This is a genomic window from Listeria sp. LM90SB2, from assembly GCF_028867355.1.
Classification (GTDB): domain Bacteria; phylum Bacillota; class Bacilli; order Lactobacillales; family Listeriaceae; genus Listeria; species Listeria monocytogenes_B.
The window spans coordinates 865,073-922,743 of sequence record NZ_CP046449.1 but is presented as its reverse complement, the minus strand read 5'-3'; the positions used below and the strand labels follow the sequence as shown (position 1 = coordinate 922,743).

46 protein-coding genes and 1 riboswitch (2 of these 47 running past the window's edge) are annotated in these 57,671 nt (G+C 37.8%); of the genes, 9 read left to right on the top strand and 37 right to left on the bottom strand.

The window, feature by feature from the left end:
* The 8 genes from cshA to GL301_RS04420 form a co-directional block, all read right to left on the bottom strand.
* Positions 1-28: the start of a degradosome RNA helicase CshA gene (gene cshA, locus GL301_RS04455; RefSeq protein ID WP_003740508.1), read on the bottom strand. The gene continues 1,526 nt to the left of window position 1, outside the view; only the first 28 of its 1,554 coding nucleotides appear in the window; the start codon lies at positions 26-28; its stop codon lies beyond the left edge, outside the window.
* Positions 29-489: 461 nt separating this feature from the next.
* On the bottom strand, positions 490-2,163 hold the full coding sequence (locus GL301_RS04450; RefSeq protein WP_003727119.1) for a phospho-sugar mutase: 1,674 nt from the start codon (positions 2,161-2,163) through the stop codon (positions 490-492).
* Positions 2,160-3,227, bottom strand: coding sequence for a BtaManbiosPhlase (locus GL301_RS04445; protein ID WP_274758840.1), 1,068 nt, complete (start codon positions 3,225-3,227; stop codon positions 2,160-2,162). Before GL301_RS04445 ends, GL301_RS04450 begins: the two co-directional genes overlap by 4 nt.
* 21 nt (positions 3,228-3,248) lie before the next feature.
* Positions 3,249-4,163 (bottom strand): MTP-1 family protein, encoded by a 915-nt coding sequence (locus tag GL301_RS04440; protein WP_003724793.1) that lies wholly within the window; start codon positions 4,161-4,163, stop codon positions 3,249-3,251.
* A gap of 1 nt (position 4,164) precedes the next feature.
* Positions 4,165-5,697: an alpha-amylase family glycosyl hydrolase gene (locus GL301_RS04435; protein ID WP_274758839.1), complete on the bottom strand. Its 1,533-nt coding sequence runs from the start codon at positions 5,695-5,697 to the stop codon at positions 4,165-4,167.
* Between the two features lie 15 nt (positions 5,698-5,712).
* A complete protein-coding gene (locus GL301_RS04430) occupies positions 5,713-6,546 on the bottom strand; it encodes a carbohydrate ABC transporter permease (RefSeq protein WP_003724791.1) in 834 nt (277 codons plus the stop codon).
* A complete protein-coding gene (locus tag GL301_RS04425) occupies positions 6,533-7,411 on the bottom strand; it encodes a carbohydrate ABC transporter permease (protein ID WP_003724790.1) in 879 nt (292 codons plus the stop codon). The genes GL301_RS04430 and GL301_RS04425 overlap by 14 nt, the downstream gene beginning before the upstream one ends.
* The gene (locus GL301_RS04420) at positions 7,408-8,727 is read right to left on the bottom strand and encodes an ABC transporter substrate-binding protein (RefSeq protein WP_003724789.1); all 1,320 of its coding nucleotides are present in this window, start codon (positions 8,725-8,727) and stop codon (positions 7,408-7,410) included. Before GL301_RS04420 ends, GL301_RS04425 begins: the two co-directional genes overlap by 4 nt.
* 243 nt (positions 8,728-8,970) lie before the next feature.
* Here GL301_RS04420 and GL301_RS04415 point away from each other — a divergent pair, with 243 nt between their 5' ends.
* The gene (locus GL301_RS04415) at positions 8,971-9,996 is read left to right on the top strand and encodes a LacI family DNA-binding transcriptional regulator (protein ID WP_003724788.1); all 1,026 of its coding nucleotides are present in this window, start codon (positions 8,971-8,973) and stop codon (positions 9,994-9,996) included.
* Positions 9,997-10,007: 11 nt separating this feature from the next.
* On the opposite strand, the gene GL301_RS04410 is transcribed toward GL301_RS04415, so the two are convergent.
* The 8 genes from GL301_RS04410 to GL301_RS04375 form a co-directional block, all read right to left on the bottom strand.
* Positions 10,008-10,721: an alpha/beta hydrolase gene (locus GL301_RS04410; protein ID WP_003724787.1), complete on the bottom strand. Its 714-nt coding sequence runs from the start codon at positions 10,719-10,721 to the stop codon at positions 10,008-10,010.
* A gap of 66 nt (positions 10,722-10,787) precedes the next feature.
* Positions 10,788-12,161: a UDP-N-acetylmuramoyl-tripeptide--D-alanyl-D-alanine ligase gene (locus tag GL301_RS04405; RefSeq protein WP_003741833.1), complete on the bottom strand. Its 1,374-nt coding sequence runs from the start codon at positions 12,159-12,161 to the stop codon at positions 10,788-10,790.
* Positions 12,162-12,224: 63 nt separating this feature from the next.
* A complete protein-coding gene (locus GL301_RS04400) occupies positions 12,225-13,337 on the bottom strand; it encodes a D-alanine--D-alanine ligase (RefSeq protein ID WP_003724785.1) in 1,113 nt (370 codons plus the stop codon).
* A gap of 149 nt (positions 13,338-13,486) precedes the next feature.
* Positions 13,487-13,807, bottom strand: coding sequence for a quaternary ammonium compound efflux SMR transporter SugE2 (sugE2, locus tag GL301_RS04395; protein ID WP_003724784.1), 321 nt, complete (start codon positions 13,805-13,807; stop codon positions 13,487-13,489).
* Between the two features lie 2 nt (positions 13,808-13,809).
* The gene (sugE1, locus tag GL301_RS04390) at positions 13,810-14,151 is read right to left on the bottom strand and encodes a quaternary ammonium compound efflux SMR transporter SugE1 (RefSeq protein ID WP_003736027.1); all 342 of its coding nucleotides are present in this window, start codon (positions 14,149-14,151) and stop codon (positions 13,810-13,812) included.
* A 16-nt stretch (positions 14,152-14,167) separates the two neighbouring features.
* On the bottom strand, positions 14,168-14,722 hold the full coding sequence (gene sugR / locus GL301_RS04385) for an efflux SMR transporter transcriptional repressor SugR (RefSeq protein WP_003724783.1): 555 nt from the start codon (positions 14,720-14,722) through the stop codon (positions 14,168-14,170).
* 79 nt (positions 14,723-14,801) lie between these two features.
* Complete coding sequence (locus GL301_RS04380) at positions 14,802-15,560, bottom strand: hypothetical protein (protein WP_003724782.1); 759 nt, start codon at positions 15,558-15,560, stop codon at positions 14,802-14,804.
* Between the two features lie 219 nt (positions 15,561-15,779).
* Positions 15,780-15,926, bottom strand: coding sequence for an Lmo0850 family protein (locus GL301_RS04375; RefSeq protein ID WP_012681186.1), 147 nt, complete (start codon positions 15,924-15,926; stop codon positions 15,780-15,782).
* Between the two features lie 566 nt (positions 15,927-16,492).
* On the opposite strand from GL301_RS04375, the gene GL301_RS04370 reads away from it, so the two are divergent.
* Positions 16,493-18,340, top strand: a complete 1,848-nt coding sequence (locus tag GL301_RS04370; protein ID WP_070298296.1) for an amidase family protein — start codon at positions 16,493-16,495, stop codon at positions 18,338-18,340.
* 47 nt (positions 18,341-18,387) lie between these two features.
* Here GL301_RS04370 and GL301_RS04365 read toward each other — a convergent pair whose 3' ends face one another.
* From GL301_RS04365 to GL301_RS04345, 5 genes are all read right to left on the bottom strand, one after another.
* Positions 18,388-19,116 (bottom strand): amino acid ABC transporter ATP-binding protein, encoded by a 729-nt coding sequence (locus tag GL301_RS04365; protein ID WP_003724779.1) that lies wholly within the window; start codon positions 19,114-19,116, stop codon positions 18,388-18,390.
* Positions 19,109-20,551: an amino acid ABC transporter substrate-binding protein/permease gene (locus GL301_RS04360; RefSeq protein WP_009917534.1), complete on the bottom strand. Its 1,443-nt coding sequence runs from the start codon at positions 20,549-20,551 to the stop codon at positions 19,109-19,111. Before GL301_RS04360 ends, GL301_RS04365 begins: the two co-directional genes overlap by 8 nt.
* A 169-nt stretch (positions 20,552-20,720) precedes the next feature.
* Positions 20,721-21,821, bottom strand: a complete 1,101-nt coding sequence (gene uvrC, locus GL301_RS04355) for an excinuclease ABC subunit UvrC (RefSeq protein WP_010958818.1) — start codon at positions 21,819-21,821, stop codon at positions 20,721-20,723.
* Between the two features lie 104 nt (positions 21,822-21,925).
* Positions 21,926-23,029 carry a 5-methyltetrahydropteroyltriglutamate--homocysteine S-methyltransferase gene (locus GL301_RS04350; protein WP_010958817.1) on the bottom strand — a complete coding sequence of 368 codons (1,104 nt, stop codon included), beginning with the start codon at positions 23,027-23,029 and terminating at the stop codon, positions 21,926-21,928.
* Between the two features lie 94 nt (positions 23,030-23,123).
* Positions 23,124-23,221, bottom strand: a riboswitch (SAM riboswitch).
* A 64-nt stretch (positions 23,222-23,285) separates the two neighbouring features.
* Positions 23,286-23,663, bottom strand: coding sequence for a RidA family protein (locus tag GL301_RS04345; protein ID WP_003724775.1), 378 nt, complete (start codon positions 23,661-23,663; stop codon positions 23,286-23,288).
* A 78-nt stretch (positions 23,664-23,741) separates the two neighbouring features.
* On the opposite strand from GL301_RS04345, the gene GL301_RS04340 reads away from it, so the two are divergent.
* Positions 23,742-23,999 (top strand): DUF1294 domain-containing protein, encoded by a 258-nt coding sequence (locus GL301_RS04340; RefSeq protein WP_003724774.1) that lies wholly within the window; start codon positions 23,742-23,744, stop codon positions 23,997-23,999.
* 137 nt (positions 24,000-24,136) lie between these two features.
* Here GL301_RS04340 and GL301_RS04335 read toward each other — a convergent pair whose 3' ends face one another.
* Both GL301_RS04335 and GL301_RS04330 read right to left on the bottom strand, forming a co-directional pair.
* Positions 24,137-30,220, bottom strand: a complete 6,084-nt coding sequence (locus GL301_RS04335) for a putative cellulose-binding protein LCP (protein WP_010958816.1) — start codon at positions 30,218-30,220, stop codon at positions 24,137-24,139.
* A 451-nt stretch (positions 30,221-30,671) separates the two neighbouring features.
* Positions 30,672-33,314 (bottom strand): calcium-transporting ATPase, encoded by a 2,643-nt coding sequence (locus GL301_RS04330; RefSeq protein ID WP_003731455.1) that lies wholly within the window; start codon positions 33,312-33,314, stop codon positions 30,672-30,674.
* A 201-nt stretch (positions 33,315-33,515) separates the two neighbouring features.
* Here GL301_RS04330 and GL301_RS04325 point away from each other — a divergent pair, with 201 nt between their 5' ends.
* Positions 33,516-33,986: a MarR family transcriptional regulator gene (locus GL301_RS04325; RefSeq protein WP_003724771.1), complete on the top strand. Its 471-nt coding sequence runs from the start codon at positions 33,516-33,518 to the stop codon at positions 33,984-33,986.
* A gap of 129 nt (positions 33,987-34,115) precedes the next feature.
* Positions 34,116-35,327 (top strand): MFS transporter, encoded by a 1,212-nt coding sequence (locus GL301_RS04320; protein WP_021496216.1) that lies wholly within the window; start codon positions 34,116-34,118, stop codon positions 35,325-35,327.
* A 107-nt stretch (positions 35,328-35,434) separates the two neighbouring features.
* On the opposite strand, the gene hpt is transcribed toward GL301_RS04320, so the two are convergent.
* Both hpt and GL301_RS04310 read right to left on the bottom strand, forming a co-directional pair.
* Entirely contained in the window at positions 35,435-36,820 is a 1,386-nt protein-coding gene (gene hpt / locus GL301_RS04315) for a hexose phosphate transporter Hpt (protein WP_003734276.1), read from the bottom strand.
* A 293-nt stretch (positions 36,821-37,113) separates the two neighbouring features.
* On the bottom strand, positions 37,114-38,835 hold the full coding sequence (locus GL301_RS04310; protein ID WP_012681182.1) for an ABC transporter ATP-binding protein: 1,722 nt from the start codon (positions 38,833-38,835) through the stop codon (positions 37,114-37,116).
* A gap of 88 nt (positions 38,836-38,923) precedes the next feature.
* Here GL301_RS04310 and psiE point away from each other — a divergent pair, with 88 nt between their 5' ends.
* The gene (gene psiE / locus GL301_RS04305) at positions 38,924-39,337 is read left to right on the top strand and encodes a phosphate-starvation-inducible protein PsiE (RefSeq protein WP_003721401.1); all 414 of its coding nucleotides are present in this window, start codon (positions 38,924-38,926) and stop codon (positions 39,335-39,337) included.
* A 42-nt stretch (positions 39,338-39,379) separates the two neighbouring features.
* Here the strand turns inward: psiE and GL301_RS04300 are convergent, their stop codons facing one another.
* The 4 genes from GL301_RS04300 to GL301_RS04285 all read right to left on the bottom strand — a co-directional run bounded on the left by GL301_RS04300 (position 39,380) and on the right by GL301_RS04285 (position 42,591).
* The gene (locus tag GL301_RS04300; RefSeq protein ID WP_010958814.1) at positions 39,380-40,384 is read right to left on the bottom strand and encodes a MucBP domain-containing protein; all 1,005 of its coding nucleotides are present in this window, start codon (positions 40,382-40,384) and stop codon (positions 39,380-39,382) included.
* On the bottom strand, positions 40,377-41,090 hold the full coding sequence (locus GL301_RS04295; protein WP_072217663.1) for a diguanylate phosphodiesterase: 714 nt from the start codon (positions 41,088-41,090) through the stop codon (positions 40,377-40,379). The genes GL301_RS04300 and GL301_RS04295 overlap by 8 nt, the downstream gene beginning before the upstream one ends.
* 134 nt (positions 41,091-41,224) lie before the next feature.
* On the bottom strand, positions 41,225-42,115 hold the full coding sequence (locus tag GL301_RS04290) for an Rgg/GadR/MutR family transcriptional regulator (protein ID WP_003724765.1): 891 nt from the start codon (positions 42,113-42,115) through the stop codon (positions 41,225-41,227).
* A gap of 191 nt (positions 42,116-42,306) precedes the next feature.
* Entirely contained in the window at positions 42,307-42,591 is a 285-nt protein-coding gene (locus tag GL301_RS04285; protein WP_003731459.1) for a transposase, read from the bottom strand.
* A 655-nt stretch (positions 42,592-43,246) separates the two neighbouring features.
* On the opposite strand from GL301_RS04285, the gene GL301_RS04280 reads away from it, so the two are divergent.
* Both GL301_RS04280 and GL301_RS04275 read left to right on the top strand, forming a co-directional pair.
* Complete coding sequence (locus tag GL301_RS04280) at positions 43,247-44,158, top strand: AEC family transporter (protein WP_003724763.1); 912 nt, start codon at positions 43,247-43,249, stop codon at positions 44,156-44,158.
* A gap of 114 nt (positions 44,159-44,272) precedes the next feature.
* Positions 44,273-46,234, top strand: coding sequence for a fructose-1,6-bisphosphatase (locus GL301_RS04275; protein ID WP_003740500.1), 1,962 nt, complete (start codon positions 44,273-44,275; stop codon positions 46,232-46,234).
* Between the two features lie 249 nt (positions 46,235-46,483).
* On the opposite strand, the gene nifJ is transcribed toward GL301_RS04275, so the two are convergent.
* The 5 genes from nifJ to GL301_RS04250 all read right to left on the bottom strand — a co-directional run bounded on the left by nifJ (position 46,484) and on the right by GL301_RS04250 (position 55,310).
* On the bottom strand, positions 46,484-50,131 hold the full coding sequence (gene nifJ, locus GL301_RS04270; protein ID WP_070298298.1) for a pyruvate:ferredoxin (flavodoxin) oxidoreductase: 3,648 nt from the start codon (positions 50,129-50,131) through the stop codon (positions 46,484-46,486).
* Between the two features lie 153 nt (positions 50,132-50,284).
* Positions 50,285-51,919, bottom strand: a complete 1,635-nt coding sequence (locus tag GL301_RS04265; protein ID WP_010958812.1) for a Na/Pi cotransporter family protein — start codon at positions 51,917-51,919, stop codon at positions 50,285-50,287.
* A gap of 198 nt (positions 51,920-52,117) precedes the next feature.
* Positions 52,118-53,398 carry a hydroxymethylglutaryl-CoA reductase, degradative gene (locus tag GL301_RS04260; protein WP_010958811.1) on the bottom strand — a complete coding sequence of 427 codons (1,281 nt, stop codon included), beginning with the start codon at positions 53,396-53,398 and terminating at the stop codon, positions 52,118-52,120.
* 40 nt (positions 53,399-53,438) lie between these two features.
* Positions 53,439-54,407, bottom strand: a complete 969-nt coding sequence (locus tag GL301_RS04255) for a winged helix DNA-binding domain-containing protein (protein WP_010958810.1) — start codon at positions 54,405-54,407, stop codon at positions 53,439-53,441.
* A 78-nt stretch (positions 54,408-54,485) separates the two neighbouring features.
* Positions 54,486-55,310, bottom strand: a complete 825-nt coding sequence (locus GL301_RS04250) for an aldo/keto reductase (protein WP_003727139.1) — start codon at positions 55,308-55,310, stop codon at positions 54,486-54,488.
* A gap of 120 nt (positions 55,311-55,430) precedes the next feature.
* Between GL301_RS04250 and GL301_RS04245 the strand changes: the two genes are divergently transcribed.
* The gene (locus GL301_RS04245; protein ID WP_003726374.1) at positions 55,431-55,820 is read left to right on the top strand and encodes a MerR family transcriptional regulator; all 390 of its coding nucleotides are present in this window, start codon (positions 55,431-55,433) and stop codon (positions 55,818-55,820) included.
* A gap of 15 nt (positions 55,821-55,835) precedes the next feature.
* On the opposite strand, the gene GL301_RS04240 is transcribed toward GL301_RS04245, so the two are convergent.
* The 3 genes from GL301_RS04240 to GL301_RS04230 all read right to left on the bottom strand — a co-directional run.
* Positions 55,836-56,498 (bottom strand): EGFR-like transmembrane domain-containing protein, encoded by a 663-nt coding sequence (locus tag GL301_RS04240; protein WP_003726373.1) that lies wholly within the window; start codon positions 56,496-56,498, stop codon positions 55,836-55,838.
* Positions 56,499-56,514: 16 nt separating this feature from the next.
* Entirely contained in the window at positions 56,515-57,072 is a 558-nt protein-coding gene (locus GL301_RS04235) for a GNAT family N-acetyltransferase (RefSeq protein ID WP_003726372.1), read from the bottom strand.
* Positions 57,073-57,181: 109 nt separating this feature from the next.
* A protein-coding gene (locus GL301_RS04230; RefSeq protein ID WP_003726378.1) for a hypothetical protein crosses the window boundary here: on the bottom strand, positions 57,182-57,671 show its 3' portion. It continues 359 nt past the right edge of the window; the window shows 490 of its 849 coding nt (coding positions 360-849); its start codon lies beyond the right edge, outside the window; the stop codon is at positions 57,182-57,184.

The following is a 57,671-nucleotide window of genomic DNA, read 5'->3' as shown; positions in this document are numbered from 1 at the left end:
CCAGTCCGAACTCCGAAAATTTTGTCAATGTCATTTCTCCTTTACCTGTTTAAAGTTTGGTAGGAGAGCTACTTTTATAATTCATCACAATACGCTTATTACGATTGTTTGTCTGTTCATTTGCAGTTGTTTTTATGAAAACTGCTATCTTTCATTTTCATTTTTCTGCAATAGAAAAGCCTGGGCGCACCAAGCAAAATGATTCACGGCATCAGAAAATTTCTCTGCCATTATAGCAGTTCTAACGCATCAAATAAAAAAGCCCTCATTAATCACTAGGCTAAATATAAACCTAATAAACTTCCATCTATCATCATAACACACTAACGATTTCTTTTCAACGTCAAAAGCTTATCTTTCCTTGCTATTATCGAATAAAAAAACTTAATTCTTTTTAAATGTACGCTTATCCGGGTTTTTCAGCGATTTTTATAGATAAATCTTTAAAAAAAAGCTGAAAATCGTCCGAAAACAATTTCCAGCTTTTTATTAATCCCATTTGGCTAAAACGCATTTTTTCAACTCATCCATAGCTTTTGTCGCTATTTCTTCTGTTTGACCGATTGTTTGGAAATAGATTTTGCATTTCGGTTCCGTTCCAGAAGGACGTATTGCAAACCAGGCGTTATCGTTTAAGTAAAATTTTAAAACATTTTCTTTTGGTAGCTCTATGTTTGTCATTTCCATCGTTGAAAGATTGGTTCGCTTACTCGTTAGAAAGTCTTCTAAAACCGTTATGCCGGGAATACAAGTTGGCTCTTTGCGCAAATCGTCTATCACTTGATTCATTTTAGTTGTTCCATCGCTATCATCTAGCGTAATCGTGTGCAAGTGTTCTTTATGATAGCCGAACTTTTCATATAAATTTGTTAGTTTTTGAAGAAGTGTTGTTCCTTCTTTTTTATAGAAAAGGGCCATTTCTGCTGTAAGTAATGCTGCCTGAACGGCGTCCTTGTCCCGAACAAATGGCGCGATTAAATAACCGTAACTTTCCTCGTATCCAAAAAGAAAGTTTTTTTCCGTGCCTTCCATTTCGGCTATTTTTTCACCGATAAATTTGAAACCCGTGAGCGTCTGGATATGATTAATTCCAAAGTCATGCGCGATTCTTCCACCTAAGTCCCCAGTAACAATTGTATTAATCATCGTATCCGCCTGAGTTACCGACGTTTTGGCTTCTAAAATATACTGTAAAAGCAATGCGCCTAGCTGATTCCCTGTTAAAATTTGATACGTAGCTTGCTTGTTTAAAACAGCTACCCCCAGCCTATCAGCATCCGGATCTGTCGCCAAAATAATATCGGCTTGTATTTCTTTCGCCTGCTTTTTGGCTAGTTCAAAACTGTTTTCTTCTTCTGGATTAGGCGAAACCACTGTCGGAAAATCCCCGTCAGGCTCACTTTGCTCAGCAATCATGGTCGTTTCCGAAAATCCATTTTCCAAAAGCCCACGCATAACAAGTTCTTTTCCAGCTCCATGAAGCGGTGTGTAGCAAATCTGTAGTTCATTACCGTAGTCAGCAAGCAAATCAGGGCGAGAAACGACTGCTGTTAAAGCTTTTAAATAAGCATCGTCCATTTCTTTTCCTAGCGTCATAACGAGTGGATTGGGTAATTCGCGCACTGGTATGGTAAAGATATCCGTTGTGTTTTCTAAATAGCCAGCAATTTCCTGCGCTACACCCAATGTGATTTGACAGCCATTTTTATCATATACTTTGAAACCATTATAGATAGAAGGATTGTGGCTTGCTGTAATCACAACGCCCGCAAATGCCCCCTTTTCTCGAACGCAAAAAGATAGCGCTGGTGTTGGGCGAATCGTATCGGATAAATAAACTTTGACTCCCTGCGCCGCCAGGACCTTTGCCGTTTCCTGCGCAAAAGCACCCGAATGATGTCTCGAGTCATACGCAATCGCAACACCCATTTCGGCTCCTCCATTCGCGACAACATAATCTCCCAAACCTTTCGCTACTCGTCTAATGGTAAAAAGATTGATGCGCTTCGTTCCAACGCCCATTTTACCGCGCATCCCGCCAGTCCCAAAGGTTAAATAACCATCAAATCGTTCCTGCTCCTGTTCCACTCGTTGTAATTCACGGCGCCACTCATCTGATAAATCGGCATTTTGCCAAGCGTTCAAATGTTGTTGCCAAGTCATTTGTTTTCCACTTCTAACTGATGTAGAATTTCGCTGATTTTCATGTCACAGCCCGCCATAGAAGTATCCGCCACGCCGTAATACATATGCAGCGTATCACCTTCTTGAATGGCCCCACATGCGAAAACAACATCACCGAAAAAGCCATTTTTCTCATAATCGGCAACTGGCTCTAAAATAGGCGTTTTCGTTCTTTTCAGTACAATCGTTGGGTCGTTTAAATCAAGAAGCGCCGCGCCCATCACGTAACGATTCTCTTCAGTTGCTCCGTGATATAAAATTAACCAACCTTCTTCTGTTTTAATCGGCACACATCCGCCGCCAACTCGGCCACTATCATATTCACCAGGACGAATTCCAAGCAAATGACGATGATCGCCAAAACTGCGCAAATCTGGAGAAGAAGCAATCCAAATATCTAAATTACCAATACTTTTCAAACTTGGACGATGTAAGGCATAATATTTTCCGTTAATTTTTTCTGGGAAAATTAGTACATCTTTATTTTCAGGAGCAAAGATATTTCCTTGATACTCCAAATTTTCAAAGTCTTTTGTGGTCACTAATGCATCCGCTACGCCAAACTCAGATACCGCACTAAAATTTACGTGATATGTATCCCCGATTTGCGTCACACGAGCATCTTCAATCCCAAATGTCTGATACTCATTAAACGGATATAAAAACGTTTTTTCATCTAAGGTAAACTGATGACCATCTTTACTACGAGCAATTCGAATATATGAAAGAGAAGTTAAATAAGAAAAACCTTCTAATTTTGCTTTGCTGCGAATCATTCGTGGATCTTCAAAATCATAATTTTCATCATCTAATCGGAATTGTTGTAATTCTAATTCTTTACTTTTCGCATTATAAACTGGCGCAAGGACTACTTCTGGATCCTCACTGACTGGTTTTTCTGCCACACGAAGAAGTAAAAGCACTTCGCCGTTATATTCGGCAACACCGGCGTTGAAAGCTCCAATCACTTCAAAACCTTCATGGATTGGTTTTACGTCTAAAGGTGTAATTAATGGGTTTTCTTCATAACGATAAATGTTCATTTCTACTCAAAACTCCTACTATTAGTTATTTTTAAATGGATCCGGAATTGCTAATTTTTGTGCATCAGAATCGCCAATCCCTGCATAAAGTGTCGCAGTACCGTCCGAATTTCTGATTAACCCACCGCTAAATACAACATCCGCTAAATCAGGTCTTTTCGGCTCACTAGGGGCAAAATTAGCACGTTCGGCAATTATTTTTTCTTGCTCAATTTGCGAAAAATCTTCATTCAATCGAAAAGAACATGCGTAATAATGACGATTGCCCGCTTCATCAAAACAAGCAATATGGCCAAGCACGCCAATTCTCTCATCTTCTAACAAATGAAGCTCATTTCCGCCACCCCATTCCTCTCCTGAAAAATTCCGTTTCAAAAGTGGTGCAGCTTCTATTTTCTCTATTGTTAATTCTGCCAGTGAGTCAATGACGATTGCGCCGATTTTCCCGCGACCGCCCTTTTCGCCTTGAGGTCTTGTTAATACTAAAATACGTCCATCAGCCAATTCTTTGATACGTAAATCTTTCATACCAATTGGCCCGGCAAGAATTTGTTCAAAATCAGTAAGCGAGGTTGCCCGATATAAATTAGTACGCCAATCTAACATAGTCGGGTCCGTTTCTTTCGGAAAAACTTCTACCCCGCCAATAATCAGCTCACCCTGAACAAATGTAACAAATGGATCTTGTAGCGCTAAAACAGTCGTATTTTCAACCAATTGATATTTGTCCGTCTCTATTTTTTCAAAAAAGCGTACTTCCGAAAACTCGCTATCACGCGACTCCACTCGACCTGCAATATATTCTTTCCCAAGCCAATGAAATGGTGCCGTAATATTGTATACATCTTTGTCGCCAGCACCATTTAACGTGATACGTGTCCCAAACGCAGCACTATTTTCCCGGTAAACTTGCAACAAATTTTCGATTGTATTCATTCTATTCCTCCACTCTAAGCGCAATTCCAGTATGCGCGCCCATTCTAATGCCATTTCCTACCATCACTGCTTCTCCAAAAACAAGCTGATAGTTCCCCTGAAGCGGATAAGTTACCTCTTCCTCACCAAAATGAAGTAAAAAGATAAATTCACCTCGCTGATAACTGAGTACTTCTCCATCCAACTTCAAAAAAGTATATTCCATCTCTTTAAAATCATTTTCTTTACGAAATGCGAGTAATCCTTGATAAAATCGCCACATCGTTCGTGCTTCTTTTTCCGGCAAAGTCGCCATTTTAATCCATGATTCACCTAGAGTAAATGGCTTTCCATCTGGGAAAATCATCGGCCCACGTGCTTTGTCACGCGTTTTTTCAATAGCAATTTCGAGTGCTTGTTTTTCATCTGAACCAGTTTGTAAAGCTTGATAGTACGCGGCTGTCCCTTGAATATCGCGCATCTCTTTTACGGAAGAAAACGTTAAATCAGGCATACCCACCTCTTCTCCGTAGTATATAAACGGCACGCCTTTCGCAGTTAACATTAAAAATGCGAGCAACTGGGTCTTTACTATGTCTCCAGATGCGAGGCGACTTCTGAACCTGCTCATATCATGACTTCCAAAGAAAAGCGTCGGCCACTGCCCTTCATTTAATGCCGTTTCCATCTCATTCAATGTCGTAAATACAGATTTTGCATCTAGCTGATCAACACTGCCAAAATTAAAATTAAATGTGACATCTAGCATTTTTTTCGAGCTATATCTAGCAATTTCAGCTAATTGGTCCGAGCTAATTTCGCCTACTAGAAACACGTCGCGCTCTTTTCGACAAAAGGAAGCGATATCCTCTAACGCTTGTTCTAAGCCACTCTGATTACGGTCATACACATGCTCCATTTCACCAGATGTGACTGGATTATCCGGAAATTCAAGTACGAGCGTTAAATTATTGATAACATCTAACCTGAATCCCGCCACTCCCTCATTCAACCAAAACGCTAAAACTTGCTCCATTTCTGCGCGAACAGCTTCATTCGCCCAGTTTAAGTCAGCCTGTTCTTTTGCAAAACTATGATAGTAATACTCGCCAGTAAGTTCATCCATTTCCCAAGCAGAACCACCAAAAAACGATTCCCAATTATTTGGTTTTTCTCGCCAAATATAATAATCTCGTTTAGGATTCGTCTTACTACTACGCGACTCCTTAAACCAAGCATGCTCTGTTGGCGAATGATTTAATACTAAGTCGATAATAACTTTTATTCCTCGAGCATCTGCCGCTTTCATAAACGCTCGAAAATCAGTCATATCGCCGTAATCCGGGTTAATATCGCAGTAATCAGACACATCATAACCATTATCCACTTGCGGTGAAGGATAAAATGGAGTCAACCAAATACCATCAATTCCCAAATCCACTAGATAATCTAATCTGCTCGTTAAACCTTTAAAATCACCTAAACCATCGCCATTACTATCTTGAAATGATTTCATATAAATTTCATAAAACACACTACGACGCCAAAATTCCAAGTTCAGTCGCTCCTTTTATTTCAAAGTAAATTGCATTCCTTCTTGGAATTTCTTCGAGAAGAATAAGAACAAGATAATAAGTGGAAGTGTTAGTAACACAGATGCCGCATACATTGGCCCAGGATAGGTTGCATATGGTCCAAACATTTGCGAGATTAGCACATTCAATGTGACCGTTCCATCACTCTTCGTTACAAGCATATCCCAAAGTAAATTCGTCCATCTGTCTGTGAAAAGGAATAAGAAAATAACGGTCGTAATTGATTTAGACATTGGCAGCACAACCCGAAACAAAATCTTCAAATCACTCGCCCCGTCCAGTTTGGCAGCTTCAATTAATGTATCTGGAATCGCTTTGAAAAAGTTGGTATACATAAATACAGCCCATAAGCTAAGCATAGTCGGGATAATCATTCCCGCATAGGTATCCAATAAACCAAAGTCCGTAATCATTAAAAACTGCGGAATCAGCAAGATGATTGCCGGGAAAAACATTTGAAATAAAATCGCATTATTAACAATTTTCTTGCCCTTAAAATCCACTTTTGCTAGTGCGTAGCCTACCATTAGGCCGAAAAGCAACATCAAGCCTGTCGCAATGGTGGAAACAATAATTGTATTAATAAACGCATGAATCCACGGCGCCGGTGCCGCAACAACTGAATTACCAAATAACCAATCCCACGAACGAGTAGTGAATTCTGTAGGAATCAACTTTTTATCTACCTGATCCCAAGCAGCAAATGAGTTTAATACTAAATAAATAAAAGGATAAATCATGACTAGCATAAGTAATGTTGTCAGTATATAGCGAACAATTTTACCCGCTTTACTATTATGTCCAACCATTTCTTTGACCCCATTTCTCAAGCATTTTCTTAATAACACCAATCGATGCAAATGTTACAGTAGCAGCCATTAGAGAAATCGCTGAAGCATAACCAGAATTCAAGTTAACGAATGCTTGGTTAAAAATTTCCATTTGCCATGTATTTGTTGCAAAGTTCGGTCCACCACCAGTCAATTGGTAAACTTCGGTGAAAATCCCAAAACTAACGCCTACCGCTAAAACAATTACGGTAAATAAAGCTGGATATAGCATCGGAACAGTGACTTTCCAAAATGTTCTAAATCTACCAGAACCATCCATTGCTGCAGCTTCATAAATTTCATGATTAATGCTAGCAAGTCCAGAAATTAAAATGAGCGCATAGTAACCAGACATTTTCCAAGCTATCATCAGTGAAATAATAACGAGCGCCGACATTGGTGTCCCGAGCCAATCGATATCCCAACCAAAATGCCCGCGTAAAAACACATTCAGCGCACTATTGTATGAAAGTAACCCTTGCACAATAAGCGAAGTTACAACGCCTGAAGACAAATACGGTAGGAAAAACGCAACCAGATAAAGTCCTTTAAATTTCGGCAAGCCGTTCACTAATACCGCGACAATCATCGAAATAATTAACGCCATAGGAACAAAAACAATCAAAAATTTATAAGTAACAAAAAAGGCTGCTTGAACTGCTGGACTAGTAAACGCTTTAATAAAATTATCAAAGCCAACAAAATTAATTTCCGGACTCATCATGTTCCAATCAGTTACAGATAACCAAATCGACCAAACAAGCGGTACTAAGAAAAATATCGCAGTGAATATGAGATACGGGCTGGTAAATGACCAGCCCAATTTGTTATTTCGCCGCTTCATTCTTGAAGCACCCCGTCCTCCGCTTTCTTCATATCTGACCAAGCTTTAGCAGGTTTTTTCTCCCCGCGTACAATCGGATTCCACGCTTCTTCACCAATGATTTGTTGAATATCATTATATTTTGCGTCATCCATCGCAGGGATACTATATGGTACATTAGCTGCATAAACTTCGAGTTCTGGATTTTCTTTAAAGAATGCTGTGAAAGTTTCGTTTTCTGTTGCATCATCACGCGCAGGAATTAAGTTAGTTGTTTCTAAGAATTTCAAGTCATTTTTGTCATCGTTATAAACAAATTTCAAGAAATCCATTGCTGCTTCTTTTTCTTTATCTGTCGCTTGTGCATACATTACAACGCCTTTCGAATCAGCGTATGTAGCAACATTTTCTTCATTCGCCATGTTATCTGGTACTAGTGGCGCTGTGATTGCATAGTTTTCGTTATATTTAAGTTCCGGGAATTTTTCATCCCAGTTAGGGAAAGTCCACGGGCCATTATCTGCCATGATGCTTGTTCCAGTTTCAAATGGATCTGTTGCTTTACTTGCAAGAAGTAATTTGTTTTTTTGCAATTCGGACATAAATGTTAATAACTCTGTTCCAGCTTTATCGTCTGCTACTAATTTGCCATCTTCTACAAATGCATTTCCTTTAGAAGCTGCATCATAAAGTGGGAAGAAATCAAACCAGCGCATCCAAGCAGTTGGATCAGATAAATCACCTTTTGCCCAAAGAACTTTGTCTGGATATTTCGCTTTTAATTTTTTACCAACTTCAAGCGCTTCACTATATGTTTTTGGCGGTGCATCATAGCCAAGTTCTTTCAGTGTATCTAAACGCCAAGCAAAAAGAATTGGATTGGAGTAAACTGGTAGCACATATTGGTTTCCGTCAGAGAATTTCCAAGAATCCATTGTTTCGCTCATGTTTCGTTCTTTGACAACATCATCAAGTCCTTTTACATCGTTCAAAGGGACAATCGCTTTACTGTCAGCTAATTGTGCAGCGAAACTACGATTGATATTTTCAGACATGGTTGGTGCCGTTTTAGAGGCAATAGCTGATTGGATAGTTGCTTCCGAAGATGGGCTTTCTTTCATTTGGGAAACTTCAATCGTTACATCTGGATTTTCTTTTTCATAAGCTTTTGCCATTTCATCCCAATATTTTACTTGCGTTGGATTTGGAGCTGCCCAAAACGTTACTTTTGTTTTACCATTATCGTCACTTTTGCTGTTTCCACCACCACAAGCAGTAAGTAATGACCCAGCAACCACAACACTAAGAGCTGCAATAGCAATTTTTCTAATCTTCATATCAATAATCCTCCTAATTCCACTTTTTGTAATTGTAAGCGCTTGATTACGATTACATTATCACATTACATTTTTGTAATGTCAATAATTACTTTTATAAAACCTAATAAAATTGAGGTTAATTTACCCATAAAACAAAAATGAATAGAATTACTTTCTACATTACTTTTTAATTATAAAATTTTTGCTATTTTGTGAATTTACTTCTATAATAGAATAAATAGAGGAAAACGGAGGGGAACCATGAAGAAAGTTACGATGCAGGATATTGCTGACAGGCTAAATATAACCAAGAATTCAGTCTCGCAAGCTTTAGGCAATAAAAATGGGGTTAGCGAACAAACTAAACTAGCCGTTTTTAAGATGGCAGATGAGCTAGGCTATAAATATAAAAGAGAAATCGCGCGTGAGGTTGTGAAAGAAAAATTTGCGCTTTTAGCAACTTCTTTCGCCCTTTCGCAGCGCAGTTTTTTTGGCGAAATTATCGATAATATGAAACAAAGCATTATCGCTCACCAAGCCGAACTTATTATTTTTCCAGTTACGGATGAGGAAGCGTCTACTAATCAATTACCAGAGCAGCTCACAAGCGAGAACTGGACTGGGATTTTCTTACTTTCGCATATAAACACGGATTATAGTAAAAAAGTTATCGATCTCGGCATGCCCGTTGTGCTTATAGATCATCATGATCCGCATCTAAAAGCCGACGCGGTTATCAGTCAAAATAAAGATGGCGCTTTTATGGCTGTAGAATTTTTAATTCAAAATAAGCATCAGAAAATCGGTTTTCTCGGTGATGTTACTTTCTCTCCAAGTTATGAAGAGCGGCTAGAAGGATACAAAAAAGCTTTGCACTACTATCACATTCCTTTTAACGAAAAATACGCCATCACTCGTATCAAAGAAGAACAAACGACATTATATAGAACTTTAGATGAACTGGACGAACTCCCTACTGCTTGGTTTTGTGTCAACTCAGGACTTGGGTTTATTCTCAATACTTACTTGCAATCAAAAGGCTATAATATCCCTAATGACTTATCGATTATTTGCTTTGATAATACCGAGTTTACTGTACTAAGCAATCCACAGCTAACTACAATGTGTACCAACCTAAGCTATATGGGTGAGAAGGCTGTCGAACTCATGTATAATCGCATAAGAAAACCAGATGAAGGGTTTGTTCATCTGGCGCTTGCTACTAATTTAATAGCCCGAGATTCTGTTGGTGAAAACAAAAAAGCCGATTCAGCGAGTGAAAGCTGAATCGGTTTTCTTTATTGAGCATTTAAAACAGCGACATCTTTTTGCAAAAATGTTAAAACAGCTGCAAATAATTTGTCCGCTTGTTCGTCCTGACAAATCACGTGTTTCGAACCTTCTAATATAAATAATTCTTTTGGACCAGGAATACTTTCCATTAAGAAATTAACACTTTTTTCAGCAGGAACTACTTGGTCGGCACTGCCTTGTGCAATAAAAGTTGGAATTTCAATATGCTCAAAAACCGGCTTTGCTAAAGCTACCATTTTTTTGAATTGTAGCGTGGAAGTCCAAGGCGTTTCCGTTACTTTCTTTTGATAACGTTTGAACATCGGGCTGTTTTTGAGCGTTACTTCTTTTGCTTCCGTTAATACTTGCTTGGAATTTTCGACAAGTTGCGGCCATTCCATTGCATTTACGGCTGTGCTCAGAAGTACTAGTTTTTTTACTTCCGGATAATGTCTCGCGAGCCATCCAGCGAGCAGTCCACCCATGGAAAAACCAATAATATATACTTCATCGTCTTCTTTTAGCATTTGGCTTAAAATACTATCTACAAAAACAATCCAATCTTTATACGTCACATTTTTTAAGTGGCGCAGGTGATCATGGCCAGGTAATGTGGGTGCTAAAACATCCCAATCTGTATGCTCTCGCAAATAGTCAGCGAGTGGCTTCACCTCGGACGGCGAACCAGTAAAACCATGAATACACAAACAAGCAACCATTATGCCTTTCCTCCTGTCCAAATTATTACCAATTAAGCGGTAATATGTTCTGTCCAATTTTAGTCGTTACTTAATAATAAGATTTTCTACCACATCTTTCAAGCCCATTCCGTAAGAACCTTTGACCAGTATCCATTCATTTCCATTCATTTCTGAAAGAAGCGCCGTCTCAAGCGATTCTTTCGTGTTAAAATGATGAACTTTTCCCTGACCAATTTTGGCTTCCGCTATGTCACCAAAAGCTTTCATCGCCTCACCATACAAGAAAATCTTCTCAATCATACCCTTTTCTAATACTTCGGCTGATTCTTGATGTAACTTTGTCGACAAATCTCCAAGTTCCAACATATCAGCAAGGACCAAATATTTAGGTTTGCCGCTCGAATCCATATGCATAAATGTTTTTAAAACCGTTTTTAATGCTGTTGGACTAGAGTTATAAGCGTCATTCAAAATACGCGCGCCACTTTTCGTTGTAATCCATTCTAAACGACTTTTAGAACGTTCCATATTTTTCAGCGCAGATTGAATTTTTTCACCTTCAATTCCAATTTCTCTTGCCGCAAGCATCGCCGCCATTGTATTGAAAACATTATGTTCACCAATAATAGGGACAAAAATTTCTAGCTCCGGCTCCCAATTAGTTATAAAAGAAGTGCCTTCCGCTTCCGCACGAATTTCTAACGGATAAATTTCCGCAGCTTCCGACTTACCAAAAGTAAGTTGTCTGAAATCGCCATTAATATTTCCTAGCAGCAAAGTTTCTTCGTGCGGATAAATTAAAATCCCGCTTGGATTAAGCCCGGCAGTAATTTCCAGTTTTGCTTTGGCAATTTCTTCACGCGAACCAAGATATTCAATATGCGCCTCGCCGATATTCGTAATAATCGCGATATCGGGTTTGGCAATTTTGGAAAGCACTTCGATTTCATGACGATGATTCATGCCCATTTCAAGTACAGCAACTTCGGTATCTTCTGGCATCGTTAAAATGGTGTACGGTAAGCCGATATGATTATTAAAATTCCCACCAGTATAATGCACTTTGTACGTTGTTTCTACAATCGCTGCCATTATATCTTTTGTCGTCGTTTTACCATTGCTTCCGGTAATCGCAATAACTTTTGGCTTTACTTGTTGGATATATTTCGCCGCTAATTCTTGAAGTGCGAGCAAAGTATCTTCTACTAAAATAACCGGGAAATCCTTCGGTGGATTGGGTACATCTTTTTGCCAGAAAGTAGCCACTGCACCCATTTCTCGCGCTTGACTCACAAATTCATGTCCATCGCGTACATTCCCAACAAATGGAACAAATAAATCCCCTGACTTTATTTGCCTTGTATCAAAACAAACGCCAGTAATGACGACATCGCGAAATGCATCTACATGGATGGAACTATCTAACATTGCTACTACTTCGCCTACTGTTTTTTTCAAATTAAATCTCTCTCTTCCATAAAAAAGCAGCTTCCGCATATGAAAACTGCTTTCTTGTTTATTTTAGTCTTCTAATTTATATTTAAGTGCATTTTTGGCTGCGTGGCGTTCTTTCGCTAAATCGACTAATCGTTCAATTAACGCTCCGTACGGTAAGCCCGTTTCCTGCCAAAGAAGAGGATACATGCTGTACGGTGTGAAACCAGGCATTGTATTCACTTCATTTAAGAATAACTGATTATCTTCCGTTAAGAAAAAGTCCGCTCGCACTAGTCCGCTTGCATCAAGCCCTAGGAATGCTTGAACCGCATATTCTTTCATTTGTTCCAAGATTTCCGGATCTACTTCAGTCGGAATAATTAACGCAGTATTATTATCCTGGTATTTTGCTTTGTAATCGTAAAACGTAGCAACTGCACCTTCTGGCAAAATTTCACCCGGAACAGAGCAAACTGGCGTATCATTTCCAAGTACGCCCATTTCGATTTCGCGCGCAACAACACCTTGTTCAACAACCACACGACGGTCATATAAAAATGCTTCTGTCATTGCGTCCGCTAATTCTTTTTTGTTCGTTGCCTTACTAATACCAACACTCGAACCAAGGTTTGCTGGTTTTACGAAAACTGGATAGGTAAGTACTTCTTCCATCTCCGCAACCATTTCCGCTTGATAGTTCTTCCAATCAATTAATCGAACAGCAACTGCTGGAACTTGCGGGATTCCAGCATCTGCAAAGATTTTCTTCATCACGATTTTGTCCATTGCAGCAGAAGATGCCAAGACCCCGTTACCAACATATGGAATGTTTAATACTTCGAACAATCCTTGAACAGTGCCATCTTCTCCGTTTGGACCATGTAAAAGCGGGAATACGACTGTCTCTTGTCCGTCTGCTTCTAAAACGGCCGGGCTAATCGCTTCCCCTTCTGATTTTTCTGATTCAGTTGTTGCAAGTTTTATTGTATCTGTAGCCGAAAAACGTAATTGTTCAACAAAATCTAACTTCCCAGAAAGAAGTGGTCCTTGAATCCACTCACCTTCATTCGTAATATATATTGGCGCAGCTTCGAATTTTTCTAAATCCAAAGCATTGATAACTGAAAATGCTGTTTGTAAGGAAACTTCGTGTTCAGCAGATTTCCCACCGTATAACAAAATTAATTTGGTTTTCATAATACCCCTCCGTCATTATTCGCTTTATCTATTTTACCATGTTTTGACAGGATGAAAAGGTATAACTAAAAAATAGGTTGAAAAAATCTTCTTTTTTAAATAAGAACCGTGCACGCTTATTCCAAAAAGGACTTTTTCAACCTAAAATATTAAACACCAGATGTTAATTTCAAACCGACCACGCCGGCAATAATCATCGTAATAAAGAGCAATTTGCCGACACTTTTACGTTCTTTAAAAACAATCATTCCAAGTGTCACACTACCAACGGCACCAATTCCGGTCCAAATCGCATAACCTGTACCGATTGGAATCGTCTTAAGCGCGAGGGATAGTAAAAAGAAACTTGCAGACATAAAAATAATCGTCAGTATCGCATATCCAACCTTTTTAAAGCCATCTGATAATTTTAGCATGACAACGAAGACCATTTCGCATAAACCTGCTACGAGTAAAAATATCCAATCCATCGTTATTTAGCCTCCTTTTCAGACTCATTGCCGTCCACTAATTTCAAACCAATAATCCCTGTTAATAATACGATAAGCGAAACGATCTTCCAAAAAGAAACACCTTCTGAAAGGAAAATCATCCCAATAATCGCTGTCCCAGCAGCCCCAATTCCAGTAAAAACCGCATACGCCGTCCCAATTGGAATGGACTTCATGGAAATCGAAAACAAACCAAAACTAACTATCAAAAATGCTATCGTCAAAAGGCTCCACCCTAACATCGTGAAACCATGCGATTCTTTTAGTCCAAAAGCCCAAACAATTTCTGATAATCCTGCCATAATTAAATAAAACCAAGCCAATTTCCTTACCTCCAATTCATTTGAGTAAACTTGCGAGAACTGCCCAAGCAGATTTTCTTCGCAACTCAAATTCCGTTTCATCATAAATGCCGTGTTCCACACTCAGTCCATCAAGAAGTGCATAAAAAACGTGCATCCATCTTACAAGTGCTTCTTCGGATACTATTTTTTCTAACGTTTCGCGTAATATCCGATTCGTCAGTTGTTCATATGTCTTTGTTTCTTCCTTTAATTCTTGAAAAAGCGACTTAGGTGGATAAAAGACGGCACGCTGGAAAAATTTCTTTTCATCAGGATTGCTAGAAAAATCTGTCGCTACAAAGAAAATAGATTGTAGCTTCTTTTCCCCAACCAAATCATCTCGCTCTGCTACTTTCCCTAGTTCTGTTAATTCCATCTGAATACTATCTTGATAAACTTCTAAAAATAGGGCTTCTTTTGATGCAAAATGGGCATATAACGATGGTGTTTTAATTCCAACAGCTTTCGCGATTTCCGAAAGCGCTGTTCCATCATAGCCTTTTTCTGCAAAAAGAGTTAATGCGACTTCTTTGATTAGCTTTTTCGTCATAAAGCACCCTCCTAACTAACGTTCATTAGTTAAATTTTAACAAATAAAAAACCAAACGTAAAGGAAAAAGTTTGATTTTTTATTTTTCGATATATTTCCATTCATTTTGTTTTAAATCATACACTAATTTTGCAACTTCTTCTTCATAATAAATCTTAGAAGAGATTTCTAGTTCTGTCATTTCTTCTGTGAGTCCATGCCCAATTGGTACTTCGATTTGTGTGCGCGTTCTCACGACATCATCGAGCGCAATACAAGCACCGTCTTTAAAATGATCTGCCATTTTTTTCAAAAGTTCAACTGGCGGCTCCGCAACATATTTTTTCTTACCAAACGAAAAAATACCCTTCTCATTAACTAGTTCTGCCGTTTTACGTGCAATGACGTAACTTAGTAACATATAAAAATGATTAAGATTCCGATAATATACTTTATTGTAACGACCGTCTTCCCTAGTTAAGTAAACAAAATTATTTTGTAATTTATAATAAAATGGTGAGCGCAAATGACGCCCAGTATGTGCAAGATAAAGCATTTCCGCTACTTCTTGTGGGGTTAGTTGGTTCAAAAGTTCTACATCTTCAAAATCAATCCAACACAGTGGATTAAAATTCTCTTTGGAAATATTTGCTAAATCGCCTGGCTCTAAGTAGTGAAAAGCTGTGTGTGCATTGTAGGATGCGTCTTCAATATTATGCTTAATTAACAAAATATTTTCAGGGGGCTGTCCCACGCCATTTAAGAAATCACAAAAAGAAATGCCGCTTGTCGCCACATTATTAATAACATGATCAATATGCACATAAATAGATTGTTGGTTAACCGCTTCTTTTTTCATGTATATGCCTCACTCTATTTCTATTTTCTTCTATGACAAAAGCCTTCCATTCCATCATACAACATTTTTGCGTAAAAAGGATAACAGAAACATCAAAACTTAATGACTAATTTATGACAAAGAAAAAAAGTGAAGTTATTTTATATGTAAATCATGCTGCTTTGAGTCATTTTACTTCAAAGCCTCACAAAATATCACATAAAAACTCCACTTTTCGATTTACTGCAATCGAAGTGTCATATTCGGCATCGCTTTATTACTAACCGCTTTCCAAATATCTTTTCGTGATTTTGTTTTTTCAACTACTATTCCTTTTTCTTTGAGCTGACGAATTACTTGATTCAAGTCTTTTTGATTATTATCCAAACTCATCACTCCATCTTCAAAATTTGTTTTCATTCTTTTATTTTTTCTCTCTTTCCTTACTTTAACATATTCTCTTTACTAAGAATACCCTATTAATTAAAAAACTAACCATTATCTTCTCTTTTTTTCAAGAAAGCGTTTGAAACCCGAATTTTTTTAGTTATTTTCCAGTTAATATAAAGAAAAACACCAAAAATCTATACTTCAGCTATGCTTTTATAATCATTTCAGGGCAAATATGTAAAGGTGTTTCCTTTTTAGTATAAAATAAAATCCCAAGAAATAGGCGTTTAATTGGTAAATTTTATTGGAATTGTGTCTTTTTTATGAAGTTTTACAATCACTGAACCATTATTTACTTTCAAGTCATTGTTATAATGCCATTTCCTCTTTTTCAAAGAAGTCATATCTAAGAAAAAACACTTAAAAACGGCTACTATTGGTTCCAATTCATTGCTTAAATAAGCCCTTTTTAAAAAATTTTTTAGTTTTCACAAAATTGTCACTGATTTACTTTTTTTGATGCTATATAATTAAATTACATATTTAAACATCGGAGGAATCGCATGAAAAGACGCATTTTATTAACAATCACCGCAGTTTGTACAGTTTTTAGTATCGTCGGTGGCTACGTATTCTTTACGAGTCAACAAACTACTACATCAGAAAATAAAAGTGCTGTTTCTAAAAAAAAGCCACCAACCACAAAAAATGAAAAACCAAAACAACCACCAAACAAATTAACACTTGGCAAAAATAAAGAGAACTCCCATTTAGAAAAAAACTTCGGAGGTAAGCAATTACAAGTCGAAGGTATAGACGACCGAGCTTTCCAAAGTTCGCTCAAAAAAAAAACCGAAATTAAACTGAAACCAGAAAAAGCACCACCAAAAAAACAGGACATTAAACCAGTAAAACCAATACCAAGCAAACCGGAAAAAGAAGAAGATTCATCTAGTCCCATTTATGAAAAAGCGCGTATTATGACGCCGATTAATAATCAATTAGATAAGTTAGATTTGGCTGTTCTTGAAGCAAAAGAACCACTTATCATTGGTGCTGATGTTACAAAACTCCAACAACTCATTGCGACAAAACAACTTAGCTACAAAGAATTAGCCGGTATTTATTTAAATCGAATCAAGAAATATGACCAAAATGGCCTAACTCTAAATGCAATAACCGAAATCAACCCCACTATTATTGCGGAGGCAGAACAACTAGATAAAGATAATTCAGCCAACAAATCTGCTTTATACGGTATGCCAGTCCTTTTAAAAGATAACATCGGCACAAAAGAACTCCCCACAAGTGCTGGGACTGTTGCTTTAAAAGATTGGGTAATCGGGGAGGACGCTACAATTGTTGAAAATCTAAAAGCAAATGGTGCTTTAATTCTCGGAAAAACCAATATGTCTGAGTGGGCAGCTGGAATGGACGAAGAACTTCCAAACGGCTACTCAGGTAAAAAAGGCCAAAGCAAAAATCCTTATTCGTCGGACTTGGATCCCTCTGGTTCGAGTTCTGGATCCGCTACTGGAGCAACAAGTGATTTTGCAGCAATTGCAATCGGTACAGAAACAAATGGTTCGATTATTATACCTGCGTCTGCTCAATCTGCTGTTGGGTATAAGCCATCTCAAGGTTTAATAAATAACAAAGGTATTATTCCCTTATCAAGCAGATTTGATACACCCGGACCACTAACAAGAACTGTTAATGATGCCTATTTGACGACAAATGCTCTAATAAATACTACTTCCAATCCACCGCTTTCTACGGATTCTCTTCAAGGTAAACGTATCGGTCTTTTAGCGGATGGCGAAAGCAATGAAGAAACAGCAGTTATAAAAAAAATAAAATATGATTTGAAAAAAGCAGGTGCTATTATCATTGAAGGTGTTGCAGTAGGTGAATTTGAACAGTTAGATACTGATTATGCCTTATTACTAAATGCTGACTTTAAACATGATTTGAATCAGTTTTTGAATGTGAACAACGCTCCCATGACGACGTTAGAATCAATTATTCAATTTAATCAGACCAACCCAGCGAGAAATATGAAATACGGCCAATCCGAACTTGTCAAATCACAACAAAGCACAACTACGAAGCTACAAGCAGACAGTTTGGCGAGTAATTTGATTCAGGAGGCGCAAAACGAACTTGACTCTATGCTTCAAAAAGATAAACTGGATGCGGTCGTAACAATTGGCATGGGAGGTTCCGTGACGTTTCAAGCACCCATTGCAGGAAACCCAGAACTGACTATCCCAGCTGGCTATGATGAAGAAACAAATCAACCGATTAGCTTAACTTTTATTACAGCTAGAAATAGTGATACAACCTTATTAAATATGGGGTATTCCTATGAACAACAATCGAAAAACAGAAAAAGTCCTAATTTAAAGTAAAAAAAGCAAGATGCTTTTGGAAATTCCAAAGTCATCTTGCTTTTTGTTTATAATACTTTATCTAAGAAACTAATCGTTCTTTCGTTGGTTGGGTTATCAAAAATATCAGCCGGCTTGCCTTCTTCAACAATATAGCCACCATCCATAAAGATAACTCGGTCGCCAACTTCACGAGCAAAACCCATTTCGTGTGTAACAATCATCATCGTCATGCCGCCTTTAGCTAATTCTTTCATAACGCCTAAAACTTCCCCTACCATTTCTGGATCAAGCGCTGACGTTGGCTCATCGAACAACATAATATCAGGATCCATTGCAAGTGCTCTCGCAATCGCCACCCGTTGTTTTTGTCCACCAGACAGTTGATTAGGAAATTCTTCTGCTTTTTCTCGTAAGCCAACTTGTTCTAATAAACGTAAAGCATTACTTTTCGCGGCTTCTTTATCCATTTTTTTCAATTCAACAGGTGCTAATGTGATATTTTCTAAAACAGACAAATGCGGGAAAAGATTAAAATGTTGGAAAACCATGCCGATATTTTCGCGAACTTTATTGATGTCCACTTTTTTATCCGTAATATTAAAATCATCGACCACTACTTCGCCAGCAGTAATTTCTTCCAAGTTATTCATACAACGAAGAAATGTACTTTTACCAGATCCAGAAGGTCCGATGACACAAACTACTTCGCCTTCTTTTACTTCTATATCAATGCCTTTTAAGACTTCATTTGCGCCAAAACTCTTTTTCAGTCCAGTTACTTTAAGTTTAGTCATTTCGTAATCTCCTTTCTAAACGATCGGATATTTTCGTTAAAATGGTAATAACGATAAGGTACATAATTCCGATGATTAGCCATGTCCAAGTACTTTCGAATGTACGCGCCATAATGATTTTACCCGATTGTGTTAGTTCGACGAGTCCAATGGCCGACATAATTGATGTATCTTTAAGCGTGATAACAAATTGGTTAATAAAGGATGGAATCATCATTCGAATTGCTTGCGGTAGAACAACTTTCATCATAGCTTTTTTATGTGGTAAACCAAGACTTCTTGCTGCTTCCATTTGTCCTTTGTCGACTGATTGAATACCACCGCGAACGATTTCGACCATGTAGGCACCGGCGTTCAAGCTTAGCGCGATAACCCCGGCTAAGAATACAGGCATCCTGAAATCAAGTGCTGCTGGAATACCAAAGTAGAAGAAGAATGCTTGTACAATTAATGGTGTTCCACGGAAGATATCGACATAAACAGTCGCAATCCCGCGCAAGATTTTGCTATTGCTCACTTTCATAAATCCGAATGTAATCCCAATAATGAAGGCGATTATTAGCGAAACTACGGCTAATCTAATCGTCAACCACAAACCGGATAATAGTGCTGGCCAAGAAGATTTAATAATTCCCATAAAGCCTTTTTCAGTTGTATTTTCTTTAATCGCATTTTTACCTAAATAGTTTTTTAAAATTTTTTCATATTCGCCGCTTGCTTTAATATTAACTAATCCAGCATTGAATTTCTCTAAAAGTTCTTGGTTTTTGCCTTTGTTGACAGCAAAACCATAGGAGTTTCCTTTTTCTTTCTCAGTAACAATTTTTAAGCCGTTACCTGTTTGAACACCGTAAGCTAGTACGGGATAATCATCAAAACATGCTACAGAATTTCTTGTTTTAACATCGTCATACATTTGAGCTGAGTCGTCAAACACAACAATATCAAAGTCGTATTTATCTTTGATTTTTTCTGCGAAGGCGTAACCTTCTGTACCTGTTTTAACAGCTACTTTTTTTCCTTTTAAGTCGTCGTAAGTTTTGATTTCGTCGTTATCTTTCAAAATCCCCATAACGACACCAGAATCAAAGTATGGATCGGAGAAATCAAACTTTTGCTTACGTTCGTCTGTAATACTCATCCCAGCGATAACACCGTCTACTTGGTTAGCTTCTAGTGCTTGTACCGCTGCATTGAATCCCATTGCTTTAATTTCATATTTAAAATTTTGATCTTTTGCAATTGCTTTTAGGATGTCCATATCAATTCCGACATGTTCTCCATCTTTCTCAAATTCAAAAGGTGCAAAGGTTGTGTCTGTTCCAATCAAGTAAGTTTCTTCCGCAGCTTTTGCATTTAACCCGTTTCCTGTGAAAATAAATGCGGCAACACAAGCGATTGCCATCATTAGTATGAAGCGTGAAAATTTCTTCATATTGTGTCCTCCCTCTATATGTGTTTAACTTTAATTAAATGTTTTATGTAGCATAAATTTTTTCCGTACTCGTAAGATTTTACCATAAGGGTAGGTTATTGACCATAGTTATTTAAGATAAGATTTTCAACACAACAAAGAGAAGAAGCTAACCCTTATGAATTAGCTTCTACTGATTGGTTATTTGCTTTTCAAAATCATATTCTTTCATTTTTGCGTATGCAATATAAGCACTTTTCGCATTTTCGATAGCCAGGTCTACTTGTTTCTTTTTACCGCCTTTTTGTGGAAATAAACAAGCTTTTCTAAGCTGCTCATTCAGTAAGCTCTTATCTATTTTTTCAGCGATTAACAACTCTTTTGGTCGAATGTTGTTAGGATCTTCATAAAATTGATTGAGAAATTTGGCTAAATCTTCTTGAAGGGATTTTTCAATTTGGAAAACGTGCCATTTACTTCCATTAATTGCGCCATTTCGAACGAAGAAAACGAAGACACTTAAATGGTTATCTTGTTCATAGCAACCAATGATATCCCGATTTTTTAGGCCAGGAAAAATAATATGTTGCTTTTCGATTGTCTCATTAATAGCGTGTATTTTATCTCGAAGTTCTGCCGCCCTTTCGAATTCAAGATTTTCGGTTGCAGTTAACATGTCCCCCAGTAGTTTATCCTTCACATTTTTCACGTCGCCTTCAAGAAAACGACTAATTTTATGGATCTGTTTTTTATAAACTGCCGGATCAATTTCGGCTTGGCATGGACCTAAGCATAATCCAAGATGGTAGTACAAACATGGTCGTCCTGGCTTACCGTCACATCGACAAAGTGGAAACAATTTTTCAATTAGGTCCACCGTTTGTCTTGCGGAAAAACGACCTGGATAAGGACCAAAATAATGCGCGCCGTCTCGCTTTACTTCAAACACAACTTCGATATGCGGATTTTTTTCGTTCGTAATTTTGATATATGGGTAGCTCGTTCCTTCTTTTAGCTGGATATTAAAAGGTGGCTGGTATTTTTGAATTAAGATCATTTCGAGTAGTAAAGCTTCTTTTTCGGAGGTTGTAATAATTAATTCTAAATCTCGAATTTGCCTAACAAGTCTTGCAGTTTTCCCAATTTGTTTGCTATGAAAATAAGACTTTACACGGTTTTTCAAACATTTAGATTTACCAATATAAAGAATTTCATTATTTTCATCTCTATAAATATAACAACCTGGTGATTCAGGTAATAAGGTCAATTTCTTTTGTAATTTATCGTCCAAAGGGCTCCCCCTCCTTCTAGAACATCTATTCTATCCCTAGTCATCCTTTTTGTAAAGACACAAAAAGAACTAGCACAAACTCTTCGGCTAGTTCTCCTCATTTATTATTCGCCCCAGATATCTTTCGCAAGCCGGACAACATATCGCAATTTATCCCACTGCTCTTCTTCCGTCAAAATATTGCCTTCTTCTGTCGAGGCGAAACCGCATTGCGGGCTTAAGCGCAACTGGCTTAGAGGCACAATTCCACTCGCTTCTTCAATCCGTGCTTTAATGGTTGCCTCGTCCTCTAATTCACCTGTTTTGGATGTAATTAAGCCTAGAACGATTTTCAAGTCTGGACGGGTGACATTTTTTAGTGGCGCAAAATCTCCAGAACGTTCATTATCATACTCCAAAAAGAAACCATCGATATTTAGTTTGCCAAATAACGTTTCTGCAACGGGGCCATAGCCGCCCTCTGCAATCCAAGTGGAGCGGAAATTCCCACGACAAATGTGCATCGTAATGACCATATCAGCTGGTTTATATTTGATAGCATCATTGATAAGATTTTTATATGTTTCTTGTAAAGTATCTGGGTCAAAACCTCTCTGGCGAACGACTTCACGCTGTTCATCAGAGCATAAATAACTCCACGACGTATCATCTAATTGCAAGTACCGACAACCGGCATCATAAAATGCTTGAATCGCTTTTTGATACGCAACAGCTAAATCTTTGGCAAACTTCTCCGCATCATCTAAATAAGGCTGATACTCTATATCCCCACGATAATGAAGCATCGCTGGGCTTGGAATAGTTTGTTTCGCGACATGCTTGTCACCCACAGCCTCTTTAAGAAAAATAAAATCTTCTATAAATGGATGTGTCGTAAAGTCAATTGGTCCGGTAATTTTTACCGAATGTGATTTTGTTTGGACTTTGCTGAATTGAATACCTCCAGCCGCATCGTACCCTTCTACCCCGTCCAAATTTTCCAAGAAGTCAAAATGCCACCACGCACGACGAAATTCGCCATCTGTGATTGATTTTAAGCCCACTTCTTTCTGTTTTTCAACGATATATTTAATTTCTGTATTTTCGATTTTGCGCAACTCTGAGACTGTTATTTCACCACTTTGGAATTTCTCTCGTGCGTCCTTAATTCCCTTTGTTCTTAATATACTTCCCACATGATCTGCATAAAATGGTGCTAGTTGATTCATTTTCTTCGCCTCAATTCTCATTATTTTTATGTATAAAAAAACTTTCCCTTAAAAGACAGCTTTTAAGGGAAAGAGTAATTTACCTGATTCGCGTGCCTTATCTGTCAGTGTTACCTGCTGGATTTGGCACCGTGAAACTTCCGGTTGCCAAGGCTTCACGGGGCCAGAACCCTCCACCTTTCTTGATAAGTTGCTATGTAATTGGTTCTTATTATATCGTTTATTTCTTGTGGTTGTCAAATTTATTTCTGAATATTTATGCTTCTGCGATAACTTCGATTTCAATTGCAGCATCAAGCGGTAATTTTGCTACTTGGAAAGCACTTCTCGCGGGAAAATCACTAGAAAAGAATGTCGCATACACTTCATTCACGGCCTTAAATTCATTTAAATCTTTGAAGAAAACAGTTGCTTTAATAATTTTGTCCAGTCCAGAACCAGCTTCTGCTAATACTGCTGCTATATTTTTAAAAGCTTGCTCGGCTTGTTTTGTCGTGCCATCTGCTAATTCGCCGGTTTCCGGGTTAATACCGAGTTGACCTGATGTAAAAATAAGTCCATTCACTTTTACAGCTTGCGAGTATGGTCCAAGTGCTTTTGGGGCTGACGATGTTTGAATAATTTCTTTTGCCATTTTATCCCTGCTTTCTTTTATGGTATGCTTTTATTCTAATCAATAAAGTTTGTTTTAGCAATGAAGGGGGATTTCTAAATGATTTTAACGATATATTTAATCGCGATAACGCTTGTTTCTTTTCTATTATTCGCTGTTGATAAACGGAAAGCAATTAAACACGCTTACCGGATACCTGAATCTGTACTGCTTTTCACCGCTTTTCTTGGTGGGGCGTTTGGTAGCTGGATGTCGATGCAACTATTTCACCATAAAACCCAAAAACCAAAGTTCCGGATTTTAGTGCCGCTTGCGATGGTTTGGACTGTTGGAATGGTGATTTGGTGGTTGTACTGAATTAACAAATCAGTAGCATTACCTCAAAAAAACATCAATTAACTTCTATATTTCTCGATAAAAAAATACCGACCAGAAAAATCTGGTCGGTATTTAGTTTACCTTCTTATTGTCTTTCCTTTATCTGTTGGTTCCTCTTACTGATAGTTTTTCTTTCTTCCTCTCATTACCACCCATAGAAGCATGCTCATACTTAGCAAGCAAATGCCTGTCCAGATTACCCAATTATTTGTTTGGTCTCCTGTTTTTGGTAATGGTTTTGCTGCTTCATATGTTGCAGTATGTTGCTTGTTATCAACTACTTTCAATGGTGTTTTTTCTGTTGATGGTTTTTTAGGATCTGTTGGTTTTGATGGGTCAACTGGTTTTATAGGTTTTACAAATTCTGCTTCTACTTGAATATTAGCTGTAACAGAAAGTTCTTTCTTACCTGCATCCGCTGTTCCTTCATTCGGATCATACGTATAAATCACTTTGTACGTACCAGCTTTATTTACATCTACTGTACCATCTACTTTAATTTTGGAGAAAGGAATTGCTACACCATCTCGGTTTGTCGCACCTATAAAATTAGCTTCTGCTTCCCATTTTCCTCCGTATGGAATGACGCTATCTTTTACAGTGATTTGTGCTTGATTTTTGATTACAGTAATTCGTGCTACTTTTTTCAATCCATCATAGATATAGCTTATTTCATACGTGCCTGCTGTTTTAGAATCAACTTGTCCGGTTACAGTTACATCTTTGAAAGGAATTTGGTCACCTTTTTTATCTGTAGCATTATCAAAGTTGTCTTCTGCTTTCCATTTATCTCCTGTATACATTGTGGAGTCATGGACTTCTAGACTTGTTTTTCTTGGATGAACAGTCAGATTAATTGTCTTCGAAACACCGCCATAACTATAAGTCACTTGGTAAACACCAACTGTTTCTAAATCAACTGCTGGATTTTCCGAAACATTGATTTCATTCCAATTTACTGTGTTTCCGTCTTTATCTTGGGCACTGTCAAAATTATCTTTGGCATTCCAGTTGTCCCCTATATAAATTTCAGAATCATGCGCGTTCACCGCTGTTAAGATGTCTTTTACTTGGATATTAATTGTTTTTGAGACACCGTCATATGTGTACGTGACTGGATATGTTCCAGCTTTGTCTGTATCAACGGTTCCTTTAACTTCGACATCAGCAAAAGCGACAGAATTGCCATCTTTATCCAGCGCACTGTCAAAGTTATCTTCTGCACTCCACGTATCTCCGATGTAAATCGCGGAATCATGTGCGTTGACTGCTGTTAATTTAGCTTTCACTGTTAAAGTGATTTTTTTCGATACTTTTCCATATTTGTAAGTGACTTCGTAAGCACCTGCTTTTGTTGTATCAACGGTTGGTTTTTCTGTGACTGTAACGTCTTCTAGGTCAACCGCATTCCCATCTTTATCAAAAGCGCTGTCGAAATTATCTTTTGCATTCCATGATTCTCCTGCATAGATTGTAGAATCATGTGCACTGATACCTTCTTTATTTTCTACAACAGTAACTGTAATAGTTTGAGAAACGCCATCGTAGCTATAAGTGATAGTATTTGTACCAGTTTCATTTGTATTAACGCTTCCTGTCACTGTTACATCAGCAAAGGCAACAGAATTACCATCTTTATCAAGCGCACTATCAAAGTTATCTCTCGCATTCCATGTGTCACCTGTATAAATTGTGGAATCATGTGCGTTCACTGCTGTTTTTATAGCTTTGACAGTAACATTAATTTTTTTAGAGACGCCATTGTAAGTGTAGGTCACTGGATAAACACCGGCTACTGCTGTATTCACACTTCCTGTAACTGTCACATCGCTAAACGCTATATCAGTGGCACCTTCTTTATTTGTCGCACTATCAAAGTTGTCTTTTGCTTCCCATGCATCTCCTATATAAATAGTAGAATCATGTGCGTTCACCGCTGTTAAATCTTTCGCTACCGTTACTTGAATAGTTACTGAGACAGTTTTGCTATCTTTAGTTATCGAGTAAGTTAATGGATACACACTACCTTGGTTGGAACCATTTTTTATTGCATCTAGTTGTGTTTGACTCACTTGTACTGAATCTAAACGATCTTCTGCGCTTGAATTAACACCATCTTTTACTTCTTCAAAAGCGGCTGTTTTCGCGAGAGTTAGTGCCTGAGCTTTCGTTAATTCAGTGGCTTCTTTATACTCCATCGAAAAGTCAGTCGCACCCATAGTGTAACCGTCTTGTTGCGCAACCTGTCCCTCGGTTCCAGTAACATATACTGGAGCTGTGGAGCTTTGTTCTGTACCAAAAATATCTTGAATTGTAATCGTTAAATCCGTTACGTCAATCGTTTTATTGTTTGTGGAAACACCTACGACAGCAGCTGATCCATCAGCTAACGTTTGTACTGTCGCTACATTGGTATCTGCAACAGTCCATTTGTAGCCATTTGTTGCTGCTTTAATATTCTTAAAGAAGCTTGGTTCAATGGTATCTTCGGCAGCTTGTCCAGTGGTTGAAGCTACTTTTGGTAAAGTGATTTCTAAGCTGCGACCCATTTGAACTTGTTTTTCATTTAAGTTAACTTTTAAATCTTGCGTAGGATTATAAGCATAGTATCCCGCATTGATATATTGTGCGTTTGGTTGTGTTGGATCAATTTCTTTATTCCAACCTTTTTCTGCACCGCTGTATGGTACATCACTGTCTAATGTGACATCTTTTCCTACATTTTTCAACGTAAATTGATAACCTGCTTTTTCTGGGAATTTCACAGCATAATTACCATAGCCTACACCAGAATTGTAATCAAAGCTGTATTTCCCATCACTATTAGTTTTAGTAGTTACATTTTCTCCCGCTTTCTTAGCAGGTTCATAATTAGAGGTTGCATCATTCCACTTATAAAGCTCCACTGTTTCATTAGCTAATGGTTCATCACCTTTTGCTTTTTCATAAATCCCGTTAACATCTTTGTCATTAAATAATGTTCCCGAAACTTCGCCAATGACAAGTTCAGCCCCTACTTTTGTTCCTGATAATGAACCAGAGAAAGTATTGGTTATTACTCGGTAGAAAGGATTGTAAACATCACGTTCACCAATCTTATTCCCTTCCGTCGCAGAATCAAAAGTTTCGTCTACTTTAAGTGGAACTTTGAAAGTTTGTGCTTCTCCAGCATTAATTTGCGTTTTTACTTTAATTCGAACCATATTTACTTTTTCATAATCTGACACTGTCTCTGTATAAATACTAGTTGAGTCATAATTATTTTCATTGGCTTGCGTTGCATAGCTCACTTCAAATTGATTTTTCTGTTCGTCATTAATTGCAAGTGCGCTATTTAACTTCATGTCCCACTTAAATGCTTCACTTTGGAATTTTTCTCCGAAGTTTTGACCAGTTTTTGGGATTGGAATATAAAGTTCAAAAGTGGTTGCTTCCCCATTAGATGCGTTAGTGATTTGAACTGTGTATTCAGCATCTGTTCCTGGTGTGAAGTAAGAAACTGTACTATCATCGCCTTCAGTATAAGCTGCTTTTTCTCCTTCTCCAGCTATGCTCAAGAAAGTTTCCACTGCAACGGTGTCTTGTTTTGGAACACTTAAAGTACTACTGTTAACAGAAAGTAATTTTTCATTGTCTTTGCCATTTTTATTAACATCTAGACCTACATCTGAAAAGTTATTATTGGCAATTGCGGAAGCAACATTGGGGCCGCCCCATGCAAGGACTTCTTGTGCATCCATATTGATACTCTTAGCTAATGTTACATCAAATGTTGTGTCGTAACTGATATTTAGAAATTTACTCTTAGCCGGGTATCCCGTAAATGCCCCTACGGAAACATCCGTTGTCTTTAATACATAAACCTTATCTCCATTATTTGCCGTTTCCTGCTGAATGGAGAAATTAACATCTTTCCCATCTTGGTCTGTCAGTTTAATAGAAGAAGGCAGAACTTTTGTACCTTCTAAAGCACGTAAATATACTTCTGGGTTATTGAGTACAGTTCTAGTCCCATAAGGATAGTCTGATAAAAGTAATGTTGCTTTTGTTTTAATGGTTTCTCCTGGACTAGCTGTTTTTACTACATTACCAGCTTTATCGTAGAAAGCAGCCGTACCATTTGCTGCGGTACTTTCTGTATTTAAAACACTATAAGTTGATGTCGCAGAAGATTTTGTTTCAGCCTCATCATCAGCATCCCAAATGGAACCTTTATATTGAACTGATGTAATTCCTGGCTTAACTTTTCCGTACGAAACAGTTGAGTTCCAACGATAGGTAGCCGAAGCTTCTGTATTCTGATATCCAGGTGAAAAGTCTCCCACATTCGCTTTCACTTCTGTGAAATACTCACCTTCTTGAAGCTCCACTGCGTTTGCATCTAAGCGATACATTTGGTTATTATTTTTAGTGAGCGCTCCTTCATACGTTCGGAATGTGTCGTTTAAATTTGTTTTATATTGAACATCAGTTATTTTATTTTCTGAAATGGTGCTATCAAAAGGGATATTGACCATGTAGGCTTCCCAGTTAGGATCAAATTCAATGTGATACATTTGATTTTTCTTCACACCAGATGTTCTTTTATTATCGATTTGGATACTACCAGCCCAAGTTTCGTTATCCGGGTTGATTGTTCCATTTGCTGAAAATAAATTCATTTTATTATTGGAAGTATCAACTACTTTACAAGTATCTAGAGGAGCTAAAGTAGTTAAATCATTAGTATTGTTAGTTAATGCATCGGTTTCGAATACTTCTCCATCATACGTTGTGATAACCGCATGTGGCGCTTTTGCAGTGCTATAAGTTCCAACAGGCGTTCCTTTAGGCACTTTATATTTGACTCCGTAAATAGAATTATTCGCTGAGTTGAAATTTAATTGCTTACAATCAACTACAACCTTATTTTCACTTGGATAATTAGTAATAGTTAGGTTGGAATTATCCGTTAAAGGCGTACCACCATGATTCACAACGTTTACAAACTCCATACCTTCTGGATAATAAAGCGTCATCTCTATGTTTTTTGCTAGATAATACGCTGATCCACGGTTGTCTAAATTATTTAATCCATTCACAACAGAGTAAGATTTTGTATAGTTATAAGAATCTGTTGTATCTGTGCTTGCAAGTACTTCTGTTAGCCTTTGATTACTATACCAAGTTCGGAACATAGTTTTCACATGATCCTGATTCGTATAACCTACAACCTTATTTCCTTCCGCATGAATCGCTTGTTCCGCGGAAGCAACTGGTGAAGTTGTCTCACCCATAAAAATTTCTGTTTTTATTGGAGTGGCTAAGTCAACTGCTCCGTAATATTTTGCTGCATCTACTCGTACAGAAAAAGTAAAGCTCGCTTTTTCAGTTCCTGGACTTAGCTCATAACTAACTGTTCCAAAAGTGGCTTGATTATATGCTTTTTCTTTATCAGGTACTTTTACCGAAGTAATGGCTATTCCTAGTGGATCACTTGCCCCTAAATGACTTAAAACCCCTTTGTCTACATTCGAACCAGCCTGATAGTTGCTCGGCACTGGCAAAGAAACAAAACGCATTCCATCTGGTAAAGTGAAATTTACTTTTTTGCCAGTAGAAGTATTGTCGCCAAAGTTTACTGTTGCAGTTACTTCTTTAATATCACCGTTTGCCCATGCTGTTTGGTCATAATCAGGTATTTTTAAATCAACCGTTGTTTGTCCTGCTTTAAGTGATTTTAGATTTTTGTTACTATCTTTAGTAGAAGGAGGTTGAATATTATCAGCTTCTTTTTCAGTTACCTTCTCTGTTGTATTATCTTTATTTGCTTCATCATCCGAAACTATATCATTTACTTCATAAGAAGCAGTATATTTTTTAGTTTCTGCTTTTTCTTCGCTTGCATCTTGATAATTAATTAAGAAATTAGTTGTGCCATTTTTTTCGGCTTTATAGCTTACTTCTTGGCCTTCTTTCTTCTCTCCATCAGGTGTTTCAATGGTAAGGATTTTCACCTGATCGTTTTTTGGTGTTACTTTAATGGTTAAATCAGCTGATTTTTTATCTTCAGCCAATTTGGACTGAACTTCATAAGTTAGCTCATCATTCCCATTTTCTTTTGCAAAAACCTTAAGCGCTGTTAAATTTAATTGTCCTAGTACTAGGAAAAATGCCATTAACAGTACGAGGTAATGCCGTGCTCTAGTTGCTTTAATCATAAAGAGTTCTCTCCTCAAAGTATATTTTATAGTTGCGAAATAATGTGTAATCACATTGCAACTCTTATATTACTTGCTAAAAACTTCTATGTACATATGACTAAAATGAGTTTTTAAAATAAAGAATGAATATAAGAATTTTATACAAAAGTTCGTCATATAAAAAAGCGGTTTCCGACACAATTCCGACATATTTAACAAATGAAGAATCGTTATTAATTTTTAAAAGATTCTCCACTTCCCTTTTACAGAGCCATTCACCAATAAAATTCACCACATACACAATTCATCTCATCGTTTTTTTACCTTTTTAGTACTTTTTCCAATAAAACAACTAATTATTAATTTTCACCTGCGCAATGACTACTTATCATTCTCATAAGTTATTTTGGATAGAAAGAAAAAACACAGAAATCCTCCGCCAAACGAGTGATTTCTGTGTTTATATAATTTATTTGAAAAACTTATTCTGAACTAATTTAATAATCTCCATCATCACAACTGCTGCAAGTGCTAGCCCCGCTGCTATCGACCATTCATGTAGGCCAAATGATGCTGGGATTGAGAAAATTTCTCGAGCTCCTGGTAATACTGTAATTCCGTATAGGACGAAACAAAGTAATACCGCACCGATTACGTATTTGTTACTGAAGAATCCTGCGCCAAATGCGGTTTGGACATTCGAGCGAGCTGCAAATGTTTGTAATGTACGTGCTAGGATAAGCGTAGTAAATGCCATTGCAACACTCATCTCTGGTGAAATTTGCAACCCGATATATTGTGAGATGATAACAGCGATACCGATTAATACACCGCGGCTGATAACGGCGCGCATCGTTCCACCAGCAAAAATGCCTTCGTTAATATCTCTCGGTTTGCGTTTCATTACGTCAGGTTCTGCTTTTTCCATACCTAGTGCGATTGCTGGTAAGGAGTCATTGACTAAGTTGATAAATAGTAATTGTAACGCAGTGAACGGGTTAATCCAGTCCAGCACTAGCGCGAATAAAATCGCAATAATCGCACCTAGGTTTCCTGCAAATAGATAAGCAATTGATTTCTTAATATTGTCAAAAACGGTTCTACCAACGCCAACCGCATCCACAATCGAAACGAAATTATCATCGGTCAGAATCATCGCGGCAGAGTCTTTCGCAACGTCGGTTCCGCTACCCATTGCGACACCAATATCGGCTTGTTTTAAAGCGGGTGCATCATTGACACCGTCGCCAGTCATTGCTGTGATTTTGCCTTTTTTCTGCCAAGCTTTGACGATACGGATTTTATTTTCTGGTGAAACTCGGGCGTAGACTGCGATATGTTCTAGTTTTTTGTCGAGTTCTTCTTCTGGCATTGCGTCTAGTTCTTGGCCTGTTAATGCGATATCATCGGCATCCATTAAACCAATGTCACGGCCGATTGCTTGTGCCGTTGTTTTATGGTCACCGGTGATCATGACTGTACGAATGCCAGCTTTTTTGGACTCTTCAATCGATGCATACACGGCTTCACGTGGCGGATCAATCATTGCAGTTAAGCCAACTAGAACGATATCTTGCTCATCTTCTAATTTTAATTCAGTTGTATCAGCAGGCATCCGTTTGTAGCCGTAAGCAAGGACCCGGAGCGCCTGATTCGAAAATTCTTCATTTGTTTCTTTTAATTTCGCTAAAATTTCTTCTGTCATTGGCTTTTCTTCCCCATCAAGGAAAACATAACTGCAACGCGCGAACATCACGTCTGGTCCGCCTTTTGTTAGCATTGCCTTGTTTTCATTAAAGGTATGAAGCGTAGACATTAACTTACGATCTGAATCAAAGGGAATTTCGCCTTCACGAATGAATTTTTCGCGAATTTCATTGTAATCTTGATTATTTTTATTACTAAAGGCAATTAGCGCCACTTCGGTCGGGTCGCCTAACTCCTTGCCCTCACTGTTAATATTTGAATCGTTACAAAGTACCGCAATATGAATCAAACGGCGTTCCCCTTCTGACCAATTTTCTGGACTTTCCGGGAAATTTTCTTTTGTGCCATCGGGTAAATAGTAATCGACGACCGTCATTTTATTTTGCGTTAACGTTCCGGTTTTGTCTGTACAAATAACGCTTGTGGAGCCTAGTGTTTCAACTGCTGGAAGCTTTCTAATAATCGCGTGCTGCTTTGCCATTTTGTTTGTTCCAACTGCAAGTACAATCGTTACAATAGAAGAAAGTGCTTCCGGAATCGCTGCTACAGCTACGGCCACGGCAAACATAAAGGCATTTAAAATCGCCGTTGCCATATCCGCTGAATTGTCGCCGAGTAATACGCGACCAGCTTCAACTGCAAAAATAAGTACACAGAGAGCTAAAATACCGAGTCCTAGCTTTTTACTGAATGATTCTAGTTTTCTTTGTAGTGGTGTTTGTTTTGCTTCTGCTGTTTCAAGAAGTCCGGCGATTTTTCCGATTTCTGTTTCGCTCGCTGTGCCTGTTACAACAAACATCCCACGACCATATACAACGAGGGAACCGCTGAAAACCATATTCACACGGTCGCCAAGCCCCACTTCATCTGGAATGGTATCAATATATTTCTCGACCGCTTCCGATTCACCAGTAAGCATCCCTTCGTCGATTTTTAAAGAGCCGCTTTCGAACAAACGGCCGTCTGCTGGGACGAAATCACCAGCATCCAAAATAACGACGTCACCCGGAACAAGTTCGCGCGCATGAATACTTTGCTTAGAGCCATCACGAATTACTTTGGCAACCGGCGCAGACATTTCTCGTAATGCATCAAGCGAACTTTCTGCTTTCCTCGTCTGAACTACGCTAATAATCGAGTTGACAATAAGTACTAAAAAGATAATAAGCGATTCAACCACTTCGCCTAAAACCAACTGCACTAAGGCAGCAATGACTAAAACAATAACCATTGGATCTTTAAATGTTTCCAGGAAAAGTTTCCAAAGTGGATCTTTCTTTTTATTCTTCAGTTCGTTAAAACCGTATTTTTCTTGTCGTTTTGTTACCTCACTAGTTGTTAAGCCTTGTTCTGTTGCTTCTAGTTGTGTAAATGTTTCTGCCGCGCTTTTGCGGTATATCTCCAATCATGTCAGCCCCTTCCAAACAGTTTATGTGTTAAGTATAACAAATCTTAACAGTGAAATAATATTGATAACACTGGAAATTTACACACTCTTAACAAACAGCGCTTTCAAGTTCCCCTTTTAGCTACGAAAGGCAATAAATAGTTGAACCGGACACAAAAAACAGCTATACTACAAGCAGATAGAGTAGGAGGGCATGGCATGGATAAAAATGAACAAGTCATGGCGAACGTCAGAGATTTATTTAATAAGCTCGCTTGGATTAATAAAGTGAAGATGGAAAAAGCGCTAGAGGGATATAAACCTTCTGAAGTCCACTGCATCGAATACATTGCCAAAAATGAAGATCCTAATGTAACGAAACTCGCGGAAGCCTTCTATATGACAAAGAGCGCGATTAGCAAAATTACAAAAAAGCTGATGGATAAAGGCTATATTGAAAGTTATCAAAAACCGGAGAATAAGAAAGAAATTTATTTCCGTCTAACAGCTAAAGGCGCTGAAATTAACCAAGTCCACGATGATTTGCATCAAGAATTCCTCGATCGTGACAAGGTAGTTTTCGAAGACGTAACGGATGCACAATATGCGGAAGTGTTAAAATTTGTGGATAAATATAGTCGTCATTTAGATAATGAAATGCAGAAAGTTTACAATCAAAAATCCGAATAAACCTAGTAACAGCCTAATTTTTCAAGTTAGGTTGTTTTTTATTGTTTTATTTTTGTTGACAAGGAAACAAAAACGAGTTAAGCTAATTATGTTTCCTAGGACACTAATTACAATCGATAGGAGTATTACATGTCTTCAACTAAATCTATTATTAATAAGAAAACTTTACTTTTCGGTCTTATATCTGTCTTCCTTTGTGGGATGGGGTTTAGTATTATTATGCCCGTTGTCCCGTTTCTCGTAACACCTTACGTAACAAATGCTAGTGATCAAGCGCTTATGGTGACACTGCTCACATCTGTTTATGCGCTTTGCGTGTTCTTTGCTGCGCCTGGTCTTGGTGCTTTAAGTGACAGATTTGGCAGACGACCAGTGTTACTCATTTGTTTTATCGGCTCTGCGATTGGTTACTTTATTTTCGGTCTTGGTGGGGCGCTTTGGGTGCTCTTTCTTGGTCGAATTTTTGAAGGAATCACTGGTGGTAGCATAAGTACACTATTTGCTTTCTTTGCTGATATTACGCCTCAAGAGGAGCGGACGAAATACTTTGGTTGGGTTAGCGCTGCAGCTGGTGCGGGTGCTGCGCTTGGTCCGGCTTTCGGTGGATTGCTTGCCCACTTTGGTTACGCAATGCCATTTTTCTTTGGAGCAGCGATTACTTTCATCAACTTTTTATTCGGTTATTTCTACATGCCTGAGAGTTTAGAAGAAGCAAATCGTTTAAAACGAATTCCGCTTATGCGACTCAATCCGTTTTCCCAGCTGCTTAAAATTCTGACCATCAAAAACTTAGGACGTTTACTGATTGCTGCATTTTTCATTTGGGTTCCTAATGGTTCCTTGCAAGCTGTCATGTCTCAATTCGCCATTGATAGTTTCAGTTGGAAGCCAGCTTTAATTGGGATGATGTTTTCCATTATGGGAATTCAAGATATCTTGTCGCAAGCTTTTGTTATGCCAAAATTACTACTCAAGTTAACGGACAAACAAATAGCTATTTTGGGGATGATTGCTGAGATTATTGGCTATTTGCTTATTGCAGCTTCCTCGATTTTCACACTTGCACCGCTACTCGTTATCGGAATGTTCGTTTTCGGTTTTGGCGACTCGATTTTCGGACCTTCGTTTAACGGCATGGTTTCAAAATCTGCTAGCGCTAGCGAACAAGGTCGGATTCAAGGAGGTAGCCAAGCCATTCAGTCGGTGGCGCGTATTATCGGACCCGTTATCGGTGGGCAACTTTATATTACGCTTGGCCATGCCGCTCCAGCTGTTATGGGTGTCCTTTTAATCACTGTTGCAATTTTTATTCTTTATAAAAAGACTTCTTTAGCAAAATAATGTTTTTCGTATTTAACAAACCATTTTGTAATGAAAAAGGTATCCTTATACTATTAATTAGGATACCTTTTTAGTAATTAGTTTATCTTCACTCATTACTTTTCAACTTATAGATGTAAAACTTTTGCTTGTCGGATGATTTTCTCTTGTTTTAATGCAACTGGAATCATCATTAAGCCTGCAATAATTAAAGCTGTAAACATAATGGTAAAAGTTGCGCCCCAGCCGTGTAAAGTATAGCCAAATATTTGTATACCCGCTTTTGTTGGGTCTGCGATATATCCTAGAAAGACTTTAGCAAAAGAATCTCCGAATAAGTATGCAAACGTTCCAGTTAAGCCATTTGTTACAGCTAAAGCATTTCTAGGAACAAACTCGATCACCGACACACCAATTAAAAGTTGGGGGCCAAATACTAAGAATCCTAAAATAAATAATACCGTATACATGCTATAAACACTTGTAACTTGCGAATAACTAATTAACATGAAAAATTCAATGACAACTGCAATAATAGAGCAAAGCATACGGCGGCCTTTCATAATATCTGAGAGCCAGCCCCACGATAATGAACCTAGCAATGCTCCAATTTCAAAAAAAGAAATAGTCATAATTGCATCTTTTGTACTCCATCCTAGCGCTTGAATACAATAAACGGGCGCCCAATTATCAATACCAATTCTAACAATATAGATGAATATATTTATGACACATAAAGTCCATACCCATGGATTATTAATAACAAATCGACACAAAATTTGAAATCTAGAAAGGTCTTTTGTCTCCGATTCTCCTTGTTCTTCCCGCTCTTCAAAAATTTCAGCGGCAGAGTTCCATCCTAATTCTTCTGGTTCATCATGCCCCACGGAGAAGCAAATAATTGCAATGATGATCGCAATGATACCCGGAACGATAAACATTCCCCCTGCCCCGCCATTAAAGAAAGTAGTCGCACCCCAAAAAGCAACAATTCCCGCTAAAGCACCACCTATATTATGCGAGGCATTCCAAAAGCCTAACCATCTTCCTCTTTTCAATTTTGGCGTCCATCGTGTGATAGTTGAATAGGAAGCCGGTCCACCTGGTGATTGCACAAATCCATTTGCTCCCCAAAGGATAAACAATATACCCACTGTTGCTTGCTTTGTAACTAAAAGTATTCCAATAATAATTGATATAATGGCGGAAATCCCTAATAAAAAACTCATTATTTTTTTAGCATTTCTTCCATCCACGGCATACCCTAAAATCGTTTTTCCAATTCCGTACATAACAGAAAAAGCTAAACCAATCATTCCTAGTTCTGTGGTGCTGAAATGGTTCTGCTCAATTAACAATGTCTGAGCCGCTTTAAAGTTATTCCTTAGAAGATAGACCGTTAGATAACAAATAAATACAGACATAAATGCAACGATAAAGTGTTTGAACCATTGTTGCCTTTGAATTTCTAGTGGAACAAAATAGTTCTTTCTTTTTAAACTGAATAATGACATTATAAATTTCCTTTCAAGTGTAATTTTCATTCCAAATTTAGAATGCGATGAGCATTATTACGCAAACGTTTCCATATAAAGTCTATCAATTTTTCTAAAGCAATCACCTCTGCTGTCCAAATGCTTTATTTCCCCTTTTGCGCTGCTAAAAATATAAAACAGAAATTCTATTTCCGTCATTAACACTTGTTATCATGCAGAAAACAAAAAAGCAGGAATTATCTTGGGGTTCCCAAATAATTCCTGCTTTCCTTTTAGTAAAATATTTCCTAAAACCCGAAAGTTTTTACTCGTTAAATCGTATTAAACTGAGCATCATATAATCGCTTATAGGCACCATTATCTTGCGCTAAAAGCTCATTATGCGTCCCAGTTTCTGCGATGCCCGTTTCATTTACAACGATAATTCGATCGGCATGCTTAATCGTTGCGAGTCTGTGCGCGATAATTAAAGTCGTTCTTCCTTCCGCTAACTCTTCTAGCGAGGCTTGAATCACTTGCTCTGTTTCCGTATCAAGTGCTGACGTCGCTTCATCTAAAATTAAAATCGGTGGGTTCTTCAAAAACATTCGCGCAATAGCTAACCGTTGTTTTTGTCCCCCAGAAAGTTTGACTCCGCGCTCACCAATGATGGTGTCAAGACCATCTGGCATTTCTTCTACTACCTTGGAAAGATGGGCAAGTTTCACGACATGCTCGATTTCTTCATCGCTAGCGTCTAATTTTCCGTACGCAATATTTTCGCGAACTGTACCGGAAAACAAAAAGACATCTTGTTGCACGACACCGATTTGTGCTCGTAAAGACGGTAAAGTAAATCGTTTAATATTTTCACCGTCAATTGTAATCTCTCCAGCTGACACATCGTAAAAACGTGGTAACAAATTACAAATCGTCGTTTTCCCAGCTCCACTTGGCCCAACAAAGGCAACGGTTTCGCCGGCTTTGATAGAAAGATTTATATGATTTAGTACATTTTTCCCATCGCTATATTCAAAAGATACATGGTTGTAAGCAATGTCACCGCGGAACGCCTTGGCTGGTTTTGCGTCTTTTTCGTCTTGGATTGCTGGTTCTGTATCCATGACTTCTAGGAATCGCTTAAACCCTGCAAAGCCTTTTGGATAGCTTTCGATTACGTTGTTGATTTTCTCGATTGGTCGAATGAACACGTTTGTTAGCAAGATAAATCCGACAAATTCCCCGTATGATATTTCGCCATTAATCGTAAAATAAGCTCCGAATAAAAGGGCAAATAAACTAATCAATCGCATCAGAAAATAGTTAAACGAAAAACTCAAGCCCATCACTTTGTAGAACATTAATTTTGACTGACGATACGCTTGGTTGAGCACTCTAAAACGCCCTTTTTCATGTGGTTCGTTGGCGAATGCTTGCACGACACGCACCCCGCTAATTGCATTTTCCACTCCAGCATTAAAATTCCCTAAATCTTTAAAAATCCCGGTTGTTACTTTGGTCATTCGTTTGTTGAAGTAAACAATTAATACAGTCAAAATCGGTACTAGAATAAACGTCGAAATCGCTAATTTCACATTGATATTCAACATTAAGAAAAATGCACCGAAAAGGGACATAATCGAAATAAAAATATCTTCTGGACCATGATGCGCTACTTCACCAATTTCAAATAAGTCAGTCGTCATTCGTGACATCAATTTTCCGGTTTTCTGATTGTCGTAAAAGCCAAATGGTTGTTTTTGCAAATGACTGAATAAATCTCTACGCATATCTGTTTCTATGTTAAGACCAAGCATATGTCCAAAATAAGTGACAATGTACTGCATAAATGTGTTAAGTATGTAGAAGAATAATAAGGCAAGTGCCGCAGTAATAATCAGCCCAAAATCTTTTCCTGGAAGTAATGTATCAATCACGTGGTTAACCGCGACTGGAAAAGCCAGCTCCAAAATAGCTGCTAAGACGGCGCAACCAAAGTCAATGATAAAAAGTGTTCGATACGGCTTATAATAACTAAAAAAGCGTTTTAGAATAACAATCCCCCCTTAAAAATAGTCATGGTTCCCATTATAGTGTAAAATAACTAAAAAAGCGATATCGTTTTTGGAAAGGAGGCAACTGATGAAACGATTAGAAAAAATTTCTTCTATTGTTCCCATCCTGCTACGAATCACCCTAAATCTGGCGCTTATTATGGTCGGTTTTACCCTTGTTGCTTTTTTAATTAGAGAGGCATTTACGATTTTCAATAATATTTTCTTTTTAGATACAGACGTTTCTTACTATTATATGACACAAGATATTTTGACGTTTTTCCTTTACTTTGAATTTATTGCGCTGATTGTTAAATATTTCGAATCTCATTTTCATTTCCCGTTGCGCTATTTCATTTATATTGGTATCACAGCGATTATTCGATTTATTATTGTCGACCACTCTAGCGCAACTTCGACGCTAATACTTTCAGGCGCGATTCTTTTACTCGTCGCTGCACTGTTTTTAGCTAATACAAAGATGCTTAAACGAGAAGGGTAAAAAAACAAGCAATCCTATTTTCGGATTGCTTGTTTTTATTTTCTATTCTTTACGACAACGCTTCTGGCTTTGTTGTACGAGTAAGTAAACGCCACACGATATGGCAATAATTCCGAGGCACGTAATTAATAAATTTACCGAGCTATCACCTGTTTTTGGCAAGCGATCTTTCGTCTCTTGTTTTTTTTGTTCAACTTTGGTTAATTTCAATGCTTTTGGTTCGATTTTTGCTTTTGATATAGTTCGCTTTTCTGTGGTTTCTATTTTTGATTTCTTTATTTTTGCTTTTTCTACTGGCGGATTTTCTGGAACAGCTGTATCAGGTAATGGTTCCATGCTTGGTGCTTGCTCAGGCGCTTTTTTTTGATAAATGATGTTGATTGTTTGTGGTGATTCGGTAAAAACGCCAAGAATTTCCGAATCGTATTTTAATAAAGTATAACCTTTAATTTTTTTCATCGGAACATTGTATGCTTCGTTGAAAAGTCCGCTCAAATATAATGACGGGGCAATTGAAGTATTGTTTTCATCCAGATAATTTACAGTGACTTGATTCGGTTTCCCGAACTCTGGAATGGTAGAAATATTCTTTTTATAGCGAAAAATGATATGCGAGCCATCTATGCTAATGTCTTTTCTTACAAATGTATAGTCAGGTATTGTCTCTAAAATAGCTGCTTCGCTATCGATGATTTCTACTACTGGTAATAAGTCTTTGCCAGTTTCATCTACGTAGCTTACATCGATTATTTTATCATATATGTAACGCACGATAATCCCAGTATCTGTGATATTGCCTGTCGCATTATGAGGTATTTCTCTTAATTTATAGCCAGGAATATCTTTTGGTGTAGATACATAATGATAATCAGTTAATGTATCTGAAGGAGCAATCTCGGCTCCGTCTGCATCAACATATTCCACTTTAACCGTGAAATTATTTGTGGCTGCACTTGCTTTTATAGGTGAGATAAACCCACTCGCCAATCCTACTGTCATTATTAATGCTAAGATTGTTATCACTATTTTTTTTACATTTTTACTCACTGACCATTCCTCCAAAGTTCTCATACATTTTGCAACGTACATTTAATTCATCTGGTAAAAGTACATACGATACAAATTCGTTTTTTTCATCTACTAAAACTAAAAAATCAACAAATCGAAGTTCGGCCCAGTTTTTCCAAAATGATAGAAAAAACTTTAATTCTGTAATATTGTTTAAGAGCTTCGACTTTTGCGTTAAACTATATTTCAATTCATCAATATAGGGCGTAAAAATCAGCGTTTGTTCGATGGCACCACTTTCAATATGCTTTGAAATAAAATAATGCCACTTTCTCAACATTTTCAACTTCCCTTTCAAAAAAGCGTCACTGTCTTCTGCGGAAAAATGTTCCTTTGAATTAGGGCTAATCTGACTATCCCCAACTAGTTCAATCGTTATTCGCCGGCTATCTTTCTGCAAATTCTCAAGCAACAGCATTGTTTCCCGAAAATATAATTGTTGAAAGGAAATTTTAACAATAAAGTGCTGATTGGGATAAACTTGTAGAACTTTTTTAACTTCCATTTCATACCAATTGATAAATTTTCCATACTCTGTTTGATTTGTAACACATAACAAATGCGTAGTTAGATCTTCCAAGAGATTTTTAGTTTTTTTAATAGCAACTATTTCTTTTTTGACTAAATCACCACTTTTAGTATCATACTCATTTTGAAGTAGTAATTGATATTTTTGATTTAATATAAAAATCTCTCCTTTCCAAAAAAGCATGTGAAAATTAGTACATTCCAAATAATACAACATATGTGCCATAAAACTCATTTGGTCTTATATATAAGACCAAAAAAAGATACCCTATTACGGGTACCTGCTTTACTTTAAACTATTTGGATATTCTCTTTTTCTAAAAACTGTTGAAGTAATGTATTATAAAGTTGTGCAAGGGATTTGTAATCCAGTACATCTAAAATTCGAATGGCACTTTTAGACTCTTTTAAGCCTTGTTCGACCTGGTCATTTTTCATCCAGATTAAGCCTTGATAGTAATTATGCATAATCCGGTAAAAAGCACAGTCATGCGTAGAAGACAGTTCGTGCAGTATTTCTAATAATTGCGCGGCATATTCTAATTGATTACGGGTAATTAGTTCTTCAATTATATTGGATAGAAGCGTGGAAAATACTTTTTTGCCACGATCGTAATGTTTATATTTTTCGAGTGACTTCAAGACCAATTGAAAAAAATAAATTTGTACATCTTCTTCAAAATAGTCCACTGAATTAGCGAAAATCCGAATTTCTTCTAGTGTCCATGATTGGACTTTCCACAAATACGTTTGGATAACTGCTTTATCTTTCTCAGAAACAATACTAACGTCAAATCGATTATTTAATAGAAATTGTTCATTAATTTCCATTCTTGAGTGGACAATTGCTTTTCTTAGATTGGCTCTATCTCCTGTTTGCTGCAACACTTCTTGGTATAATTCTTGTAAGTCTGCCAAACTTTTTTGATTAGCTGCATTTGCAAATTTGTACCAAAAATTGTCTTCCTCCGCTAAAGAATAACCTCTATTCATAAAGAAAAATTCATCCGAACTTAGCATTACTCGTTCTAAAATTTCTTCAAATAGTACTAATGTAATATCATGTTTTCCTTTTTCAAAACCTATTGCATATGATTTTGAAATTACCCCTGTATAAACTTCTTTTTGCGTCAATCCTTTTGAAAGTCGTACTTCGCGAATTAACTCACCATACGCAACCATTGATATCGTCTCCTATATATCAGTTTCAGAAAATAAGGTTATCTTGTATGTACAATATTAATCTTGTAATCCCCAATATTCGCTTTAGTAGTTTAACGCTTTTACTCTAAAAATGAAACTTACAAAAATGTCACTTACGGGTATTACCACATAAAAAAATCCACCCATAGTAATATATGAGTGGATTTCACTTAATTTTCGACACTACTCGTCTCCATGTTAAAAATCGTGATAGCTTCTGATAAAGCAGAAATTTCTGCCTCTAGTACCGATTTTTGTTTTTTTAATTCATACATTTGTAAAATATTGGTAGCTTCGTTTAAATCTATATTTTCTGTGTTATAAAATTTAATCCATCTTGTAAGAGATGCTATTGAGACACCAAAATCATTACATAGCGTATACTTTGGTGTTCCTTGGTGATACAAATAGACTAGACTTTTTTTGAATTTTTCATTATATAATTTTTTAGGCATGAACAGTTCCTTTCCTGTGCGTTTTTCAGAGTTTAGTAATGTCTCAGATAACTGTTAAATACTGTTTGATTTCAAAGTTCACTGCTGGCTTTATTTTCCAGCAAATGGACTATTCCGCCATTTTCAAGGTGCAGATTACTTTTAATACATCCCGTGATTCCGATATAACTTAGTAACTCTTTCTTTTTTTCATTTTATATAATAATTTTTCTTTTGAATCGCTTAGCAAATTCTTTTACAATTTATTGTCCCTCCCTTTAAATTTTAGTAAATATAGATGCTAATATATAGGATTTCCTTGATGTTATCTCTATATTTCCAACTCGATATCTAAATTATATAAGACAAAGCATCATGTTTACTACTCTAAAAAGCACTTTTAAAATGTGTTTTTTTCTTAAAAGTGGCTAATTTGTGACAAAACTTTGCTCATTTCAAATGAATAAAACTAATTAATTCCCGTGAACCTACCATCACTAACTAATTTTATCGTTTTCATTATACATTTTATAATGGCGCTCCAGCTTGAAATTTAATTTTCTAAAATAACTGTTAGATTAAGATAAATACTAAACTGGTAACATGTAAAAGTGTCTAACTGAAACTTCATTTTATGGTACAATAAGCTACAATATACATAGAAAAGAGGGGCGCCATGGAATTTCTACTTATTTTACTTCCAGTTTTTGGGATCTTCGCTATTGGGTTTATTGGACAAAAGACTTTAAAATTTGATATTCCTAACTTATCTAAACTCACGCTTTACTTAATGTCACCGTTTCTTGCATTTAATACTTTTTATACCAATGCGCTAACGATAGATTATGCATATTTGGCGATTTACATTTTTGCGCTTTGTCTGAGTTTGATTTTGCTTGTCAGTTTAATTAGTTTTTTGCTTGGTTATAACTTGCAAGATCGTTGCGCGCTCATTTTGGCTAGTGCTTTTATGAATAATGGAAATTATGGAACACCTGTTGTCTTGCTTGTTTTTGGGGCTGTTGGGCTTGATATTGCTGTTGTATTAATGGTGTTGCAGCAACTAGCTATGAGTACCATTGGGATTTATTTTGCCGCAAAAGGAAGTAAAGATGCAAATGGAATGAAAACGGTCATGAAACGGGTTGTTCGGATGCCGATTGCTTACGGGGCTTTACTCGGGCTTACGCTTCAATTACTTCATGTTTCACTTCCATCCGCTTTAATGACTTGCGTAAAACTTGTTGGCGACGCTGCTATTCCAACAATTATGATTGTCCTTGGAATGCAGTTGGCAGTTATTTCGTTTAGACGAATCGAACTTACAAAAGTAGGCATTGCATTAGTACTCAAATTACTCATTGCTCCAATCATTGCGTTTGGTTTAACGTTGATTCTCCCTGTTGACGAAATGACAAAACAAATTATGATTTTACTTGCAGCTATGCCAACTGCAGCGAATACTACTTTAATGGCTGTACAATTTGATACAAAACCAGATTTAGTTTCTAGTGCCACATTTATTAGTACAGTTTTAAGTATTATTACCTTACCCATTGTGCTCTATTTTCTTCATCCAGTTTTCTAAGGCGGGCTCTAGCTCGTCTTTTTTGTATAGACCAATTATAAAACAAAACGTTTGCCTTGCTTACATTTAAGAAATATAATAGCTATACCAATTGAAAAAGGAGGTACTGGACTGGTGAAAACTATTGATATGAAATATTTACGCTTGTTAGCAAAAGAATATCCTACTATTGCCAAGACAGCTACGGAAATCATTAATCTCGAAGCAATTATGAACCTTCCAAAAGGAACGGAACATTTTTTAAGTGATGTTCACGGTGAATATAGTGCTTTTGAACAAGTGCTTCGTAATGGTTCTGGTGTTGTAAAACGGAAAATTCGTGATATTTTTGGCGCGGAGCTAGATGATGCAGAGATTAATTCACTTAGTACACTGATTTATTATCCAGAAGAAAAGATGGATTTGCTTGCTAGTGAAACAGAAGATTTGCAGGCTTGGTATCGCACCACACTTTTTCGTTTGATTGAACTCTGCCAGTACGTTGCTTCAAAATACACACGTTCTAAAGTGAGAAAAGCCATGCCCGAAGATTTTGCCTACATATTAGAAGAGTTACTTCATGAAAACTACAATGAAGACGACAAAAAGCTTTATTATGAAGAAATTTTACAACATATTATTTCACTTGGTCGTGCAGAAGAATTTATTAGTGCTCTCTCGTTACTTATTCAACAATTGGTCGTCGATCATTTGCACATTGTTGGTGATGTCTATGATCGTGGTCCTTATCCAGATAAAATCATGGATACATTAATGAATTACCATTCGCTCGATTTCCAGTGGGGTAATCACGATATTTTATGGATGGGCGCGGCTAGTGGTTCTAGGGTTTGTGCGGCTAATGTTATTCGGATTTCTGCCCGTTATTTAAATTTAGATATTTTAGAAGATAGTTACGGTATTTCTCTTCGCCCCCTGGCCCTTTTTGCCGACGAAGTGTACAAAGACGATCCTTGTACCTACTTCCAGCCCAAAAACGAAGAAAATATTAACTATAGTAATGCAGAAATCACGCAAATTGCTAGGATGCATAAGGCTATCTCGATTATTCAGTTTAAATTGGAAGGTGAAATTATAAATCGACGCAAAGAATTTGATATGGATCACCGACTTTTACTTCAATTTATCGATTATAAAAAAGGCACAATTCATCTAAAGGGAAAAGAATACCTGTTGTTAGACAGTCATTTTCCAACGATTAATCCAGAAAAACCTTATGAACTCACTGACGCGGAGAGAGAACTTATTGGGAAAATTACTGCCGCTTTTAAAAACTGTCGTCGATTGCAAAAACATGTACAATTTCTATATTCAAAAGGCAGCATGTTTTTAACTTATAATGGTAATTTACTCTACCATGGCTGCATTCCACTCCACGAAGATGGGACTTTTATGGAAATGAAATTACGTGGCGAAAAATATGCTGGTCGTTCGCTTTTAGAGCAGTTTGAAATACTTACCCGCGAAGCATACGTACGTCCAACTGGAACTAAAGAAAAGAAATATGCGTGTGATATCGTTTGGTATTTGTGGACTGGTGCCATTTCTTCGCTATTTGGAAAAAGTGAAATGACTACATTTGAACGTTATTTTGTTGCAGAAAAAGAAACACACACAGAAGAAAAAAATCCTTACTACAAATTGCGTAATAACGAATTAATTTGCAAACAAATTTTAGAAGAATTTGGGCTTGATGGTGAATGTGGGCATATCATTAACGGCCATACGCCAGTCAAAGAAGGAAAAGGTGAAAGTCCGATTAAAGCGAATGGTAAAATGCTCGTCATCGATGGCGGGTTCGCAAAGGCCTATCATAAAGAAACGAACTTAGCGGGTTATACACTACTTTTTAATAGTTACGGTTTACAATTAGTGAGTCATCAGCCATTTACTACAAAAGAGGATGCTATCAAAAATGAAACGGATATTCTTTCCACGCGTCAAGTTATTGAAATGGAAATTAACCGTAAACGTGTAAGGGATACCGATATTGGGGCTAAACTTAGTGAGCAGGCAGAAGATTTAAAATTGTTACTAGATGCCTATCGTAATGGCTTGCTTCATGAAAACCGTTAACTAATAGGTTTTTAATTGTCATAAAACTTTCACAAGTCCCAAAAAGCTTGGGCTGCAACAACTAACACTTATATGAAAACTTATCTCTTCATTTTTCTAGTGCATCTTCTGAGAAAAAAAGTTATATTTAAATAGTAGTTATTTCTTTATAACTCTCATAAGAGAATATCTATTCATTCCCACATCGCTTCTGATTCCCACAGATCAAAAGCAAAAAAGTAGGCCTAGCATCAGCTAGGCCTACTTTTTTTATTTACCTTGCTCCCGCGCTAATCTTCTTGCTTCACGTGCTGCTTTCCTTGCTGCTCGCTCATCATCAACGGGCGCTTTCACATCTTCAGTTGCTTCTTTTTTCTTCCATATTTTCTCTAAATCAAGCCCAGCCATCGTCGCATAGCGTTTAAAGCGTTTTTCTGCATCTAAACGGGTTTTCTCGGATAGTTTTGTTGCACCATCTGGATTTGCTTTGTAAAGCGCTGAGTATCGTGTTTCGCGTTTTAGGAAGTCTTCGAATTGATCGAAATCGACTTTTTTATAATCCATTGTCATTGGATTTTTTCCTTTTTCTTCTAGTGCCGGATTATAACGGTACAAGCTCCAGTAGCCACATTCTACTGCTTTTTGCGTTTCACTTAGCATCGTTTTCATACCGCTTGAAATACCGTGATTAATACACGGCGTATAAGCAATAATTAGAGATGGCCCCGGATATGCCTCTGCTTCTTCAATAGCTTTTAAGGTTTGACGTTTATTCGCCCCCATCGCAATTTGCGCCACATAGATATTTCCGTAACTCATCGCCATAATACCAAGGTCTTTTTTGCCGACAGATTTCCCACCTGAAGCAAATTTGGCAATTGCTGCGGTTGGTGTGGCTTTCGATGATTGTCCACCAGTATTTGAATATACTTCATTATCCATTACGAAAATATTTACATCTTCGCCTGATGCTAAGACATGGTCAATTCCGCCGAAGCCAATATCATATGCCCAGCCGTCGCCTCCAAGCATCCACTGCGATCGTTTAATAAATAATTCTCGGTCATTATAAATAGATTCGAGTGCCGCGTTGCCTTCCATCTCACTAAGAAGTGCAAGTTGTAATGCTTCTGCTCGTTCACGTGTATCTTCTGAAACGTCTATTTGTGTTTGCCAGTCAATAAGCGCCTCACGCAATGTTTCTGACATGGCTTCTTCTCTGAGCGCTTTTGTCACTTTATTATTTAAAGCTTTTCGCATGGTTTGGTTTGCTAAATACATACCATAACCATATTCTGCGTTATCTTCTAAAAGGGAATTGCCCCACGCTGGCCCATGTCCTTTATCATTGACAGTATAAGGCGTTGCCGGTGCAGATGCGCCCCAAATAGAGGAACAACCAGTTGCATTAGCAATCATCATCCGGTCGCCAAACATTTGCGTTAATAATTTAACATAAGGAGTTTCACCGCAACCTGCACAAGCACCAGAGAACTCCAGTAACGGTTGTTCAAATTGGCTTCCAGGTACAGTATTTTTCTTCCCAGGGTTTTTCTTCGGTTTCACATTAATCGCAAATGACCAATTCGGATTTTCTTTAGCTGCGACTTCTTCAAATGGTTTCATTACAAGCGCTTTATCTTTCGCCGGACACGTTTCCGCACATAAGTTACAACCAGTGCAGTCCATTGGGGAAACTTGGATACGGTAACGAAGGCCATCTTTGCCGCGCATTTCTCTTGTCATAAAGCCTTCTGGAGCAGATTCCATTTCTTCTTCATCTGTTAAAATTGGACGAATGGCAGCATGCGGACAAACAAAGGCGCATTCATTACACATCGTACAGTTTTCAGAAATCCATTCAGGAACTTCGAGTGCAATTCCGCGTTTTTCGTAAGCTGCAGTCCCCGGAGGATAAGCCCCACTGACCATACCATTCGAAATTAAATCACCAACAGTCAAGTTGTCGCCTTCTAAGCGATTCACTGGCTCAAGGATATTTTGTACGTAAGCTGGTTTTTCAGTCGTTGCATTTGTTTCTGCTGTTACAACTGGATTTGCCCAGCTTGCAGGAACTTCTACTTTATGCAAATTAGCAACAGTTTGGTCCATCGCGAGAATATTTTTCTCCGCAACCGCCATATCTTTTTTCCCATAAGTAGCGATAGCCGATTCTTTTAAATCAGCAAGTGCTTTTTCAAACGGTAAAATGTCGGTCACTCGGAAAAAGGCCGTTTGCATAACGGTATTAATTCTTCTACCAAGTCCCGCTTCTCCTGCAATTCTCATTGCATTTAATGTATAAAATTGAATATTATTTTTCGCAATATATTCGCGCATTGCGGCTGGCAAATGGCGTTCTAACTGTTCGCCTTCCCAAATGGTATTGAGCAAGAATGTTCCGCCTGGTTTTAAACCTTTTAATAAATCATAGGAACGTAAATAGGCCGAGGTAGAGCATGAGACAAAATCCGCTTGTTGGATTAGATAGGCTGAGCGAATTCGTTTTTCACCAAAGCGCAAATGCGAAACAGTTAGCCCGCCCGATTTTTTCGAATCATAGGAAAAGTAACCTTGGGCGTATAAATCGGTGTTATCACCAATAATTTTAATTGCGGCTTTATTCGCGCCAACAGTACCATCCGAGCCAAAACCCCAGAATTTGCATTGGAAAGTTTTTTCTGAAGTGAGATCACTTGGTCCAGCATTTTCGATAGATAGATTCGTAATATCATCTGTAATTCCAATTGTAAAGCGCGGTTTTGGTTTTTCTGTCGTTAGGTGCGAATAAACACCGAGAATCTGGTCTGGTGTAACATCTTTTGAACCTAAGCCATATCTACCGCCAATAACTAGTGGACGAGTTTCACTATCATAAAGCACACTTTGCACGTCGAGTAAAAGTGGTTCTCCGCCTGATCCGGGTTCTTTCGTCCGGTCTAAAACAGCCACACGTTCTACTGTTTTCGGTAGTTTTGCTAAAAAGTTTTCTGCTGGGAATGGACGATATAAGCGAATATTTAGCAAACCGACTTTTTTCCCTTGGGTTGTTAAGTAATCAATGACTTGCTCGATGACTGGTGTTACAGAGCCCATCGCCACAATGACATCTGTTGCGTCTTCTGCTCCATAATAATTAACTAAGTCATAATCCGTGCCACGAAGCTGATTGATTTCTTTCATATAATTTTGAACAATGTTAGGGATTTCCTCGTAATAGCGGTTCACGGTTTCTCTTTGTTGGAAAAAGATATCTGGATTTTGATTCGAACCTAAAGTTTTAGGATTATTTGGTGTCATTGCGCGATTTCTAAATTGTTGTAATGCCTCTTTGTCGAGCAAATTTTCTAATTCGTCATATTCGAGTACTTCGACTTTTTGTAATTCATGACTTGTGCGGAAGCCGTCAAAGAAATTTAAAAATGGCAAACTTCCTTTTAGTGAAGCCAGATGAGCAACCGCGGATAAGTCCATTACTTCTTGAACGGAACCTTCTGCTAGCATCGCAAATCCTGTTTGACGCGCTGCCATCACGTCACTATGATCACCAAAAATATTCAGCGATGCCGCCGAAATTGTTCTTGCGGAAACATGGAAAACAGTTGGCAATAGTTCACCGGCAATTTTGTACATATTAGGAATCATTAAAAGTAAACCTTGGCTCGCCGTGTATGTGCTAGTTAGCGCACCAGCTTGAAGTGATCCGTGAACTGTTCCTGCTGCTCCTGCTTCTGATTGCATTTCTACTACTTTTACAGGTTCATTGAATAAATTTTTCTTGTTCTTTGATGACCATTCGTCCACAAGTTCAGCCATGGTGGAGGAAGGGGTAATCGGATAGATTGCTGCAACTTCAGTAAAAGCATAAGAAATATAAGCTGCTGCCGTGTTTCCATCCATTGTTTTTCTATTTCGCATAAGACTCAACACTTCCAGTCATTCTAGTTTTATAATCATTCTTATTTTACACCACTATCCGCTTATACTCAATGCTTCACAAGGACTAGTAAAAGTGTAGATTTTTAACAAAAAAAAGAAACCAGACGTCAAATAGTCTAGTTCCCTTTAGAATTATTCGTTTAATTCCAAAACAGATTCAGCAATGTTGTTCGCGTGGTCACCAATTCGTTCTAAATCACTGACGATATCAATGTATAGAATTCCGCTAACGACTTGGCATTTGCCTTCGTTTAAGCGGCGAATATGGTTTTTACGTAATCTGCGCTCTGCTTTATCAATATCTTTTTCTACTAAAATAGTTTCTTCTGCGAGTGCGCGATCTTTTTTATGCATGGATTTCACTGCACGTTCGAAATTCGCGGTTGTCAGCTCAAACATTTCGGTGAGTTGCTCGGAAGCTTCTTCTGACATTTTCGCTTTATTTTTAATTAGTTGATCGATGTTTTCTACGATGTTTTCCATGTGATCACCAACGCGTTCAATATCACGAACGGTATCAAGCATTAGCGCGTGCTCTTCTGTCTCGTTGTTCGTTAAGGCCACAGAAGAAATTTTCGTTAAATACTCGGTGATTTTTCGGTCTAAATTATTTACGGCTTCTTCTACTTGAATAGTCGATTCCGCATGTTTCGATTCCCGGTTCACAAGGTATTGTCTCGCTTCTTGCAACCCGAATTTCGCGTAATCCGCCATGCGTAGCGTTTCTTCACGTGCCATTTCAAGAGCGATACCAGGAGATTGATCAATTAAATTCGTATCCAAATGTTTGGTTTTATAATCAATTCGCGAGTCGTCGCCTGGAATAAGCTTCGTAACAAGCCATGCAAATGCACCGATAAACCAGAATTGAATAAAGGTATTCGTAATGTTAAACGTCCCGTGTGCGACAGCAATCGTCATCTCTGGATTTAGTCCAAACAGTCCTTGTAGGTAGGTAACCAGAGAAGTGAATAGCGGTAGTATCAGCATAAAAATGATTGCACCGATTAAATTAAAGATAACATGTGTAGCTGCTGCACGTTTCGCTGCAACACTCGCACCAATTGCTGCAAGAACAGCTGTAATCGTCGTTCCAATGTTATCCCCGAATAGGACTGGCAAAGCCGCTTGAAGATCAATCGCACCTTGTCCGTATAATTCTTGTAAAATCCCGATGGTCGCACTAGATGATTGTACAACTGCCGTGAAGATCGTTCCGATTAACAAACCTAAGAATGGATTCGTACTCATTTGAGCAGTTAATTCATGGAAAGATTCCATTCCAGCAAGAGGTTTCATCCCTTGCCCCATCAAATCTAGTCCATAAAATAAGGCACCAAATCCAAAGAATACTTGGCCAATATTTTTTACTTTATGATTTTTAAAGAAGAATAAAAGTACTGCACCAGCAGCAATTATTGGTAAAGCGTATTCGGATAGCTTAATACCAATAATAAAGGCGGTAACGGTTGTACCGATGTTTGCTCCCATGATAACACCAATTGCTTGTTTTAACGTCATAAATCCAGCACTTACTAATCCGACCGTCAAAACAGTTGTACCTGAGCTACTTTGAATTAATACGGTTACTAAAATCCCGGCAAGTACTCCCATAAAAGGATTCGTTGTGTACTTATCTAAAATATCACGAAGTCTGTCGCCGGCTGCCATTTGCAGTCCGTCTCCCATGTATTTTATACCGAAAAGAAAAATTCCAAGTCCTCCGATAAATTGAAAAATCATCTGCTGAATATTTATGTCTCCCATGAATATCTCCTTTTTGTTTGTAATCTTGTAATTTCACCCTTTTTTCATCATAAAAGAAAGTAAAAGTAACGTAAATACCTTTTTTTTATTTTGTAAAGTGAAGTCCAAGCAAATCTCTGAAAGTTGTTGATACTAAAGGCTTTATCACGTTCCGAATGTATTGTTAAGTTTTTGTAAAGGTAGGCTTAATAATTTATTTTATTTTCCACTGCGTAATTTGTTAATAAATTCTTTTGCAGCAACTACATTTAATTGTTTGCTTTCTTGTAAAAATGTGGCTACTTTTTCGATTTCATCTGCTTCTGCACCGGCTGTCATGGCTAGTGATTTCGCTTGTAGCGACATATGTCCGCGTTGAATTCCTTCTGTTACGAGTGCTTTTAAAGCAGCGAGATTTTGCGTTAATCCAACGGCACAAACTAACATCGCTAATTCCTTCGCTGATTCTACTCGAGCAATTTTTTTCGAAAGTGTTGCGATTGGATGGATGCCGATAGAACCTCCTACAAAGGCTACTGGCATCGGTAACGTTAATTCCCCAACCAAATGTCCGTCCGCATCTTTTGACCATTTAGACATCGGTTTATAGCTCCCTGTTCTAGCTGCGTAGGCGTGACTTGCCGCTTCTACTGCGCGCCAATCGTTCCCAAACGCCATAATTACCGCATCAATACCATTCATTATTCCTTTATTATGGGTTGCTGCTCGGTAAATGTCTGCATCAGCAAATTCATATGCAGCAATGATTCGATCACGAACCCATTCACCACTCTGGGTTTTGGTTGCTAAGCTTTCTGGATTAATCCGGCAAACAGCCGTTGCGGTCGCTTCATCTACTAAATTAGATAAAATGCGCATATTGGCTGTTCCGTTCGTCAACATTTCTAATTCTGGCGCTAAGGTTTCGACCATCGTATTGACCATATTCGCGCCCATTGCTTCTTGGGTGTCTACGAGTAAATGAACGATAAGTAACGTTTCGTCATTCGCTGTTTGTGCTGTTCTGACTTGAATTTCAACCGCACCACCGCCACGCTTTTGTAACGATGGATGAGCTTGGTTAGCGATAGCAATTAGTTGTTCTTCGTTCGCAATGATGTTTTCTTTTGCTGCTTGGATATCAGAAACAGAAATCAACTCAATCTGACCAATCATTTTTCGTTTTGTTGCACTTCCAGTTATCCCGCCATTTTGTCCAATAAGTTTCGCCCCAGCGCTTTGGGCCGCCACAACAGAAGGCTCTTCCATCGCCATCGGTACCACATAATGTTTATCATTTAAAAGCATGTTCATTCCTAATCCGAGCGGCAGCGAGTAAATGCCAATCGTGTTTTCAATCATATGATTCGCTTTATCAAAAGAAAGCGCCCCTGTAGAAGCTAAAAATGCCTGCTCTTCTTCATTTAAGTCGGCATATTCCGCCAAAATTGCACGTCGTTCTTCTACTGTTTTTTTGTAAAATTTATCAAAAGCATTCATAGCTTTATCACCTCAAATTAAAATTTATCCATCTACTTGACTATAGCATATTTCGAAACTGGATGTAACGGTCCCAGAAATCTCCGTCTAATTCAGCACGTTTCTTTGGTTTTTCCCATTTCCCGACTACTTTGCCCTCCGTGATAATCGCCGGTCTGAATATCCCATTTTTCGTCATAATTTCATCGTGCCATATTTCCGGTAAAACGACGGAGCGATCTCGGTAGCCGATAATCCATTCATCGAAACCAGCGAGTGGAATTGTAGTTGGCATTGTGCCATTTTCAACCAATGTTGTTATGTAATAATCGCCCATTTTAGGCATATCCGCTAATCCTATTTTGGCATCGGTCACAGTTAATCCCGACCAAAAACAAAAATCTTTCAAAGTAGCTGGTGCATGACTTTGGATGTATCGTTTGGCTAATTCTTTTATTGCTTCTTCTCGAGTGAAATGATTCGTATCAGCCGGAATATGCATCGTATTTCTAAAAGTTTCATTCGGGCCTGAACAAATGACTTTCCGCGAGCTTAAATAAACTAACAGCTGAGCAAAAGGAATCCCTGCACTCGGTAAATCTTTGGTCGCTAAATGAGCCGCCAAGTCTTTTCTCGTAACGGCTTGTTCTGAAACAATTTCCGAAACGACTTCTGTAGCCTTATGAAGAACCTCATCTGTTAAGCCTAATTTCGCTCGGTATGGCTTACATATTTTATCTATCGTAGGCGCAATTAAATCCATCATCCAGTGATAATCTTTGGCTGAAAACAAGTGAATTGTTCCGCGCAAAAGCCATGTCCGGATAATTTCACCATTATTAATCGCTTGCTCTACAGACTCTTCACTTGGCGTCGTCATTCTACTCCCAACAGCCCAGAGCGACTGACCATAGTTTTGCGATTGCATTGCTCCAAAATGAAAAACAATTCTTTCCGGAGAGTCACTCCACGCAGTTTGTATTAATTTCTGACTTTGAAAGCGGTTTTCTATTATTGTTTTTGCGTCCATCTGTTAACCTCTTTTTTTAGTTTATTGTAGCATAAAAATCCCCTCCAGTTCGATAAGCTGGAAGGGATTTTTTCACTATTAGAAATTAAAGTTGTCTGGATCTGGGCCAGTTCTTTCGTCTTTATTTAAACCGCTGATTTTTGCTACTTCTTCTTCGCTTAATTCGAAGTCGAAAATATCAGCATTTTGGATAATACGTTCTTGGTGAACGGATTTTGGAATAGTCACGACACCGATTTGTAAATCCCAACGTAAGATAACTTGTGCAACTGATTTACCATGTGCATCGGCAATCGCTTTGATTTCTGGGTTAGAAAGTAATTTCCCATTACCTAGTGGAGACCAAGCTTCTACTACAATGTTGTTTTCAGCACAGAATTTACGTAATGGTTCTTGTGTTAGTTGTGGGTGTAATTCAATTTGGTTTACCATTGGCGCAATTTCCGCGTCTTCCATTAATTCTTTTAGGTGATGTTCGTGGAAGTTACATACGCCGATTGCGCGAACGCGTTTATCTTTATATAATTTTTCAAAAGCGCGCCAAGTGTCTTTGAATTTACCTTTGACTGGCCAGTGAATTAAATATAAGTCTACATAATCAAGTTCTAATTTACGTAAGCTTTCATCAAATGCAGCCAAAGTGGATTCATAACCTTGCTCCGCATTCCAAAGTTTCGTTGTTACGAATAAGTCTTCTCTCTTAACGCCAGACTCTTTAATCGCTTGACCAACGCCTTCTTCATTTTTGTAAGCAGCAGCTGTATCAATACTAATGTAACCAGCTTCAATCGCCCATTTAACAGAATTTACTGCTTCATCGCCGTCCTGCACTTTCCATACGCCAAATCCTAAACGGGGCATTTCTACACCATTTGCAAGTTTTACTGTATCTTTTAAGTTCAATTTATCCGCCTCCTAAAAGTAATAACACGTTTACTATACACCTTAGAGTATACTCAAAGGCAAACATTTGGCTTTTCGATTTTCAAGGTGCTATTATTAAGAAAAAAAGAGGTGGTTTTAGTGCAACAAACAATCAAAGAAGCTTCCGAACACACGGGTTTAAGCGCCCATACGATTCGCTATTATGAACGAGAAGGATTAATCCCTTTTCTAGCACGCGATAAAAATAATAACCGGATTTTTGATAATGATGCCCTTCACTGGCTTGAATTACTCACCTGTTTACGCGTCACCGGAATGCCCCTTGCGAAACAAAAAGAAATTGTTGAACTAACTAAAGGCGGTGACGGTACTGTCTCCGAACGCATCGCTGTACTGAAAGAACATCAACAAGATATGTACCGCCGGCAAGCAGAGCTAGACCGAGCATTTAAAAAAATCGAGAAAAAATTAGCTTGTTACGAAGAGTTAGAACAAGCAGTAAATAAAAGTGTGGACCAGTTTAGCTAACTGATCCACACTTTTTTATAGTTGTTTTTTCTTTTTCCGATGTCTTTTAATAAGATAAATAAGTAAACCAATGATTGCGACAAGTAGAATCCCACCAACAATCGCAATGTTTTTTACGTTTGGTACAGTGACTTCAAAATACATTTCGGATTTTTTGTCGAGCGGCACATCCCAAGTGAGCTTCCCGCCATCCACACTTTTAGCATTGTTCTCTCCAATTGACGAAATCGGTAAATCTAAAATAAATGTATAATCAACTTGGCTTAAAATTTCTTTTGGAAACGGAACATCCGCCACTTCTTTTTTCCATATCTTTTCGATGTCAATATCGGCATCTACTTTGATTTTTTGTGTGAAGAAACTTTTGCTATTGGTAATTTTTACCCCAAAATCTTCCGGTTTCATATCGCTTTTCGTTGTTTCATTTTTATCTAGTTTCTTTTCGATATGATAGCTTGTATTTGATTTTTTATCTACTGTAAATCCAGCTTCTTTCAGTTTAGCTTCTACTTCATCCGAGTAACTTGAGGCAAAAATCCCTGCTACAGAAGAAATATCGATATCAAAGGAAATGGTCGCTTCCCCTTTTTTATCCACTTTTACTGTATTGGTTACATCGGCACATCCAGCAAGAATTAGAACTAAACTTAGTACCACTGCGAAAATAATTTTTTTCATTGGTTGGCCTCATTTCTTATTTTTGCATATGTTCATATTCATGACCGCTAAGTATGATTTCTCCAGTCACATGAAATCCTAGACGTTCATAAAGCCTCTTGGCATGCGGATTTCCTTTGTCACAATTTAGTCCTACTACTTTTTCACCATCTTCTGCAGCAATTTCTGTTAATTTTGCAAGAAGTGCTGTTCCAACACCATGACCGCGATATTTTTCGTTTGTAACGATCGAATCTAAGTACCATTCACCAGGAAATGTTTCTTTATCGGCAAATATTGGTTCTTCGTATCTAATGCCGTGTTTCTTTGCAATCTCGTTCCAAGCGCGGTCGATTTCAGGTTCGATTTTCCCAGGATAGCCTGCCAAAACTCCCGCAATATCCCCGTCCTTCTCATAGACATGCAGATGTCTATAACTATAACGATAATCTTCTGTCTGAATCGCTTCAATTAGCGCATTTGTAATCGCTTCTTCCGTCTCTACTTCTAAAATAGGTAATTCCATATCTTTCCATATTACTAGTAAAAGTGGTGCTATTTTTGGTGCATCTGATTTTTTCGCATGTCGAATCAATTTTACATCCTCATTTCTAATTTCATTGTCTCATTTTACTATTCTTTCCGCCCCACTTGCAAAAATAAAATGCTATTAGGATCACTTTCCTCCAAATAGCATTTTATTCTTATTGCTGTGCAGCTTTTTGTAAGAAGTCTAATGCTTTACTTGTTAAATCTGTATCTTCCATAATTTTAGGTTCTTCTTGCGTTAATAATTTGGTTAGTTTTTTCGTATCTTCAACCGTTAAATATTCCAAGTTTTTCAAGCTGTGTGCTATTGGTAAAACTGATTTCATGTAAGCTTTTAGTGCTTCCAAGCCTAGATTTTCTGTCAAAATACCTTGACGTAATAAGAGCCTTGCTTTATCAGTAATATCTACATCTAAACTCACATCATAGCCTAAATGTTGTTGTTCGGTATCATGATTGTCTAAAAAATGTACTTCAATGGCAATCTGTTCTACGTCATACACCCGTAAACGAATGCGCATATCTGACTCAAAGACTAGTTTTATACGAAAATCTGCCCCTAGCTCCTCGTTCATTTCTACTACTTCCCCTATAAGCCAAGCATGAAAAGCTAGTAGTTTTTGACGTACTTTATTATTTTTAATG

Excerpts from the sequence above, each read along its gene's own strand:
- GL301_RS04320 (WP_021496216.1), top strand. The coding sequence starts at position 34,116 with ATGTCTTCAACTAAATCTATTATTAATAAGAAAACTTTACTTTTCGGT.
- GL301_RS04335 (WP_010958816.1), bottom strand. The coding sequence starts at position 30,220 with ATGATTAAAGCAACTAGAGCACGGCATTACCTCGTACTGTTAATGGCA.
- GL301_RS04345 (WP_003724775.1), bottom strand. The coding sequence starts at position 23,663 with ATGGCAAAAGAAATTATTCAAACATCGTCAGCCCCAAAAGCACTTGGA.
- GL301_RS04340 (WP_003724774.1), top strand. The coding sequence starts at position 23,742 with ATGATTTTAACGATATATTTAATCGCGATAACGCTTGTTTCTTTTCTA.
- GL301_RS04325 (WP_003724771.1), top strand. The coding sequence starts at position 33,516 with ATGGATAAAAATGAACAAGTCATGGCGAACGTCAGAGATTTATTTAAT.
- GL301_RS04400 (WP_003724785.1), bottom strand. The coding sequence starts at position 13,337 with ATGAAAACCAAATTAATTTTGTTATACGGTGGGAAATCTGCTGAACAC.
- GL301_RS04255 (WP_010958810.1), bottom strand. The coding sequence starts at position 54,407 with ATGGACGCAAAAACAATAATAGAAAACCGCTTTCAAAGTCAGAAATTA.
- GL301_RS04425 (WP_003724790.1), bottom strand. The coding sequence starts at position 7,411 with ATGAAGCGGCGAAATAACAAATTGGGCTGGTCATTTACCAGCCCGTAT.
- GL301_RS04410 (WP_003724787.1), bottom strand. The coding sequence starts at position 10,721 with ATGGTTGCTTGTTTGTGTATTCATGGTTTTACTGGTTCGCCGTCCGAG.
- GL301_RS04265 (WP_010958812.1), bottom strand. The coding sequence starts at position 51,919 with ATGGGAGACATAAATATTCAGCAGATGATTTTTCAATTTATCGGAGGA.
- hpt (WP_003734276.1), bottom strand. The coding sequence starts at position 36,820 with ATGTCATTATTCAGTTTAAAAAGAAAGAACTATTTTGTTCCACTAGAA.
- GL301_RS04440 (WP_003724793.1), bottom strand. The coding sequence starts at position 4,163 with ATGAATACAATCGAAAATTTGTTGCAAGTTTACCGGGAAAATAGTGCT.
- nifJ (WP_070298298.1), bottom strand. The coding sequence starts at position 50,131 with ATGCGAAATAGAAAAACAATGGATGGAAACACGGCAGCAGCTTATATT.
- GL301_RS04350 (WP_010958817.1), bottom strand. The coding sequence starts at position 23,029 with ATGAATCAACTAGCACCATTTTATGCAGATCATGTGGGAAGTATATTA.
- GL301_RS04430 (WP_003724791.1), bottom strand. The coding sequence starts at position 6,546 with ATGGTTGGACATAATAGTAAAGCGGGTAAAATTGTTCGCTATATACTG.
- GL301_RS04285 (WP_003731459.1), bottom strand. The coding sequence starts at position 42,591 with ATGCCTAAAAAATTATATAATGAAAAATTCAAAAAAAGTCTAGTCTAT.
- GL301_RS04445 (WP_274758840.1), bottom strand. The coding sequence starts at position 3,227 with ATGAACATTTATCGTTATGAAGAAAACCCATTAATTACACCTTTAGAC.
- sugE2 (WP_003724784.1), bottom strand. The coding sequence starts at position 13,807 with ATGGATTGGATATTTTTACTCGTAGCAGGTTTATGCGAAATGGTCTTC.
- GL301_RS04240 (WP_003726373.1), bottom strand. The coding sequence starts at position 56,498 with ATGAAAAAAATTATTTTCGCAGTGGTACTAAGTTTAGTTCTAATTCTT.
- GL301_RS04290 (WP_003724765.1), bottom strand. The coding sequence starts at position 42,115 with ATGGTTGCGTATGGTGAGTTAATTCGCGAAGTACGACTTTCAAAAGGA.
- GL301_RS04380 (WP_003724782.1), bottom strand. The coding sequence starts at position 15,560 with ATGAAAAAAGAAGCGGTTAACCAACAATCTATTTATGTGCATATTGAT.
- psiE (WP_003721401.1), top strand. The coding sequence starts at position 38,924 with ATGAAACGATTAGAAAAAATTTCTTCTATTGTTCCCATCCTGCTACGA.
- GL301_RS04260 (WP_010958811.1), bottom strand. The coding sequence starts at position 53,398 with ATGAATGCTTTTGATAAATTTTACAAAAAAACAGTAGAAGAACGACGT.
- GL301_RS04450 (WP_003727119.1), bottom strand. The coding sequence starts at position 2,163 with ATGACTTGGCAACAACATTTGAACGCTTGGCAAAATGCCGATTTATCA.
- GL301_RS04280 (WP_003724763.1), top strand. The coding sequence starts at position 43,247 with ATGGAATTTCTACTTATTTTACTTCCAGTTTTTGGGATCTTCGCTATT.
- GL301_RS04360 (WP_009917534.1), bottom strand. The coding sequence starts at position 20,551 with ATGAAGAAATTTTCACGCTTCATACTAATGATGGCAATCGCTTGTGTT.
- GL301_RS04420 (WP_003724789.1), bottom strand. The coding sequence starts at position 8,727 with ATGAAGATTAGAAAAATTGCTATTGCAGCTCTTAGTGTTGTGGTTGCT.
- GL301_RS04370 (WP_070298296.1), top strand. The coding sequence starts at position 16,493 with ATGAAAAGACGCATTTTATTAACAATCACCGCAGTTTGTACAGTTTTT.
- GL301_RS04365 (WP_003724779.1), bottom strand. The coding sequence starts at position 19,116 with ATGACTAAACTTAAAGTAACTGGACTGAAAAAGAGTTTTGGCGCAAAT.
- sugR (WP_003724783.1), bottom strand. The coding sequence starts at position 14,722 with ATGACGAAAAAGCTAATCAAAGAAGTCGCATTAACTCTTTTTGCAGAA.
- GL301_RS04415 (WP_003724788.1), top strand. The coding sequence starts at position 8,971 with ATGAAGAAAGTTACGATGCAGGATATTGCTGACAGGCTAAATATAACC.